Source organism: Bradyrhizobium sp. SBR1B, from assembly GCF_014198205.1.
GTDB lineage: Bacteria > Pseudomonadota > Alphaproteobacteria > Rhizobiales > Xanthobacteraceae > Bradyrhizobium.
Map to the genome: position 1 here is coordinate 288,358 of NZ_JACIHC010000006.1, position 55,808 is coordinate 344,165.

Consider the following 55,808-nt stretch of genomic DNA (forward strand, 5'->3'; position numbering starts at 1 on the left):
GCCGCCAATTCTTTCGAATGCTGCCCGAACATATCGACCCGTCTGGTTGTAAACTCCATAATGACGGGGAAAAATTCAGTTGGTGACCTGATCGTCGCAAGTCTCAGGCCGAAATCGAAAGCAAATTGCACGTTGGCCTGAGCTATCTCAAGAAGCTTTGCTTGGTACGCCTGCATGTTTGCCGTGGCTAAGGCAAAGCCTTTCATTGGATCGCTATTAATCATTCTCCGACTGAGGTCATCTGGCAGGGCATCCACCCGAGACTCAATGACAGGAACCTCGGGTCTAGGATCGTTATGAAGCTTAAGAGGTGGTTCAATCGAGGTTGCCGCAACAGAGCGAGGTCCATTCTCTTTCGAGCTTTTAACAATGGCCTGCTTGTTCCGTTGGGCCCGCGCGGCCGTTTTCGGATTGGGGGCGCGCTTTGACGCTGGTGGCGGTTTGCGTTTGCTCATCTGACGCTCCAAAGAATGTGCGGGGCGACCACACAGTCATTTCTGAACGGACAACAGGCTTTGTGATGTGGCGTTCCAAACCCGCGAATTGTTGGAGTTCCGCATGAACTGAGACACGCAGGTTCTGCGACGTGGGCGTTGATTTCAGGTAGCAACTCCAACCAACAAACGTCTAGCTGGCGATCTTCCAGACTATGCTCAATGGGCGTCGGCCTGAGAACAATTAGCTCTCCGCTCGTTGTGCTTTGCGGCGACTACGCAAACATTCATGCCTTGATCGCGAGGCCTCCTCGTATCGAACCTTCGGAGAGCAGCATCGGTTGCGGCTGTTGATGGGCCGCATCGCTGGCTTTGCGAGATCGTCCGGAGGACATTGTTGGTTCCGGTAGCTTCGGATCGGGCGGAGGCGTCGCCTTGACCAATCGAGCATGGGCGCTCAAAGGTTCTAGATCTCTCGAAAACTCTGCGGCCCCTTTCGAGTTGAAAGCCTGAAAGGTGACTTCATCCCGCAGGCACATGGCGCGCCGCGCTGGCGGATAGAGGCGGCAAGCTGATCCGGAAGCTCGGCGACGTGCTCGAGGACAACCTGAGCGCCCTTGCAATAGGCCAAGTGGCCTAGTCATGAAGGGGAGTGAGGGTAAACTGGAAGACGGCGCCCCGCGGTGTATTCAGGGTGACCCACAATCCTCCGCCATGAGCCGCAATGATCGACCGACAGATGGCAAGCCCCATGCCTAGGCCGTTGGGCTTGGTCGTGTAAAACGCGTCGAAAACACGTTCCGCATTCGTCGGCTCGAGCCCCGGGCCCGAATCCCGTACAGCGACGAGCACGCCGCCTGCAACATCCCTTTCGGTACTGATCTGCAACTCCCGCTTGCCATCCTCAAGGCTGTTCATGGCTTCCACGGCATTGAGGATCAGATTAAGGAGCACCTGCTGCAGCTGAATGCGCTCACCTTCGATTTGCGGCAGGTCCTCAGCGAGTTGTATCTGTACCGAGATTCCATGCCTCACCGCCTCGCTCCGGACCATGGCGATGACGTCCAGAACGGCTGCGTTGACGTCGAGCCGACTTTTGGGCAACGGCGCTTTCCTGACCATAGCGCGGATCCGGTGGACGATGTCGCCGGCTCGTTGGCAATCTGTGACAATGTGGTGGAGGGACTCGCGGCCCTTGTCCAGGTTTGGTGGGTCCGCGGCGAGCCAGTTCAAGGCGGCGTCGGCGTTAGTAAGCGCAGCCGAGATCGGCTGATTGATCTCATGGGCAATCGAGGCCGTCAGCTGCCCCATTGTGGCTACGCGACTGACATGAGCGAGCTCGACCTGTGTCTTCTGGCGTTCGATAATGCCTTTCTTGAAAACATTGACCGCGGCCGCCATTGCACCGATTTCGTCACGCCGATCAATTCCAGGTACGTCGATGCTCGTGTCTCCCTTGGCAAGCGCCGCCATAGCCCCGGTCATGCCTGTGATCGGCCGCGCGATCGCGCGTGTGAGTAGTATGCCCATCAACACTGCGATCATGAGCGAGGCTGCGGCGCCCATCACGGTTGCCGTATATGCAGTAGCGTATGCCAACTTCTGTACGGCGTCACGCCTTGCCAACAGATCGCGCTCAACCTCCTCGATTTCCCTCGCCTTGGCGCGGATTGCGTCCATGGCAGCTTTTCCGGTCGCCCCCTCCAACGTGCGCGCCTGCTCCCGAGTCGTGGGATCCGCCATCAGCGCGATCTCCCGCTCAGCGGTCTCGACGCGCCACGTCATCGCCAGCTTGTTCAATTCATCTAGACGACCTTGCTGGTCTGGGTTATCCGAAGTCTGTTCTTTTAATTTTCGGATTGCCGCGCTGAAGTCGGCGCCGCCTCTGCGGTACGGGTCCAAGAACTTCTCGTCACCGCTGATCAAATAGCCGCGTAAACTAGTTTGTTGATCCAGCGCTGCGGCTACTGCCGCCTCTAACGTGTCCAACACGTCAGTGGTATGGACCCGCCGGTTTTTGGCCTCTTCGATCAGGCTAAGTCTGTCGTAGACTATTGCGCCGCTCACGAATATGACCGCTACCACGGCGGCAAATGCCGCCATCAATTTGTGCAAAATCAGTAAACTCGAAAACTGGGGCACCTGACCCTCAAGGCCGAAGTCCGCGACCGACCAGACAGCTAGCTCAAGCTTGCTCCCAAGCGATGGCATTCGCAAGAATTGGTATGGGACGGGGACGGGGCAAAGCGGCGCAGCCTCCGGAGTGGAGCGCAGTCAGTGTGTCTCGTCGGCCGTCGCCCAGGCGCCGAAGAAAGCCGTCGCTTCTCCTGCCTTGCAGAAGGAATTCGATGGCTTCATCGAGAAGTTTCGTGCGGCGCTGACTAGCCGGCCAGCATGAGATTGGTCGGGTCACCTGTCGGAAGCAGGCGTCTTCGTTGCTCTGGGGGGTAACGGCAGCCACGGGCCAATTCCGGGCTCGGCATCGCGGCAAATCCTCTTCTATTCGATTACTTCGTCAACGCGGGTCAAGGCCGAGGCCCCGCACGGCCGGCGCTGAGCGGGGCTGTTTAGGCGTTCGCAAAACAAAAGCGCGAAAACAACTCCATGCACAGTCGCAGGGGCATCTCCCTCAGATGCCGGAACTCGCCGTTTCGGCTCTCATCGCCGCCTGATGCATATCGATGACGGCCACCGCGATGAACGTAATCGCGACGCAGAAGGCGATGACGGCGAAGAACACGGTCGCACCGTAGTTGAGTGCGAATGTGCCGACATAAGCGCTGACAATGGCCCCCGCCCGGCCGAAGCCGGCTGCCGCACCGACACCGGTCGACCGGACGTTGGTCGGATAGATGTGGGCCGCCAGCGCATAGAGAGAGCCCTGCGCGCCGAGCAGACAGAAGCCTTCGATGCACAAGAGAGCCATGAGCAACGGCTGGGTTTCGGTCGATAGCGGTATCGATGCCAGGATCATCGCGCCGATGGTTGCCGCGCCGGCAACAGTCAGGATCGCAACGCGCGTTCCATACCTGCCGATCGCCCAACCGGTGACGATGCAGCCACCGACGCCCCCGAAGTTGAACAGTGCCAGACCGAAGCTCGCCGTCTGCACGTCAAAACCCTTGCCGGTCAAGAGAGTGGGAGCCCACGCGTAGAGGACGTAGACCGGCAACAAACAGAAGAAGAACGCGATCCAGAGCGCCGTCGTCGTACGACGAAATTCGGCGGTGAATAATGCGGTGAGCGAAGCACGTTCGACACCGACGTCGCGCCGGTCGATGAAAGCTTTGGAAGCGGCAGCGGTCTCGTCCAGGATCCGAACGGATTTCGCCACCCTTTCCATGTCGGCGCCACGCGCCAATAGATATTGCGGCGATTCCGGCAGTGCAAACATCAGGATCGCGGCGACGATCACCGGCAACACGCCGCTGACCACGAAGAGCATGCGCCAACCATATTCGGGCTGCAGCTGAGCGGCGATCAGGCCGCCAATCATGCCTCCGATGGGGATGCAGACAATGCCCAGCATCACGGAAAGACTGCGATTTCGCCTAGGCGTGAATTCCGCGATCAACGCGGTCGCCGCCGGAAGGGCACCGCCAAGTCCAAGGCCCGCCAGGAAACGATACAGGCCGACCTCGCCGACACCATGAGCGACCGCAATCGCGAAGGTCGCCGCACCAAACAGGAAGACGGATGCGATGAGGGCAACCTTGCGTCCGAGCCAGTCGCCGACGACGCCCCCGATCGGCGTGCCGATCGTCATGCCCACGAAGCCCAACGCGAGGGCCGGAGCGAAATCGCCGCGCGTGACGCTCCACTCCTTGATCATCGATGGTATGGCGAAGCCGAGAATTTGATTGTCCAGACCGTCGAGGACGATGGCGAGAGCGCAGAGGAGCAGCACCTGCTTTCGCGGGGCGTTCCACGTCCCCTCCTCTGCGAGCGAACCGATGTCGATAACCCGCTGCTGCGGTGTGTCCAGGACCTGTGTCGTCACGTTCGTTCTCCCCCTTTTGTAAACGCTTTCGAATATCTCTGCTCGGGCGGCCGCAACTCGGCCCGCCCGATTCTCGCCAGGCACGTTCGTCCGCGGTTGCAGTCAGGCAGCCGTCGTCACGTCCGCCTCATTCGCCTTCGAGCGGGCGGCTTCCATTCGGGCCGCGCCCAGCGTGTTGGCGAGCAGACACGCGATGGTCATCGGCCCGACGCCACCCGGAACGGGCGTGATCGCGCCGGCGACCTCAATTGCCTCGTCGAAAGCGACATCGCCGACAAGCTTCTCGGCTCCTGAACCGGACTTGATGCGAGTGATGCCGACGTCGATGACCGTTGCGCCCGGCTTGATGAAATGACCGCGGATCAGGCCCGGGACGCCGGTTGCGACAACGAGGATGTCGGCTTCCCTGCAGCGCCGTTCCAGATCGGTGGTCCGAACGTGCGCGATGGAGACCGTGCACATCTCTTGCAACAGCAACCGCGCCATCGGCCGGCCCACGACGTTCGATGCTCCGACGACCAGTGCTCCGAAGCCGGCGATGTCGTCGTGCACCGATTTGATCAAACGCAGGATGCCGAGAGGCGTGCACGGAACCAGGGCACCTTCCATTCCGGCGGCCGTCCGCCCCACGTTCTACGGATTGAATCCATCGACATCCTTGTCGGGCCGGATAGCCGTCACGACGCGTGCGGCATCGATCTGCGAGGGCAACGGAAACTGAACCAATATCCCGCTCACCGCGGGATCGCGGTTCAACTGCTCGATCAGGTCGAGCAACAGTCGCTCCGGCGTGTCCGCAGCGAGCACGAACCGGCGTGATCGCATGCCAACGGCTTCGGTCTGCCGCACCTTGTTCGAGACATAGACGTGGCTGGCGGGGTCGTCGCCGATCAGCACGACGGCCAACTCCGGGACCGCCGCGCCGCCGGCAACCAGGGCGGCGACGCCTTTGGCCACGTCATTCCGGACCTCGGCAGCGAGCGCCCTTCCATCGATGATGCGCGCGGACATGGGCGGGTCAGACCTTGGAGAGATCAGCGCGCCGGTTGTCCTTCTTGTAGGGCGCCGGCGCCACCTTGGCGCGGATCTGCTTTTGCCGACGTCCGGGCTCGCCCCAGACCACGACGACCTCATTGCCAATCTCGGAATGATCGACGTCGATGGTGCAGAGCGACAACATTTCGCGGAAGAAGTAGCTATATCCCCGCGACGTCGTCACGCCGACGTCCTTTCCGCCACTCAGCACGCGGTCGGCGTACATGAAGCCGCGCTGGTCGCGAGGCATCTCCATGTACTGGTACGGCTCATGCTCCTTCTGAAAGAGGGAGGCGTGCACGTCGGCCACGTCGTCTCCGTTCCAGACGAGCGTGCGGATCACGCGCTTTGGATGGGCAACTTCGTCCTCGAGCGCCGCGCGTCCGATGAAGTCATGATCGAACTTGATGTTCTTGGCCCAGCCCAGCTCGACCGGGCTCCGGTACCAGTCACGGACGTCGTCCGACTGGAAGCTGCCTGCGATGTTGAAGGTCGAGGCGAACCCCGGCATCGCTGCGCGGAACTCATCCTGATACTCCTTCATGTCCTCGTCGAAGATCGCGGGCATGTAGTCGGTGACGATCGTGGGGAAGCAGGCCTCGAGATGGTTGATGAAGATCGCGCGGCCGCCGATCCGGCGCAGGCCGAATTCCTGGCCGGCAGCGACGATGGCGTCGTAGACGGCCGCCGCCTGCCCCATCGGCCCCTGAAGCTCGAAGCCGATCTCGCCGGACATGCCCTGCCGCAGCGCGAGCATCTTGCAGCCGGCAATCTCGATCTCGCCCGAATGCATGAACTTGACGTCTCGCAGCGACTGCTTCGCGACCTTTTCAAGGAGCGCGAGCGATGTCGGCCCCTGGACCTGGAAATTGAACCAGTCATCGGCTGCGGACGTCACCTTGTAGTCGCCGTGCCGGCGGATGTAGTCGACCCAGAATGTGCCGCGCCCGAACAACATGAACTCGTCTTCGGACAACCGCGTGAGGATGCCCTCGGCGATGACTTTTCCCTGCTTTGTCGTATGGACGACGTGCTTGGACTGACGGATGTCGAACTTCTGGAAGCTGTTGACGGAAGTATCCGAGAAAAGCTTCAGGGCATCGGGTCCCTTGAAGCGCCGCTCCCAGAGGAACGACCAGTCGCCGATGGCGCAGGTCTCCTTCCACGACATGCTCTCGTCGATCCAGTCGGTGTATTCGGGAAGGCCCCAACGCGAGGTGAAATAGCCTTCGGGGGTCTTGCGCATGCCCTTGGGGGTCAACATTGTCGTGCTCCGTTTCTCAATTGGAGAAGACGATCGTTCGATCGCCGTTGATGATGACGCGGTCCTCGAGGAAGAGATGGACCGCGCGCGAGAGGACGCGCCGTTCGATGTCGCGCCCCTTCCGGACCAGATCGTCCGGCGTATCGCGGTGGCTGACGCGTTCGACGTCCTGTTCGATGATCGGACCTTCGTCCAGATCGCTCGTTGCGAAGTGCGCGGTCGCTCCGATGAGCTTCACGCCGCGCGCGTGCGCCTGGTGATAGGGTTTTGCGCCCTTGAACCCCGGCAGGAAGCTGTGGTGGATGTTTATGCAACGGCCATGGAGATGGCGCGAGAGATCATCCGAGAGGATCTGCATGTAACGCGCGAGAACGACGAGATCGGCATTCGTCGTCGCGACAAGCGCCTTGATCTGCGCTTCCTGCTCCATCTTCGTTTCCTTCGTAACCGGAAGGTGATGGAAAGGGATGTCGCCGACGAGGCTCACGGCAAGGGCCGAACGCGGATGGTTGGAAACGATCCCGACGACGTCCATCTGGAGCTCGCCGAGCCTGTGGCGATAGAGGAGATCGCCCAGGCAGTGATCGAATTTGGAGACGAACAGGAGCACGCGCTTGCGTTCGGCCTGGGATCGGAGCTTCCACTCCATGCCGAACCTTCGGGCGATGATCTCAAGGCCTGCTCGCGCCTTCTGCGCGCCCTCGTCCGACAGCGTGACACCGACTCTCATGAAGAAGCGTTCGCTCATGATCTCGTCGACCTGCGCGGCCTCGATGATGTTGCCGCCGTTCTCGAACAGACAGCGCGAAACGTCGGCCACGATCCCGGGCACATCGCGGCATGACAGGGTCAGGATGTATTGAGAGCTTCCAGCAAGTTCAGGCTGCATCTGCGGACGATTCCTCGCGCCACGCGCGGTCGTGCTCCGACGCACCGACGGGGTGAGCGGATGTGGGAGAGGTTGAGAGGCGGACTGAGGAAGGGGACCGGACCAGCCTGTGCGGCCGGCGACCTACGGCTTTGATTTCACTCCCAAAGTCGCCCTGCGGGCGTTGCAGGAGACCATCGCGCATAAAGCCGTCATTGAAAATCCGGTATTATTCAATACAAGCTATCAATGTGATGGATATCAGACGGCTCGACCTGAACCTTCTTCTGCTGCTCGACGGGCTCTTCCGCACCCAGAACCTGTCGGCGCTCTCCCGTGAGCTCGGAATGAGCCAGCCAATGGCCAGCACCGGTCTGCGCAAGCTGCGGGATTTCTTTGGCGATCCGCTGTTTCTTTCGACCGGGCGCGGCATGCGGCCAACGCCCTTCGCGGAGTCAATCGCCGAAGCCGTGCGGACAGTGCTGTCCACCGTCGATCAGCAGATACTCCGCAAGCCCCGTTTCGTGCCGGAAGACAGCGACCGCGTGTTCACGGTCACAACCTCGGATATCGGCGTCCTGATTTTCATCCCGCCGATCCTCCAACGCATTCGCAGCATGGCTCCCGGAGCGAGCTTGCGGTGCCTGCCGACGTCGCACGAGGATCTGGAAGACGCGCTCGAAAGCGGCGAGATCGATCTGGCGATAGGCTATTTTCCGGACCTCGTCGGTCCGAACATCGTGACGGAGGATCTGTTCGATCATCCCTTCACCAGCATCGTCCGCAAGGATCATCCAACGATCGGTGACACCCTCTCGCTCGAACAGTTTCTCGCCGCGGACCATATCGTCGTAAACCAGCAGGGGCGCAGTCAGGAGATCTTCGAAAGGCGCGTTCGCGAGCTCAAGCTCCAACGCCGCGTCGTGCTGCACCTGCCGCATTTCATGAGCGTGCCGCAATTGATTGCGACGAGCGACATGATCTCCACCGTGCCGTTCTCGCTCGGGGCCTGGTACGCGAACGCGGGGCTGAAGCTGCTGCCCCCGCCGGTCTCGATACCTCTCATCGAGTTGAAGCAGCACTGGCACCGGCGGATGGACAACGAACCCGCCGTGCGATGGCTTCAAACGATCGTGGCCGAGGAGCTCCGGGACCGCGACCCCGCGCTGGCGATGTCGGCCGATTATGCCAAGTCGCGGGCCAAAGCCGCGGCACCCATCGCCGGGCGGTCTGCGGCAACGACGACGTCACGGCGGCGGTAAGCGCGCGTCACGAAGAGTTCACCATTTGGAGGAAACCGCGCCAGTCCGCGCGTACCGGCTACATCAGCGGGGAAAATGTAGTGAACGCGGTCTTGGCATTTAACGCTGCTGGAAAGATCAAGACCCTGAGCTGTGGTCCGCCAGCACCAACTCATGCGTCATGTCGTCTTTGACGCGGTGCCTTTCAATGAGGGGCGCCGGCGACCATTTCATCCATATTCCGGTGCCAGACGCCAGCTCGCGGCGCGGGTGGCCGGCTCGTCGACCCAGGCTTCCCGCGCGAACCATGCGTGATCGGTGCGGCAGATCGGACACCGGGTGCGGGAGAAAAACACCGCGCGGCGTCCAAAGCTCTCGCGATCGGTCTTGATGCCGGTGGGAATCGCGTGTCCGGTTTGTGGACATTTGACCATGACCATTCCCATGTTGCCCTCCCTTGCGATTTGTCTTTGTTGTGGTTTGCAGAAAAACACCGGCCGGCTGGAATGCGCCTCTCGTCGGTGCGAGGCCTGAGAGGCATCGCGCACCTTGTTGGTCGAGCATGGGGCAGTGGGGCGTGCTCGCTCAGTTGGGCGTGTTCCAACCAGCCGGATCTCCTCCTCAGACGAATCCGAATGTGAAATTGAACGCGCTTTTAGCCGCCTGGGTGGAGGACCCTGGTGAAATGCTTCCTGATCGGCTCACCCGTTTCCGTCGCGAGCTTCTGGGCAAGCGCCCACAATTCCCTGTTCTGGTCAGAGGCGGTGTCGAAAGCCTTGCGCGCTTGCGCCGCCGACAATGTATAGGCATCGGTCGCGGACTTGCTGCCGAACAGATCGACGAAGAAATCGAGCGCAGAAGCGGCATTGGCGTTTGAGATTTCGAACACCTTGAGCCCGTAGTCGGTCGTGCATCTCGCATTGCTCGAATAGGTCTCACGCAGCGCCTGCGTCATTTCTTCCGATGCGGCCTTGATCTTCTCGCAGCCTTCCCGTGCGCGGGCGAGGCCCTGCTCGGCAAGCTCGCGCCCCACGCCGGGCAACACGACCTTCGAGAAATCCAACCATGGCATCGCGAAAACGTTCGTTCCGTTCGGCGGTAGTTTCGTTTGGCTTTCAGTCACGCAACATTTCCTTTCTCAAGCGAAAGCACTCCTCGCAACGCTCGCTTGCGTCACGAGAGCTCACGCTCTGTGTTCGATCAGATTTTGGATGAGCCTTGATCTAGCCCCGACCCGCCACGACTTTGTGCTGCGAGAAGCGGGAAGTCGGTTCGGTTTGTGACTCTCGCTCAAACTTTTTTTGGGATTGTCAACACAGACGAAGGTATGTCGGGGAGTGACTGTGCATAACTGGGATATCGCAAGGGGCAGGAAGTTCCTTCCTTAGCGCAAGCCTTGCAAAGGAGCCCCGGCTGGCTGCGTCGGGATGCGCTACGTTTGCGCAAGAACGGACATCACGCGACGTGCCTGCAACGGTAGCTTGCAAGCCTCAAGCCGCCTGCCCTTCTGCTTCACCCTGCCTATCGCTCACGGGCCACTTTCGGACAAACGAAACCGGCGGAGTGTGCTGGCGGAGTTCCTGAACGGTCCTTTCAGTAGCTTGTGCTCATCATCGCGTAGATCGCGCCGATCGCGGTGAAAGGCATGGTTCGCCCAACTCTCTCACCGCAGCGTTTGCCGCGCTCCGGAAATTGGAACACCTTATGGTGTTACCCATACGCATTTTGCAATTGTGCCACATAGCGCTTGAATCTAAGTCCTGAATGATGGCGTAAGGCAAAACGCGCCTCGCGGTCGCGTGTGTTCGGAGTTTTATTTTTGAAATTGAGAGCTTCCGCAGCTGAATTGGATTTCGGAGCGCGAGGCGTACGCGGTTTCAAACAAAGTTCGAGTTTGCCGTCCTATGCCGCTCGAAATGCGGTTCGCGGTGGGCTACCGTGACGCATCCCAGCGGAATTGGTAACCGACTTCTCGCCGCCCTACCGGCGGCAGATCTCGGTCTGCTAGCACCCGAGCTGGAGATGGTCGCGCTCGATCGGGACGCGGTCATCTCGCGGGCGGGTGACCAGACCGAGCACGTCCTCTTCCCTCATAGTGGGGCCATTTCGGTGATGATCGACATGGCGAACGGGGAGACGGTCGCCAGCGCTGCGATAGGGCGCGAGGGAGCAGTAGGCACCCTTTCCGTGCTGGGGCCGTCCCCTGCGGCCCTTACCGCCATCGTTCGTGCCGCCGGCACCGCCTCGCGGATTCCCGTATCGCGATTCCACGCGGCTTTTAGCCGTAGCCCCGCGATCCGCCACGCTGTCCAGCTTCACTTCAAGGCGATGCTGATACAGCTACAAATCGGCGGAGCCTGCAATGCGCTGCATCCGGTCCAAGCCCGCATGGCACGCTGGCTGCTCCATCTTCACGACCGCGTCGACCACGACGTCCTCCCGCTCACGCAGGAGACGCTTTCGCAAATACTGGGTGTGCGACGGACGACGGTGACGCTCCTGATGCGCAATCTGCGTGCTTCCGGAGCGATCAGATCCGAACGGCGAGGCGAAATCGAGATCGACCCATCGCGGCTCGCAGAGGTGGCGTGCGAATGCCGCGACACCATGCGTCTCGAAGTCGACGATATCTTTTCTATCGATCCAGCCTGAACTCGCGTTTGGTTCTGCCGAGGCTCATTTGACCGTGACGATGACCGGTTTAGCCCGAAGAGCCGACGCCAGAGCGAGGAACGACATCCGGCGCCAGGGGCCAGAGGTCGACAAGGCGCGCGGGCTGTTGTCGTCGCAGCGCCTGATTACCGCTCCTCGGTCGGATGCACCCATTTGTAGGGCGTGATGCTTTGCGTGGCCGTCAGCTTGATCATGTGGACGGGCGGCGCGGAACGTCCCTTTCGGCACGACCGGCACTTGAGCGAGGCTTCCAGCTTCCAGATCGGCGTATCGCGGGGACGGCGGATTGCGTCGAGCGGCAGGCTCGCACGCGCCTTGCACCTGTTGCACTCGACCTCGAGCCAGCCCATGCCGCCGTTCAGGCATTGGCCGATCGTCGGCGAGGGCTGCGAGGGACCACCGTAACCTTCCATGCGGACCGACCAGGCTTCGGCTTCGGCCCGATCAGCCTCGCGAACCGCCTTCCTGGCCTCCTCGCGCGCGTGCTTGGCCGAAATTTCCGCACCCAGAATCCGGCCGCTCCAGATGACCTCGCGTGATTTGGTGCTCATGCCGTCATCAAAGCTGCGCCCGACGGCGCTGGCAAATTATCGATCGCTAGTAGGTTGGATCCGCAATTCGATACTGCGGGTCGTGGGTGTGGAAAACCGAGGCTGAAGATCCCGTGGCGAAGCCGCGGCGCCGAGGGCTTGGCGTGGCACCGAAGGCCTGGCATGGCAGCAGCTGTCAGGCGACAGTAGGACGCAACTTCAAATCGCTTGCGCCGTTGAAGCCGCGCGTCTCGCGAGTTATCGATCCACCAAACCCGCCTTCCATCGGAGGAATGCATGAGCACCATCACCGGCGGCTGTCACTGCGGCGCAATCCGTTACGAGGTCGAGGGCGAGGCGATCGTGCATGCGCTGTGCCACTGCCGCGATTGCCGGCTCCACGCCGGCGCTCCGGTGGTCGGCTGGACGATGTATGCGGAGAGCGCGCTCAAGGTGACCAAGGGCGAGCCGAAGGTGTACCGCTCCTCTGAACATGTCCGGCGGCACTTTTGCGCCAATTGCGGCACCGGCCTGTTCTACGACAATGCCAGCCTGATGCCCGGGATCATCGATATCCAGAGCGCGACCTATGACGATCCCGAGGCCGTGCCGCCGACGATGCACATCCAGGTCGCCGAGCGCCTGCGCTGGATGGAGCACGCGCACGAACTGCCGACGTTCGACCGCTTTCCGCCGCAGCCGTAAGCGGCGAGACATCATCGCCGGCTCGGCCTCGCCGTCAGCCTTTCGTGCTTGCAGTCTTGTCCAGCGCGGCGCGCAGGCCGTTCGCGAGCTTGACCGCGTCGTCATTGGCCCAGAAGTGCATGAAGAACAGTCGCGGCTGCTCGTCCAGCATATGGCTATGCAGCGCCGTGACCTCGATGCCGTGCGTGCGCAGCGCCACGATGACCGGATTCACCTCGTCGCTGGTCAGCACGAAATCGCCGGTGATGGCGGCCTTGCCTGCTCCGGTCGGCTGGAAGTTGATGGCGATCGCAACGCCCATCGCACCGACGGGGGTCAGCAGCATGCCGTCCTCCGTGATCGGGTCGCGCCGCTTGACGTTGAACTGGTAGACGCCGCCGTTGGCCTGCCCCTTGACGCCGATGACCTGATCGAGCTTTGCAGTGTCGAGGTCGATGGCAGGCGGCGGGCCCGCCGGCGCCGCGACCGTCAAGGGGGTTTTGCTTTCGGCCAGCGCATCGTGGATCGCCGAGGCCAGCTTGACGGGATCGCCGTGTCCGGCGACGTGCATGTAAAACGTCGCCGGGCTCGCACGCAGCAGATGATTATGCACGGCGGTGATCTCGATACCGCTCGCGATCATCTTCGCCATCACGGGATTGATCTCAGTCTCGAGGAGCACGAGATCGCCCATGACCATGGCACCGCCATGCGCGGGCTTGAACGCGAGCCAGCCGCCGAGCGCCAGCGCCGGCTTGATCGTCACCCCGTCCAAAGTCACGGTGAGATCGGTGCGAGGAAAGCCGTAGCGGTGGACATCGTCCGCAACGACGGGCTTGCGGCCCAGTGTTTCATCGACCTTCTTCCAGTCGAGGTCCTGCGCATGGGCGCTCGCGATGAAGCAGGCACCGACGCCGATCAGTGCCAAAATTGTCTTTCGCATTGAACTGCTCCCTAAGCTTGGATTTCAGGCTCCTGTGCCCCGGGGTTCACTTCTGCTCCTTGATCTGGCCGGCGCTGTCGACGACGAGCCGCACGTCCTTGCCGTTCTTCACGGCTTTTGCGGTCGTGCCCTCGGCGGTCGATTTGATGTCGCTGACCTGCGTGTAGCCGGCCGCCTGGATTTTGGCGACGACCTCCTCTTGTGTCAGAGCCCGTGCGCTCGACAGCCCGCTGGCGATCGCCAGAAAGAGGATTGTGTGAAAGATGACCCTTCTCCGCATGACATTCTCCTGGCGTCTCCTGCCCCAGGTGAAGTCGTTCGGCGCGGCGCGACGAGATGATGCCAAAGCGCTTCGGCGCGGCCGCCGCGCACGAATGAAAAATCACGATTTGTCTGATGAGATCGGGAAACGATGACATGCTGCGCCCTTGCTGATCAGGACGCGATTCTTGGGCATGTCGCCTCGCGGGGAGATCGCAAATCCCCGTCGCGACGAATAGAAACCCGGGTGGCCCAGCTGTCAACCGGCGCAAGGCCGAGGCGCGTCACGAAGAGTTCACTCGGAACGGAACCGCGCCAATCGGCATCTTGAAACGACCGGACGATCTCATTAGGGTTCGTCACGTGGGGACGAAGCAGACTCCCCGTGAGACCCCGGTCCAAGCTCTGCGCAGCACGCCATTCGTGGAGCTTGCGCATGGACACCGAACGACACCCATCCCCCCGCCAAACACTCGCCATCCTCTCGCGCGGAGACGCCGCCGCCCGCCAGGATGCAACGCCGCAAAACAGCCGCTTCGTCCGCGTCTTCGAAGCCCTCGCCGCGTTCGGCATCGACGCGCGCCCCGTGATCTACGACGAGAGCTTTGCTGGTGCTGTCCGCGATCAACTGCTCGCGGCCGACGGCGTGCTGGTCTGGGTCGATCCGATCCACCAGGGCAAGACGCGCGCCGAGCTCGACATCCTGCTGCGCGACGTCGCGGCGCGAGGTCCCTGGGTGAGCGCCCATCCCGACGTGATCCTGAAGATGGGCGTCAAGGAGGTGCTTTACCGAACGCGCCACCTGGGCTGGGGGACCGACACCCATCGCTATGATACCGCCGCGGCGTTCCGCGCCGAATTTCCCTCGCGCCTTCGGGCGGACGGCCCCCGCGTGCTCAAGCAAAATCGCGGCAATGGCGGCCAAGGGGTGTGGAAGGTCGAAGCGCTTCCGAACACGACGGAGACGGTTCGCGTGCTCCATGCCCAGCGCGGCAGCCGGCCCGAGGACATCAGGTTCGAGGATCTGGTGGCGCGCTGCGCGCCGTATTTCGGCTGGGGTGGCTGCATCATCGACCAGGCGTTTCAACCTCGTCTGCCCGACGGGATGATCCGCTGCTACATGAGCGGCGCCAGGGTCGCGGGCTTTGGGCACCAATTGATCAAGGCCTTGATCCCACCGCCTCCGGAAGGCCTCGACGCGCCCGAGGCGCAGCCCGGACCGCGGATCATGCACGGCCCTGATGCCCCGCCGTTCCGGGCGCTGCGAAGGTCGATGGAGGATGAATGGACGCCGCAGATGGTGGAAACGCTCGGCATCGATGAATCGTCACTGCCAGTGATCTGGGATGCGGATTTCCTGTACGGGCCGCGCGATGCGGCGGGCGCCGACACCTACGTGCTGTGCGAGATCAACGCGAGCTCCTGCTTTGCGATCCCCGAGGAGGCGCCGGCGGCGATCGCACGAACGGTGACGCACCGCCTGCTGCGGAGCCAGGAGACACGGTCCGGCTGAGCCAAAGCCCGGGAAGCCGGACGGCGTCTCGCGATCCTATTCGGCCGCTTGCGGAGGGCGCATGCCGTTCTCCATTTCAACGGCATGTTCGTCGACGAGCGCCGGTTGCTCGCCATCAGGCAGCCCCCGCCCCTTCACCAGCCCGAAAATCGCCGGGATCACGATCAGCGTCAGCAGTGTCGAGGAGATCATCCCGCCGATCATCGGCAGCGCGATGCGCTGCATGATCTCCGATCCGGCGCCGGTGCTCCACATGATCGGCAGCAGGCCCGCCATGATGGCGACCACCGTCATCATCTTGGGCCGGACGCGCTCGACCGCGCCCACCATGATGGCGTCATGGAGATCGCGCCGAGTGAAGACCCCGCCCTCGGCCTCGCGCCTCGCCTTCATCTCGGCCAGCGCGTGATCGAGGTAGATCAGCATCACGACGCCGGTCTCGGCGGCAACGCCGGCGAGCGCGATGAAGCCGACGGCGACCGCGACGGACAGATTGAAGCCGAACCACCACATCATCCAGATGCCGCCGACCAGCGCGAACGGCAGCGACAGCATCACGATCAGCGTCTCGGTCAGCGCCCTGAAATTCAGGTACAGCAACAGGAAGATGATCGTCAGCGTCACGGGCACGACGATCTTCAGGCGCGCTGCGGCGCGCTGGAGATATTCGTACTGGCCGCTCCAGACGACATAGGTGCCGGCGGGAAACTGGATGCTCTCCGTCACCGCGCGTTGCGCGTCCGCGACGTAGCTGCCGATGTCGCGGTCGCGGATGTCGACATAGATGTAGGTCGCCAGCTGGCCGTTCTCGGTGCGGATCGAGGTCGGACCGCGCGCCGGTTCGACCTTCGCCACCTCGCCGAGCGGCACGGCGCCGCCCGCCGGCATCGGCACCAGGATATCGCCAGCGATCGCCTTGGGATTGTCGCGCAGGTCACGCGGATAGCGCATGTTGACCGTGAACCGCTGCCGGCCCTCCACCGTCGTCGTGACCGTCTGGCCGCCGAGCGCGGCCGCGATGGTGTCCTGCACGTCCTGGATCAGGATGCCGTAGCGGGCGAGCGCCTCGCGGTCCGGGACGATCTCGAGATAGTAGCCGCCGATGCCGCGCTCGGCGTAGGCAGACGAGGTCCCCGGGACGGTCTTGATCACCCGCTCGACCTGCCGCGCCAGCCGGTCGATCTCGACGAGGTCGGTGCCCATGACCTTGACGCCGACAGGCGTGCGGATGCCGGTGGAGAGCATGTCGATGCGCGCCTTGATCGGCATGGTCCAGGCGTTGGAGACACCGGGAAACTGCAGCGCCTTGTCCATCTCCGCAATCAGACTGTCGACGGTGACGCCGGAGCGCCACTGCTCCTTCGGCTTCAGATTGACCACCGTCTCGAACATTTCGGTCGGGGCCGGATCGGTCGCGGTCGCCGCCCGTCCGGCCTTGCCGTAGACGGAGGCGACTTCGGGGAACGACTTGATGATGCGATCCTGCGTCTGCATTAGTTCGGCCGCCTTTGTGACGGAGATGCCGGGCAGCGTCGTCGGCATGTAGAGCAGCGTGCCCTCGTTCAGCGCCGGCATGAACTCGGTGCCGAGCTGGCGGGCCGGCCAGATCGTGACGGCAAGGACTGCGACCGAGACCAGGATCACCAGCGTCCTGGCGCGAAGCACGCCCTTGATCACGGGCCGGTAGATCCAGATCAGGAACCGATTGATGACATTTTTGCTCTCCGGCACGATCCGGCCGCGAACGAAGATCACCATCAGCGCCGGCACAAACGTCACGGACAAGAGGGCCGCGGCCGCCATCGAGAACGTCTTGGTGAACGCCAGCGGGCTGAACAGCCGTCCCTCCTGCGATTCCAGCGTGAAGATCGGCATGAACGACACGGTGATGATCAGCAGGCTGAAGAATAGCGCGGGGCCGACCTCCGCGGCGGCATCGATCAGGACCTGCACGCGCGATTGGCCGGGCCCGGCGCGCTCGAGGTGCTTGTGGGCGTTCTCGATCATGACGATCGCGGCGTCGACCATGGCGCCGATCGCGATTGCGATGCCACCGAGACTCATGATGTTGGAGCCGAGACCGAGCAGCTTCATGGCACCGAACGCCATCAGCACGCCGACCGGCAGCATCAGGATCGCGACCAGCGCGCTACGGACGTGCAGCAGGAACACGATGCAGACCAGCGCGACGACGACGCTCTCCTCGAACAGCGTGTGCTTGAGCGTGTCGATGGCCGCGTAGATCAGGTTGGAGCGATCGTAGACCGGCACAATCTCGACCGATTTCGGCAGGCTGCTCGCGATCTCCTTGAAGCGCTTCTTGACGTTCTCGATGACGTCGAGCGCGTTGACACCGAAACGCTGCAGCACGATGCCGCTGGCGACCTCGCCCTCGCCGTTCAGCTCGGTGATGCCCCGCCGCTCGTCCGGCCCGAGCTCGACGTGGGCGACGTCGCGGAGCAGCACCGGCGTTCCGCCGGAGGTCTTCAGCACGATATTGCCGAGATCGTTGATGCTCTTGATATAGCCCTTGCCGCGGATGACGTATTCGAACTCGGCGAGCTCGACGGTGCGCCCGCCGACGTCGGCGTTGCTGGCGCGGATCGCCTCACGAATTTTCTGCATGCTGATGCCGCGGTCGCGCATCCGCTGCGGGTCGAGCACCACATTGTACTGCTTGACGAAGCCGCCGATGCTGGCGACCTCGGCGACACCTTCGGCCTTGGCCAGCGCGAATTTCAGATTCCAGTCCTGGATGGTGCGGGTATCCGCCAGGTTCAATTCCTTCGACAGGACCGCATATTGGTAGACCCAGCCGACGCCGGTGGCGTCGGGGCCGATGGTCGGGGTGACGCCGGCGGGCAGTCGCGACGAGGCGCCGTTGAGGAATTCAAGCACGCGCGAGCGCGCCCAATAGATGTCGGTGCCGTCCTCGAAGATCACGTAGACGAACGAGGCTCCGAAGAAGGAGAAGCCGCGCACGACCTTCGATTTCGGCACGGTCAGCATCGCCGTGGTCAGGGGATAGGTGACCTGGTCCTCGATCACCTGCGGCGCCTGGCCGGGATATTCGGTGTAGACGATGACCTGGGTGTCGGAGAGATCCGGGATTGCATCGAGCGGCAGGTGGATCAGCGCATAGAGGCCGGCGGCGGCCGCAAAGCCGGTGCCGAACAGCACCAGCAGCAAATTGCGCGCCGACCAGGCGATGATGCGGGCGATCATTTGTGCTCTCCCGTCGCATGGCCCGCATCGGACGGCTGAGGCGCTCCCTCCGCAAACCCCTTGAGCGCGGCCTTCAGATTGCTTTCCGCATCGATCAGGAAGGTGGCGGATGTGACCACCGCCTCGCCATCGGCAAGTCCGTCGCGGACCTCGATGTAGCCGCCGCCGCGCCGGCCGAGCTTCACCTCGCGCGGCTCGAAGCGCCCTTCGCCCTTGTCGACGAGGACGGCCTGCCGCGTGCCGGTGTCGAGCACCGAACTATCCTGGATCGCCAGCACGGGCGCGCTATCGGCCGTGTCGATCTCGGCATCGACATACATGTCCGGCAGCAGCGCCGCATCGGGATTGGCGAGCTCGATCCGGACGCGAACCGTCCTGGTGTCGCGGTTCACCTGCGGATAGACCACGGCGATCTTGCCGCTGAAGATACGGCCGGGAAAGCTGCGCGCGCGCACCGCCACGGACTGCCCTACCGCGATGTTGCCGAGATCGCGCTCGGCGACGTCGGCCAACGCCCAGACCTGCGAGATATCGGCGATCCTGAACAGCACGTCGCCGGGATTGGCGCGCATGCCGTCGATCGCGCTGCGCTCGAGCACGATGCCGTCGCGCGGCGCCGACCAATGCACGGTGAGGGGCGCAACGCGCGTCCGCTCCATCTCGGCGATGACCTGTTCGGGTACGTCGAGATTGACCAGCCGTTGCCGCGAGCCGCGGCCGTACAGCTCGACGCCGCCCACCGTCTTCGAGGTGATGGTCGCGAGATATTCCGCCGCGGCGGACGCCACCGCCGAACTGTAGATCTCCATCAGCGGCTGGCCCGCCTTCACCCGCGTGCCGGTGGTGACGTCGGCGACTTTCTGCACGAAGCTTTCGGCACGCATCGCGATGACAGAGACGCGGCGCTCGTCGAGCTGGATCGTGCCGGGCGCCCTCACCGCGACGCGGATCGCGCGCCGCCGGACGGGCTCGGACTTGACGCCGGTGCGCTGGATCTTGCCCGGCGACAGCTTCACCGTGCCATCGTCGACCTCGTCGCCTTCGTAGACGGGGACGTAGTTCATTCCCATCGGGTCCTTCTTCGGCACCGGCGAGGTGTCGGGCAGGCCCATGGGATTGCGGTAGTAGAGGATTTTTCGCGAGGAAGCCGCCTGCGGTGGTTTTGGTGCCGCCGCATTCGCCTGACCGTCCTCATAGACCGGCAGATAATCCCGGCCACGGTCGTCCTGCTTCGGACCAGCGGACCAGAGCGGCGCGCCGCTGGGATCGCGGTAGTAGAGCGGGGTCCGGTCCGCCTGGGCCGGAGCCGGGGTCGCCTCGGCATGAACGGACCAGTGGCCGTCGTTCGAGAACCAGTACGCACCCAAAACCAGGCCGCCGCCCAGCGCGAGTGTTGTCAGGAGACGCAGCGTCTTCATGGTGTGCCTTCGCGCGGCGTGCGCGCATCCATGTGAATGGGACAGAGGAGTTCGGACGCCGCGCGCGGCGTCCGCACGCTCACTTGGTCGCCGTGACGATCACCTTACCGGTGACGGTCTCGGACTCGCCCTGGACCTTGGCCGACAGCGTCACCTGGTAGCGGCCGGCCATCGGCAGGTCCGTCCGGAAGGCGTAGACGCCCGGTTCTTTCGACGGCAGCGGCGCTACCGCCGATTCCATCTCGGCCATCCCGTCCGGGGCCATGTCGACGCGGGTCTTGAAGATGACGGCGTCCGCCACCGGCTTGCCGGTCTGCTTGTTGGTCAGGCGAACCGAGAGCGTAACGTCGTCGCCCTTCTCCATTTGCGTGGTGACGGCCTCGAAGGCGTAGTCGCCGGCGCCCGCCATCGCCGCGGAGGCGGCAAGCGAAAGGGTGGCGGCGAGCGCCGCGGTGGTGAATTTGGAAAGCATTGTCCTGTCCTCATGATCTGATCTTTCGCCGCGGCGCATGGCGCGCACGCGTCAGTCGTCGTCGCGCGCAAACGTGCTGCGCGCGTTCGGCTGTTGCGAGATCAGATTCGAGGAGGTCGGAAGGGAGGACTGCTGCTGCGGACGGAGATGACCTGATCCTCAGGGAGGGCGATCGTGCTCACCGCTACGGCGAAATGCCCGAAGACGACGGGCCTGATGGCATCGAGCGCGATGGTGCCGCCGACGCAGCAGAAGCCCATCCCGCATTTGTAACCGCCGGTCTGGGACGGCGTCCCCTTCATGTCGGGGCAGCAATCGTCCATCGCCATGTCGCCGGCCGCGCTCATGTGCATGGTCGCCTGCATGTCGTCCGACGACATGGCAAGCCCGGATGCGGACGCGCCAACGGGCAGCATCGCCAGGGATATGGCGATTGCGAATGCCAGGATGGTACGAACGAGGCGCATCTTTATCGAGTTACCTTATCAAGGTCGCAGCGCAACTCTCGTAGCATATCCCAGTGCCGGTGGCGCTTGTTGATCCGGATCAAGCATTCGTGAGCAGGGGCCGGCCGGTACCGGCCCTGCCGCCGGCCCGGCTCAGATCTTCGGGATCTTCGCCCGCTCCACCACGCCGGTCCATTTGGCGATCTCGGTCCCGATCAGCTTCTTCATCTCCTCCGGCGAGCTGCCGCGGACCTCGCCGCCGACGGCCGTCTCCAGACGCTGCCTGAGCTCGGGATCCCCGAGCGCCTCCAGAGTCGCGGCATTGAGCGCGGCGATGATGGCAGGCGGCGTTCCCTTGGGCGCCAGCAGGCCGGCCCAGGTGCGCACGTCGTAGCCCTTGATGCCGGCTTCCTGCACGGTCGGAACATCAGGCAACAGCGCGGTGCGCGTCGGCGAAGTCACGGCCAAGCCACGGATCGCGCCGCTCTGGATCTGCGGGGCCAGCAGCACGGGCGTGCCGACGATGACGGGAACGTCGCCACCGAGCAGCGCGGTGACGGATTGGGAATCGCCGCGATACGGCACGTGCACGATCTCGATGCCGGCGGTTGCGTTGAGCAATTCGCCGGCAAGATGATGCGTGCTGCCGAAACCAACCGATCCGAAGCTCAGCGAACTCGGCTTTGCCTTGGCCATAGCAATGAGTTCACTCAGCGATTTTGCGGGGTAATCGTTGCGCACGGCGATGACGAGCGCGTAGTAGACCAGCGTCGAGATCATCTCGAAGCTTTCGGCCGGCTGGTAGGCGAGGCTCTTGTAGGTCGCCGCGGAAATCGCGTGCGCGCCGGTGACGAGGCCGAGCGTATAACCGTCGGGCGCCGCCTTTGCGATCGCGTCCGCCGCGATGTTGCCGCCGGCACCCGGCTTGGCCTCGACGATGATGGGCTGCCCGAGCTTCTTCGACAGCCCGTCGGCAATGATGCGCGAGAGCGTGTCGGCCGCGCCGCCGGCGGCAAAGCCATGCAGCAGGCGGATCGGGCGCGACGGATAATTGTCCGCCGATGCCGGGATGGTCGCGAGACAACCACCAAGCAGAAAAATGGCCGCAGCAATCCGCTTCATCCGACGCATGGATGCATCCTCCCTTTGATTGTTATGTCGTTGGCCGCGCGTGCGGCGATCTTCCGTTAGAACTCAATCCGCTAGCGCGCGAACTCCGTGCATTCAGGCGATGGCGGCATGCCCCAGACGTCGCGCGGCAGCCCGACCCAGACCTTCGGCCGCTGCGGACGATCGCGATGCCAGGGACGCGGCTCGAAATAGCCGAGCTCCTCGTCCACCATCCGATCGAGGTCATGAAACAGCTCGACCAGATGACCATCGGGATTGCGGTGATAGATCGCCGTGTTGTGGCCCGGGCCGTGACGCACCGGCCCCCAGAGCACCGGGAGCTTGTGACGCGCGAGATGGTCGCAGGCCCGATGCATGTGCTCGGGACCCCGCAGCTCGAACGCGAAATGATGCAGACCGCGGTCAGGCGCGAGCGCGAAATTCAACGTGTGATGCTCGAAGCCGCTGCGCATGAACACGAAGCGATCCTCGATCCAGTCGGAGACCCGCAGCCCCATTACGTTCGCGTAGAACTCCGAAGCGGCTTTGGGATCGGGCGTACGGAGCGCGACGTGGCCGAGCTTGGCGACAGCGAGCCCGCCGATCCGATCCTGGGCGGGCGTCGGCGTCCAGCCCTGGATCAACTCGAAACGTGTGCCTTCGGGATCGCTAAACGACAGCAGCCGGGACACACCAGGCAAGGGATCGCTCCGAAGCTCGGGTCGCAAGTCCGCCTGCTTGAGCGCGGCGCCCAGCGCCTCGATCTGGACCTCCGGGGAGATCTCGAAGGCGATGCTGCTCAGCGCGGCATCGCCGGGCTCGATCACGAGCGAGAGCTGCTCGGAATCGCTGGCGAGGAAAATGCGGTTGCCATCGCGGGCCACGAGGCCAAGTCCAATCACGCCGCGATAATAGTCGAGCAGCCGCTCTGGATCGGGCGAGGTGAAGGTCGCGTGCCGCAGCCGGGTGAAACGTGCAATGGGTGCTTGTGTGCTCATCGTGCGGTTCACCCCCTCATGGAATCATGATGATCTTGCCGAGCGCGGAGCCCTGCTCGAGCAGCGTATGGGCCTTCCTGACCTCGTCGAGCTTCAGTACCGCCGAGATCGCCGGCTTGATCGCATTGCGGCTCAAGGCCTCGATCACGCTGCGCATCAGGGCACGGCGTCCGTCACGATCGTGGTCGTAGATGTGGAAGGAGAAGCAGCGTATCGCCGGACAGATGTCGAGGTGATCGCGCATCGCCGCCATCAGATTCTCTTCCGGCAATCCGGCGAAGGCGTTGTAGGACAATAGCGTGCCCCATTTGCCGAGCGCGCCGAGATAGGAGGTGAACTCGGGACCGCAGACGTGATCGAGCACGAGGCCGACGCCCTCGCCATCCGTCAGTTCGCGGGTGCGCGCCACGACATCCTCGCTTCGATAGAAGATGACATGATCGGCGCCGTTCGCCCTGGTGAATGCAGCCTTCTCTTCTGTCGAGACCGTGCCGATGACGGTCATCCCGGCAAGCTTGGCCAGCTGCACCAGCGCGGTGCCGACGCCGCCGGCCGCGCCAATCACCAGCGCGCTTGCGGGCGCGCGCGGATGGCGGCACTCGTGCAGCAGTGCGTAAGCGACCTGATAGTTCGACAGGCACACGGCCGCCTGCAGCTCGACATGATCGGGCAGCGCGTGCACGGCATCCGCGGGCGCGACCACGTAATCGGCGTAGCAGCCGCCGCGCTGGGACAAATCGCGGGCGCTGAGCAGCACCTTCTGGCCGAGGGCAAGTCCCTCGACGCCGGACCCGAGCGCAGAAATGCGCCCCGCAACATCGTTGCCGGGATTGGCCGGCAACGGCGGCATCCATTTGTAGACGCCGCGCCGGATCAGCACGTCGGGTTGACCGACCCCGAACGCCTCGGCCCGGATCTGCACCTGGCCGGCTCCGGGCACAGGCACCGGAAGCTCGACCACCTCGAGTGCATCCGGCCCACCCGGCTGACGCACCAGCACCGCCCTCATGACTTCACGTGCTCCCTAGACCATATTTTCGAAAATCATACCGTTTACGAAAATTATTGCAAGATGCTCGTTAGCGCGGCATGTTGAGGCATCGATTTCAGCGACAGATCCTCATGCCCGAGAGCGCCATCCGCCCCCGCAAGGAATTCGGCAAGACCATCGCCGCCGACATCACGCATCGGCTGCGCGAGGAGATCATTGCCTGCGCCCTTCCGCCCGGCGAGCCGCTGCGCTTCGACGTGCTGCGCGAGCGGTTCGGCGCAAGCTTCACCACGCTGCGCGAGGCGCTGACCGCGCTCGCCGCCGAAGGCCTGGTCGACGCCCAGGAGCAGCGCGGCTTTCGCGTCGCGCCGGTCAGCCGCCAGGATCTGGTGGAGGTCACCGATGCGCGGGTGCTGATCGAGGTGGAATTGATCCGCCGCTCGATCGAGCGGGGCGATGACGACTGGGAAATCGCGGTGATCTCCACCCTGCACCGCTTGAAGCGGATCGAGCAGCGCGATCCCGAGCATCCCCTGCGCGATCCCGAGTGGAAGATCGCGCATCGCCAGTTCCATCAGGCCCTCGTCTCCGCCTGCGGCTCGGCGACGCTGCTCGCCATTCGCGCCGAGCTGTTCGATCGTGCCGAACGCTACCGGCATCTCTCCGCCAATTTCAGGCCGCGCCCGCGCGATAAGGCCGGCGAGCACCAGGCCATCATGCAGGCCGCCATCTCGCGCAACGCGGATCTCGCCGTGCAGCTGATCGAAGCGCATATCCGCTCGACCTCCGACAACGTCGCCAAATACGCCGGCCATCTGCTCGACGCCGAATAGGCGACCTGCATTTTCACGTGGCGGGCTTGCGCACGGCCTCATTTTCGAAAATAATACACCCTATCGAAAATAGGAACCCTTGGGGCGAAACCATGAAGCTGCTGTCGTTCTTGGACGGAAATCGGGAAAGCTGGGGCGCCGTTGTCGAAAACCGCGTGGTGGATCTGGGCCGCGCCCTGCCTCAGTACCCGACGCTTGCGGATTTTCTCGGCAGCGATGACTACGCCAAGCGCGAAGCGATCGTCGCCGGGCACAAGCCGACGCTGGCGCTGAGCGACGTCAAATACCTGCCAGTGATTCCGCGGCCCGAGAAGATCGTCTGCGCCGTGCGCAACTATCTCGACCACCACAACGAAGCCGTGGCGTTCGGCATGAAGCGCGAGATCACGGAATTCCCGCCGATCTTCCTGCGGGTCTGGCGGTCCCAGGTTGCGCACAACGCGCCGGTGATCAGGCCGAAGGTCTCGAACAATTTCGACTGGGAGGGCGAGCTCGCCGTCGTCATCGGCAAGGGCGGCCGTCACATCAGCCAGGCCGATGCCTGGAATCACGTCGCGGGCTATTCGATCTACAATGACGTCAGCGTGCGCGACTGGCAGCGCCACGCCCAGCAGATCGCCTCCGGCAAGAACTTCGTCGGCACAGGCCCGTTCGGACCGTGGCTGGTCACGCCGGACGAGGTCGGCGATCCCACCAAGCTGAAGCTCGAGACGCGCGTCAACGGCGCGACCGTGCAGTCCTCCGACACCTCGATGCTGATCTTCTCGATCCCGCGGCTGATCGAATATTGCTCGACCATTTTCGATCTCGTCCCCGGCGACGTCATCGCGACCGGCACGCCGGCCGGCGTCGGCTTCACCCGCAAGCCGCCGATCTTCCTCAAGCCAGGTGATGTGGTCGAGGTCGAGATCGAGAACATCGGCGTGCTCAGCAATCCCGTCGTGGACGAGGCCTAGCTTCAGCATGTCGTCCTACGATATTCGCAAGACCGCGCTCGGCGTCGAGACCATCTGGCATGAGCGCGGGCCCCGGCTGGACAAGCCGCTGCTGGTCGGAACCGCCATTGCGGTGATCCGCAATCCCTTCGCCGGCCGCTATGAGCCGGACCTGATGCCGTTCCAGGCGTCCTTGCGTCAGCTCGGGCGCGAGCTTGCGAGCGCGCTGATCGCACAGCTCGGCGGCGCCGAGCGCATCGAAGCCTATGGCAAAGGCATCATCGTCGGCGAGGACGGCGAGCTCGAGCAAGGCGCCGTCTGGCATGAAGCCGGCGGCCATGGCATGCGCGAGGTACTGGGACAACCGAAGGCGATCGTGCCGGCGGCGAAGACCATCGGCGGTCCCGGCACCCGCCTGATGGTGCCGCTCGGCCACATCCATGCCGCCTATGTCCGCAGCCATTTCGGCACCGCGGAGATGACGCTGTGGGATGCGCCGCGGCGCGACGAGATCGCCTTCGGCCTCGTGATGGCGACCGGCGGCCGCCCCCACGCGCGCATCGGCGGCCTCAAGGCATCCGAGATCTCCGTGCATGACGGGCAGCGCTGAGCGCCGCCCGTCTCCGCGTCACAGGAAGCCGGTTGAGATCCACGGAATTGCCGCGACGATCAGCGTGCCGATCAGCAGGGCGACGATATAGCCGACGATCGGCCTGATACCCTCATCGGGACTGATGCGGCTGATGGCGCAGGCCGCGTAATAGCCGACGCCGAATGGCGGGGCGAACAGGCCGATGCCCATCGCGAGCACGACGACCATCGCGTAGTGCACTTCGTGCACGCCGACCTGGCGGGCGATCGGAAACAATAGCGGCCCGAACAGGACGATGGCGGGGATGCCTTCCAGCACGCTGCCCAGAATGACGAAGGCGAGGATGGTCACGCCGAGAAAGACAGGCGTTCCGCCCGGCAGAGCCGTCATGAACTTTGCAAGCGAGGCCGAGAAGCCCGATTGGGTCAGAGCCCACGCCATCCCTGTCGCAGCGCCGATGATCAGCAGGATCGCGCCTGACAGTGACGCCGTCTCCACCAACATTGGATAAAGCCGGCGCCAGGAGAACTGACGATAGATCAGAAGCCCGGTGAGAACCGAGTAGACGATGCCGATGGTCGAAACTTCGGTCGCGGTGGCGACGCCCTCGACCACCGCGGCGCGGATGACGAAGGGCAGCGCCATTGCCGGAATGGCAATGACGAAGGCGCGGCCGATCTCCCTCCCCGTCGCCCGCTTCACATGCGACAGGTCCTCGCCCCGGTATCGCCACCAGACCACGGCGCAGAGACCGACGGCGAGCACGATGCCGGGCAGCAGCCCCCCGGTGAACAGCGCCGCAATCGACACTCCCGTCACCGAGCCGATGGTGATCAGCACGAGCGACGGCGGAATGGTCTCGGTCTGGGCCCCGGTCGCCGCGAGCAGCGCGACGAGATCACCGGGCCTGGCGCCGCGCTTGGTCATCTCCGGAAACAGCACCGGCGCCACGGCGGCCATGTCGGCCGCCTTCGAGCCGGAGATGCCCGACACCAGGTACATCGCGCCGACCAGCACATAATGCAGGCCGCCGCGCACGTGGCCGAGCAGGCTGGCGAGAAAGCCGACCATGGCCCGCGCCATGCCGGTCATCTCGATCAGCAGGCCGAGGAACACGAAGAGCGGCACAGCCAGCAGGATCAGATGGCTCATGCCTTCGTCCATGCGCCCGATGATGACCACATCGGGCGTATTCGTCGTCAGCGCCAGATAGCCGACGGTAGCAAGACCGAAGGCAAAGGCGATCGGCACCGCCGCCAGCACCATGGCGCCGACGATGACCACGAAGAAGATCAGCAGGTTGAGATTGCCCAGCGGTTTCAACACCGGCGCGATGAGAACGAGCGCGGTGATGATGCCTGCGACGAGCACCGCGGCCGCGAGCAGGCTGCGCAGGCTCGAGATGCGGGCGAGCCGCAGGACCGCCGCGACCAGCATCAATCCGATGCCGACGGGTAACGCGGCAGCCCGCCAACTGTTGACGATTTCGAGCGCCGGCGTCGTGACGAACACCTCGTCGGCCGCGAACTCGTAGGCGGGATGGATCACCAACAACAGGAACGCCAGCGATGCCGCGGCGGCAACGACGTCCAGGAAGGCACGTGCGCCGGGACGGAGCATGCCAATGATGGCCGTCATCCGCATGTGCTCACCGCGCTGGAACGCGATCACCGATCCCAGCATGGCGAGCCACAGGAACAGGATGCCGGCGAGCTCATCGGCCCAGATGATCGGAGCGTGAAAGACATATCGCCCGACGATGCCGGCCGACAAAACGACGATCTCGGCGAGCACCAGGAGTGCCGCCGGGATCGCAACCACATGACCAAGCACCCTGTTGGCCGCGACGGCCCAGCGGTGCACACCGGATTGAGGCACTGCGACCGCGGCGCCCTGATCGATCCCAGGCATATGGTTGATCGCGGTCATGACAGCTTGCCCGCCGCTTTCTCGAGCTGAGCCCAGGCCTCATCGCCGAACTTGGCCTTCCAGTCGGCGTAAAAGCTGGTCTTCGCCAGGGCCTGGCGGAACGCGCCGCGGTCGACGTCGATGAACTGCATGCCCTTGGCGGTCAGATCGGCGCGCAAGGACTCGCTGAGCTTGGCAACGTCGGCACGCTCGTCCTTGGCGGAGCGATCCAGCTCGCGCGTGACGATCCCCTGCACATCCTTCGGCAGCTTTTCGAAAGCGCGCTTGTTGCCGAGGATCCAGTAATTGTCCCAGACATGCCCGGTCAGGGAGCAGGTCTTCTGCACCTCGTAGAGCCGGGCCGTTGCGATGATCGGCAGCGGATTTTCCTGACCGTCGACCACCTTGGTCTGGAGCGCGGAGTAGACCTCGTTGAAATTGATCGGCGCGGGGCCTGCCCCGAGCGCCTGGAACAACGACGTCAGATTGGGAGCGGCCGGCACGCGCAGCTTGAAATTCTTGAGATCGTCCGGCGTCCTGATCTCGCGGCCGGACGACGTGACGTGGCGGAAGCCGTTGTCCCAGGGGCTCGACACCGCCATGATCGGCGTCCGCGCGATCTGCGCGCGGATATAGGCGCCGAGCTCGCCATCCATCGCCTTCCAGACCGCGTCATAGTTCGTGAAGAGAAAGCCGAGGTTGACGATGCCTGCAGCCGGCACCAGCGTCGCAAGGATCAGCGAGGACAGGTTGAAGAACTCGACGCCGCCGTTGCGGACCTGCGTCAACAGGTCGGTATCCGACCCGAGTTGGTTGGCCGGAAACAGGTTGATCTCGAGCCGGCCGCTCGTCGCCTCGCGAATGCGGTCGGCCGCTTCCTTGGCGCGGATGTTGACGGGATGCGTCGGATCCTGCCCCGTCGCGAGCTTGTAGGTGAATTCCGCGGCCGAGGCCGGGCGGGTGAGAATGGCACATAGCGGCACCGCGGCGCCGGCCATGAGCAACTTGCGGCGGCTCAGGGTTATCGGCTTGCGCAAGGTCATCGTTTCCTCCTGTCGAGCGTGGATTGGTTGATCTAAAGGCGGCTCTTCACCGCCCGTGTTGCTGCTGGCCGGCTCTCGATGCGCCGGCATTGGACAGCAGCCGTCGTTCTTCGCAGCGGCGCTGCGAAGCATGTCGGTCGTGGATCGGGAGGGCGGGCTGCTAGCGCAGCCAATCCTTGATCTGCCGCTTCACTTCCGCAGTCGAGATGCCGTAGCGGTCGTGCAAGCTCGGCAGCGCGCCGGCGGCGAGAAACTCGTCGGGAAGTCCGATCTGGCGGAACGCGGGATGAACCCCCGAGCGCATCAGCAGCGTCGCCACGGCCTCGCCGAGCCCGCCGATCACGGTGTGGTTCTCGGCGACGACGACGAGGCGGCCGGGCTTGCCCGCTTCGCGCAGGATCGCTTCGGTGTCGAGCGGCTTGATGGTCGGAACGTGCAGGACCGCCGCACCAATGCGGTCATCCGACAAGGCCTGGGCCGCCTCCAGCGCGCGCATGGTCATGATGCCCGAGGAGATGACCAGGACGTCGCTGCCGTCACGAAGCAAGGCTGCCTTGCCGAGCTCGAACCGGTAATTGTACTCGTCGAGCACCAGCGGCACCTGGCCGCGCAGCAGGCGCATATAGACCGGCCCGCGATGCGCGGCGATCGCCGGCACGACCTGTTCGATCTCGTGCGCATCGCAGGGATCGATCACCGTCATGTTCGGCATCGCACGGAACAGGGCGAGATCCTCGGCCGCCTGGTGGCTGGGTCCATAACCCGAGGTCAGGCCGGGCAGCGCGCAGGCGATCTTCACGTTGCGGTCTTCTTCCGCAATGGTCTGGTGGATGAAGTCATAGGCCCGCCGCGAGGCGAACACCGCGTAGGTCGTTGCGAACGGCATGAAGCCTTCGGCGGCGAGCCCCGAGGCTGCGGCGAACAGCAGCTGCTCGGCCATGCCCATCTGGTAGTAACGATCGGGGAAGGCCTGCGCGAAGATATGCAGGTCGGTGTATTTGCCGAGATCGGCGGTCATCCCGACCACGTCCCCGCGGCTGCGGGCGAGCTCGACGAGCGCGTGGCCGAAGGGAGCGGGTTTGGTGCGCTGGCCCTCCGCCGCGATCGAGGCGATCATGGCCGAGGTGGTGAGGCGCGGCTTTGCCGAAGGGGTGGATCCTGCGGACTTCATGGCTGGTCTCCCGCGTTCAAGGCCGACAGCGCGAGCTGCCATTCATGCGGCTCGACGCGAATGAAATGGTTCTTCTCGCGCTGCTCCAGAAAGGGAACGCCCTTGCCCATCAAGGTGTCGGCGACGATGATGCGAGGCTTCGGCTCGGCATGCGCCGTCGCGGCATCGAAAGCCCCCACCACTGCATCGAGATCGTTGCCGTCGACGCGCTGCACGAACCAGCCGAAGGCCTCGAGCTTATCGACCAGCGGCTCGAAGCCGAGCATCTGCTTGGAGGGACCGTCGGCCTGCTGATTGTTCACGTCGACGATTGCGATGATGTTGTCGAGCTTGTGATGGGCCGCAGACATGATGGCTTCCCATTTCGAGCCCTCGTCGAGCTCGCCGTCCGAGAACAGGGTGAATATCCGCGCCGCCGAGTTCTTCCGCTTCAGCCCGAGCGCCATGCCGACGGCGATGCCGAGGCCAAGGCCGAGCGAGCCGCCGGACATCTCCATGCCCGGGGTATAGGAGGCCATGCCCGACATGGGCAGTCGGCTCTCGTCGAAGCCGTAGGTTTCGAGTTCAGCCTCGGGAATGATCCCGGCCTCGATCAGCGCCGCATAAAGTGCAATCGCATAGTGTCCGTTCGACAGCAGAAAACGGTCGCGGCCTTCCCAGACCGGATCTTCGGCGCGAAAGCGCATCGCGTGGAAATAGGCCACCGCCAGCACGTCGGCGATGTCGAGCGCCTGGGCGATATAACCCTGGCCCTGAACCTCGCCCATCAGCAAGGCGTTGCGGCGGATGTTGCGGGCCCGCTGTGCGAGCGTCGGCGCGTTTGTGAGCGTCGGTGTTGCCATGATCGTTCTCCCCTCCTCGGCTAGTGGATCAGCATGCCGCCGTTCACATCGATGACCGCGCCGGTGACATAGGCCGACAGGTCCGAGGCGAGGAAGGTGTAGATACCCGCGACGTCGGTGGCCTCGCCGAGGCGGCCGAGCGGTATGCCCTCGAGGATCTTCGTCCGCATCTCGTCGGTGAGCTTGCCTGCGGTGATATCGGTGCCGATCAGGCCCGGCGTCACGCAATTGACGCGGATACCGTCGGGCCCGAATTCGCGAGCCATTGCCTTGGCGAGTCCCAGCACGCCGGCCTTCGCCGCCGAGTAATGCGGTCCGCCGAAGATACCGCCGCCGCGCTGCGCGGAGACCGACGACATGCACGCGATCGACCCGCTCTTGCGCTTCTGCATATGCGGGATCACGGCCTGCGACAGGAACAGGATGCCCTTGAGGTTGACGTCCTGGATACGGTTCCAGTCTTCAGGCGTGATGTCGAGAAGCTTCACCGGCTGCGTCACGCCGGCATTGTTGATGAGGATGTCGATCTGACTGAACCGAGCGATGACCGCTTCAACGGCCTTGATGCAGGCCTGCTTGTCGGTGACGTCCAAGGCGAGGCCAAGATGCGGCTCGCCAGTGCCGGATTCGAGCCCGCGCGCGGCGGCTTCCGCGGCCGAACCGTCGATGTCGAGAATGGCGACCCGCGCGCCTTCGGCCGCAAAGCGGCGGGCCGTTGCAAGGCCGATGCCCCGCGGCGAGGCCGCTCCGGTGATGATGGCTGTCTTGCCGCGTAGCAGCATTGTGATCCTCCCTGAACGGCTGTTGCCGGCACCGACGGCGCCATTGTTCTTGACCCGTTGATTATGCCCCTGCGCCGTTTCCGACAAACGCGCTGTTGTCTTGCATAGGTGAATTTGGTTCACTCGTCGGATGCTGCTGTCCAGTATTCCGATATCGTCCATCCGCGCGTTCGAGGCGGCCGCACGCACCGGCTCGTTCCGGGATGCGGCGAACGAACTTCATTTGACGCCGAGCGCGGTGAGCCACGCCATCCGCAAGCTCGAAAGCGCGATGGGCACGATATTGTTCGAGCGGAGCGCCCGCGCCGTCCGTCTGACGCCGGCGGGCGAGAACCTGATGCGTCATGCCGGCGCCGCCTTCGACAATCTGCGGCGCGGGATCGAAGAGGTCGCGGGCCGCGGCCCGCAATTACTCAGGGTGCACTGCGCGCCGAGCTTTGCCGCGCAGTGGCTCGCCCCGCGCCTCGCCCGTTTCATGGCCGCAGAGCCCCAGCTCGAGGTCCGGCTCGCCGCCAGCACGGAATATGCCCGGTTCAGCAACGACGATTTCGACATCGACATCGTCTACGGGCAGCCGAGAGCCGAGGGTGTCGAGGTCATTCCGCTCGGCGAAGAGATCGTGACGCCGCTCTGCACGCCCGAGCTCGCGAAGAAGATCCGCAAGCCGAAGGACCTGCTCGATCAGGTGCTGATCCGCTCGGAAGTGAAGCAGGTGCAGTGGCACCAATGGTTCACCGCCAACGGACTCGAAGCGCCTGCCATTCACGGCATGCGCTTCGATCGCAGCTTTCTGGCGATCGCGATGGCGTCGAGCGGCCTCGGCGTGACGCTGGAGTCAACCCGGCTTGCCGAACGCGAGATCGCCACAAGGCGGTTGGTTGCCCCCCTCGCCGGACGCTCCGTCGACATCCGTTATATCGGCCATCACCTGGTGTTCCCGCGCGCGAGCCAGCAGCGGCGACCGATCCGCGTCTTCGCCGAGTGGATCACGCGGGAGGTGGCGGTCGCCGGGCCGGTCTCAGGCCGATCGAGAGTCAAGTCGACGGGCTGACTGCTCGGGCTTTGATCGCTCCGTGGATCCCGCACCGGCAGCGCTCGTAATCCGCGGGGTCGTGGCTGTTGACGATCGTCACGCGATCACCGTGATCGCGCTTCAGCGCGCGCAGCCGGGTCTGGTTAGCGATCCGCATTGCGCGGTCCATGTCGCCGCGGCGCTGGAAATAGCCGAGCATCAAGGGCATGCGCGGCGACGCGTCGAGCTGGGCATGGTGGAAGTAACTGTCGCCGGCATGCAGCAACCAGCCATCGCCTGATCGTACCGCGATGCCGCAATGGCCGAGCGTGTGGCCGGCAAGCGGGATCATCAGGATATCCGCCTCCTTGTCGCCGAGCGCGCGCACGCCCTTGAAGCCGAACCAGTCCTCGCCGGCTTCACCGTAGAATTGCCAGCGCGGACCGTGGCTCCACTGCCGCGTGACATAGCGGCCTTCCGGCGGCGCGGGCTTGCGCAGCACCGCCATGTCGTATTCGGCGCGGTGGACGTGGATCGCGGCATCGGGAAAGTCGGGCACGCCGCCGGCATGATCGCGATCGAGATGCGTCAGCAGCACGTGACGCACGTCGTTCGGTGAATAGCCGAGCGCCCTCACCTGCTCGGCTGCCGTCTCCGCGGGATCCAGCTTTGGCGCGGTCTGCCGCACCCAGCGCCGCCCCAGCCGCTCAGGCGATGCGATGTCATCGAGGCCGATCCCGGTGTCGACCAAAGCCAGCCCGTGATTCGTCTCCATCAGCAGGCAGTGGCAGACCAGGCGGGCGCGCTGGAACAAGCTGCCGCTACCGTTCACCAGGCGGCGGCCGATCGGGCACATCGTGCCGGTGTTGAGATGGTGGATCTTCATCGCGTATCCCTGCCTGTGTTCGTGAGCAGGACGCTCTTGTCATAGCTCGATCCATAGGTAAAATATCGAATATTGATATTATCTCTAGGCCAATCCTATGGATATCCGCGAGCTTCGCTACTTCGCCGCCGTCTACCGCGAGCGCAATCTGACCGCGGCGGCGCGGGCCTGCTTCGTGTCGCAGCCGTCGATCTCGACCGCGATCACCAATCTGGAGGCGGAGCTCGGCACCACGCTGTTCATTCGGCACAAGAAGGGCGTCGCGCCCACTGCCTCGGCCGAGCAGTTTCATACGCTGGCGCGCCGCATCATCGACGAGGCCGATGCCGCGCGCAGCCTGTTCAAAAAGCCTATCACGAAGACCACGGTGACGCTGGGCCTGATGCGCACGCTCGACGTGCCCCGGACCATCGCGCTCTTGAAGCCCCTGACGGCGCGTAGCGACATCGCGCTTCGCCTCGTCGGCAGCGACGAGCGCGCAGACGCGCGGATCATCGCCAAGACCATGGTGCGCGATGACGAGCATTTCGTCGCGCTGTGGAGCGAGCGCTATGTCGCGGCGTTACCGCCGTCGCACCCGCTGACGCTGAAGGACAAGCTCCGGGCCGCCGACCTTGCCGGCGTGCCACTGATCGATCGCTGCCATTGCGAGCAGAGCGCATTCTTCGGCCGCAATGCGCAGCGGCGCCAGACCGCGGCGATCGCGCAATCGGAGGATTGGGCCATCGCGCTGGTCGCCGCCGGCGTCGGCATCGCCATCGTCCCGGAAGGCGTGGCGAAGGGCAATCTTGATGTCGCGGTGCGCGAGATCGAGGTCAAGGTGAAGCGCGAGGTCGGCCTCGCCTACCGCGCCTCGGTGCCGCTGGCGGATGCGCTGAAGGAGTTTGTGGGGAAGCTGCAGAAGCAGCGGCGGCCGGATCGAACCAAGCGCCGCGGCGCGCGCAAAAAGCTCAGCCCTTCGAGATGACCGCACGTCCATAAGGCGGTTGTGCCTGGACCGGCGGGTTGGCGGTCTGGGCGGCGAGCTCGCCGATCAGGCGGTCGGCGTCGGCGGCCATGCCGTCGGGAGCGTGGATCACCAGGCGCTCTAATGCCCAGCGATAGGACGAGATCCGCTGCTCCAGGCATTGCTGCACCCACTGCACGATCAGCGAGTTCTCCTGCATGCGCGCGACCGCGTCGTCCCTCTCCCTCGGCGAGAGCGCGGAGACGCGCGCCATGCTGGCGTCGCGCTTCCGGTCGAGGTCGATGACGCGGATCGCGGACGCGAAGAACGGCTCGAAGCGGGTGATGTCGTTGCGCACGTCCTCGATCAGCTGCGCATAGCGCGAGGAATGCGAGCGGTGCGGCTCGTCGATCAGCGTGCGGCCGTACATGGTGCGGTCGAACACGATCTTCTGCCGCCAGGGCGAGGGCATCGCCTTGTAGTCGCCGAACACGCTCTTCCATGCGGGGCGTGACAGCGGCGGCTCGATCATGGGATAGGCGAGGTCGCGCAGCTGGCGCTCCTCGTCGGTGAGCTGGAATTGCGACGGCGTCAGGCCGACGCTGCCGGTGGCTTCGGCCCCTAACCAGCGATGCATGTCGTCGCTGCGCATGTCAGCGCGGGTGCGGCCGAAATCGCCGCCGCTACAGGCACCGAGCGTCGCAGCCAGCAGCGTGAGCAGGACGGCCGATAGAACAGACCGGATCTGGCGGATGGTGTCCGGCATTGCAAAAGCCTGAAATCAGCGACGGCGACGACGGCGCCCCGGCGCTGTGCCCTGCTCCGGCCCGTGATCGCCGCTGGTTTCGTCTGCCTCGCGCTCGATACGGATGACGGGAAGGATCAGGATCGTTCCCATGTCCGCGCGCGGAGCCACATCCCCCGACGAGCCCACCCGGCGACCGGCCGGAAATTCAATGATGGTCCCCATGTCAGCTCTCTTCAATTGCCGCGCGACCAGGCGCGCTCATGCAACATGCATTCATTAAGATCAGTTCATGGTTAACGGGGTGTAAACGTCGCGGTCGGACCGTAGCCGCACGGGCCGGCCGCGACGTCCCGCTGCGGCACGAGATCGCTTCAAATCGAGCGTTCGGCTTCACGCCTCGTTTTCCTTAACGAGCCTTTAAAGGAGCCTGCGATAGGCTGGCGAGCAGTATCTCTTCCAGGTCGCGTATCTCTCCATGACCAAGTCGCTGTTTCCCGGATTCGACGGGCTGATGTCCCTCTCCCGTCGCGAAGGCGTCGATGTTCGGCCGACGCTGCTGCGCGTGCTGACCGACCTCTATGTGCAGACGCGCATCCACAGCGACGACGAGCAGCGCCAGTTTACCGAGCTTGCAACGCGGCTGATCGACCAGGTCGACGATGCGACCCGCGCGGCCATCAAGGCCAAGCTCGCAATCTATCCGTCGACACCCGTCCCGGTCCTGCAGAAGCTCGGGCTGGTCGCCGCGCAGGAAGGCCGCAGGGTTCCGCTCGCCCGCGAGATCCCCACGCCCGCACCGGCCCCCTCGCCGGCCCGCACGCCGACCGACGCCGAGCTGCGCATGGCCGCCAACATGTCGATGCAGCCGACGGACGCCGCCGAGATCCACGACATGTTCTTCCGCGCCGGCGCCTCCGAGCGCGCGCTGATCCTGCACAATCTGGCGCAGACCCCGCTGAAGGCCGCGCCCCGCATTCCGACCGTGCGCGCCAAGCGCGCGATTCAGATCCTGGAGATGGCGGCGATCGCTGGCGACGTCGACAATTTCGCCCTCGAGCTCGGCGACAGCCTGATCCTGCCCTCGCGCGTCGCGGCCCAGATCGTCGACGATGCCGGCGGCGAGGCGCTCGCGGTCGCCGCGCGCGCGCTCGACATGCCGAGCCCGAACTTCCAGCGCATCCTGCTGTTCTTCAAGCCGGAGATCGGCACGTCCGTGAACGAGGTGTACCGGCTGTCGCGGCTCTACGACCGCCTCAGCGACCGCTCGGCGCTGGTGATGCTGGCAGCCTGGCGCGGCTCGACGCTGGCCGTCACCCGCGCAAAGTACCAGCCGTCACTGCACGATGGCGAACGCCAGCGCGCCCGCGCCGGCGCAAGCCAGACCCGGCCGGGCGTGCAGCCCGGCGCGATGCCGCGCCGCACCGGCACCGACGGGTCATCGGAGCGGTAGCGCAGACGGTTTAGCCCGTAGCCCGGATGGAGCGCAGCGTAATCCGGGTCTCCGTCACTCGTGGCGGAAGTCCCGGATTACGCTTCGCTCCATCCGGGCTACAAGGCTGGGTGTTGGGCTCGCAACGACGGAAGAGCAGCAGTTACGTCTTCGCCAGCTCAAGGAAATGCCGGCCCGTACGGTCCTCGGTCTCGACGATCCACGCGTCCGGATCGAAGCGGATTTCCTTGGCGAGACGCTCCTCGATCGTGTGCTCCGGCAGGGGCTGCTGCGCGACCGGCACGAAAAAGCGATCGACCGGCCGGCCGTCGTCATAGACGGTCTGCGGCGCCGGCGCGTAGAGCATCGCATGGCCGTCGAGCAACGACACCTTCACGAACACCGCGCCCGCCTCCTCGGCCCCGCGACGACGCACCGCGCCGAACACGCCCTCGGTCTGGCACCGGCGCAGGTAGGCCGCGACCCATATGTTGGATTTCAAACGCATGAGTCGAACGATAGGCCAGCGTGACGCGCGCCGCCAGTCTCAGCGTCCGATTGTCACGCCTTGCTTACACGTTGCCCGCCGTTGATCTGGCGCGCAACGAGATATGACAGCGGCATCGCAAGCGCGAATCCCACGGCGACCGCATAGGGGATGTTCCTGATCGCGTCGGCGGCGAAACTCGGCACCATCAGCACGACGATCAGGCTGACGCCCGCCAGCGTCGTGCCCAGCATGATCCAGACCAGAACCGAGACCTTGAACATGACAATCTCTCTTCTTCGTTGAAGATGAGCGATCATGTTCCCCAAAGCCGTCGGCCGTCATTGATCCCACGCAAATCGCCCGCGCGCGGGCACGGCTTGGTTTGCGGCGCGCGATGCCCGGAATTGATCGGCGTCAATGACAGCGGGATGCGCGTTATTCGACGGGATGACCGATCGCGGCGCCGAGCTCGCGCAGCAGCCGGTCGGACAGCTGGCCGGTGACCTGCATCTTGTGCTCGCGCTCGAACTTCTGGATCGCGGACTGGGTCTCGCCGCTCATCGTGCCCGTGATCTTCAAATTGCCGTAGCCATATTCGGACAGCGCGCGCTGCACGCCGGCGATACGCCGCGCGGCCGGGCTCTGCGGCACCGGAATCGGCGCGGGCGGACGCATGGCGGACGGCGGCGTCGAGGTCGTCGCCTTGACCAGATTGGTCATGGGATCACTGCCCGCGCGCGGCGTCGATGCGGTCGCCTCGACCGGCTTCTCCGGCGGTTTCTCGGTGGCTCGCTCGGCAGGTTTCGGCTCGGCGCGGAACTCCGTCGCGCGCGGCTCCAGCGGCGAGGTATCGGCGCCGACCGGGCGCGGACGCGGCATTGGGTTCGACAGCGCCACGGCGGACGGCGCGGGAAGATTGATCACGGTGCCGAACATCGGCGCCGGATGGCGGCCAGTCTGCAGGAACAGCGCATTGGCAACGATCGCGCCGATCGCGGCGACGGCGACGAGACCGGCGAGCGTGTCCTTCGGGCTGTGCAGCAGCACGCGCATCACGAGGTTGCGCTCCGTCTCGACATCGATAACCGCGGCCTTCGCGCCACGGCGGCGCGGAGCGGCTTCGTCCTTGGCAGACTTCTTAGGCACTTTTCTTCACCAGAGCGGGTTGGTCCTGAGACTGGTCGTGAGTTTGGTCCTGAAGGTCCTGGCGCAGCACCGGCGTCAGCGTCGCGACCTTGCTCTCGACCGGCTTGACTTGCGGCGGCGTGTAGACGAGCGGCAGCCTGACGGTGACGGCGGTGCCCTCTCCCAATCTGCTTTGTACCGTCAATTCGCCGAGATGCAACGCCACGAGACTCTTCACGATCGAAAGTCCGAGGCCGGTTCCCTCGTGACGGCGCTGATAGGTCTTGCCCGCCTGGAAGAACGGCGCGCCGATGCGCTTGAGATCGTCGGGCGCGATGCCGACGCCGGTGTCGCTGATGCGCAGCGTCAGCTGCGAACCCGACACCGCAGCGGTCACCGAGACCTGACCGCCGCGCTCGGTGAACTTGATGGCGTTGGCGACGAGATTGAGCACGATCTGCTTGAATGCCCTGGGATCGCCGGTCATGACAGGCAGATCCTGCGGCGCGTCGGTGATGAGGTCGATGCCGTTCTCCCGCGCCTTCAGCGCCAAGAGATTGCAGCAATGCAACAGCGAGGCGCGCGGCGCGAACGGCTCGGACGCGATCTCGAAATTGCCCGACTCCATCTTGGACATGTCCAGGATGCCGTTGACGACCGACAGCAGATGCTGGCCGGAATCGTTGATGAGCTGGGCATATTCCTGGCGCTGGGCCGAGCCCAGCATCAGGGTCTGCTCCTGCGCGATCATCTCGGAGAAGCCGATGATGGCGTTCAGCGGCGTGCGCAGCTCGTGGCTCATGGTGGCGAGGAAGCGCGTCTTGGCGGCATCGGCAGCTTCCGCGGCACTGCGCGCCTGATCCAGCGCCTGCTCGGACAGCTTGTGGTCGGTGACGTCGCGCATCACGGCGACGACTTCGGCCTCGCGCGTGACGTCGCCATGAGGATTCTGGGCGATATCCCGGTCGAGCGGGCGGCAGCGCATCTCGACCCAGAGGAAATCGACCTGACCGCGCTCCGAACCGTCCGGCTCATAGCGCAGCCGGAACTCGATGCTGCGCACGTCGCCGCGCGCGGCATCGGAGAGCGCGGTGAGATAGGCCGGGCGATCGGCGACATGGACGCGGTCGAACAGGCCATGCCCGAGCAGTTGCGCTACCGGCGTGCCGAGCATGGCTTCCGCCGCGGGCGAGATGAACTGCACCGCACCGTTGCGCCGATGCCGCGAGACGACGTCGCTCATGTTGCGGGCGAGCAGGCGATAACGCTCCTCCTCACGCGAGAGCAGCGCCACGCTGGTGCGCGCCAGCGATTCCGCGCCGAAGGCAAGGCCGGCGGCATAGAGCGTCGCCGAGACGACGCCGCACGCCATCAGCACGCCGCGTTCAGCAGGGCTGGTGTCTGCAACCGGCAGCCAGCCGAGCTGGCCGACGAGGATCAGGAGTCCTGCACAGGACAGCGCGAGCAAGAATGCGAAGGCCGCGACGCGGCGCGAGGCCGACAGCGCGGCTTCGAGGGGAACCACGACCAGCCAGACCGCGGCGAATGATTCGATGCCGCCCGTGGTGCCCGCGACCGCCATGATCAGGCCGGCGAGCGCCAGTGACGACAGCACATGGGCGCCTTCATAGCGGCCGGTGCGCGACAGGAACCAGGACAGCATGATCGGCGCGATCAGCCAGGCGAACGCGGCGACCTCGACCGCGCTCGGCGCGCCACGCATGGCGAGATAGACCGGGAATGCGGCAAAGGCGGCCAGGCTGCCGAGCAGCCGCGGCGCCATGAAGGCACGATGACGCGCCCGCATCAGCGCATCGTAACGCGCGGAGGGATGCAGCAGTGCATCGAGACAATCGCGGATGATACTCAAAACTGTCACGGGTCTCGCGCTTCGGCTCAATCGTCTTTTGGAAGACGCGCCGCAACGCCTCCTTGTCGTTGAGCCACCGTGTCAGAGCGACCTTAAACGAGTGCTAAGGCGGCTCGGTGTGCGGCCGGACGCCGGGACATCGCGGGGCTTTTTAGACGATTTGGCGACGTCTTCGGCGAGGATGGTGAACACAGGGTTTCACGCATCCCGGCATGGTTTCGAATTGGTGGATATGCGTGCCAGCGAAAGCAGGGGCGCCGGCGTCAATCGAAAATTTACGACACCGTCGATCTCGAAGAATTTTGCGTAAATTTTCCGCGAATTAAGCTCAAGGCAATCACTTGCGATTTATCGAGAGTTGCTAGGTCCGACATCCGCGGAGTTCGCCGCGGACGGGATCGAACGTACAGGTCGCTAAGATGCGCTTTCTGCTCCGCATCACATTCTGGCTCGGGCTGGTGCTGGTGCTCCTGCCCAGGGACAAGACGCCCGAATCGGACAAGCTGCCGCAGATCGGTGCTGCCGATGCGGTGCAGGCTGCGACCGCGGCCGTCTCCGACATGACCCAGTTCTGCAAGCGCCAGCCGGCGGCCTGTGAGGTCGGCGGACAGGCCGCGACCATCATCGGCCAGCGCGCCCAGGACGGGGCGCGCAAGATCTACCAGATCATCAACGACAAGAAAGAGCAGATCTCCAACGACAAGAACGAGAAGAACGACAAGAACGACAAGAAGGCGCCCGACCATACCGGCTCGATCGCGATGGCCGGCGAAGGCGATGCCGCATCGGCCGAGGCGCCGCGCGATACCCTGAGCCAGGACGACCTCGCGCTGGAATGGCGCGGCCCGGCGGCGGCGAATTAGCGCCCAAACCCTATCGATTTCATCTCCTCGCATCCTTATATTGGCCCTAACGGGAACACGGGCCAACATGACGACGATCGACGAAATCAGGGACAATTTCGAGCTTCTGGACGAGTGGGACGACCGCTACCGGTACGTCATCGAGCTCGGCCGTACCCTGGAACCGATGCCCGAGGCGGAACACTCCGCCGAGAACAAGGTCAACGGCTGCGTCAGCCAGGTCTGGCTGCAGAAGCTGGTCGACCGCGGCCATGGCGCGCCGATCCTGAAATATCGCGGCGACAGCGACGCGCATATCGTGCGCGGGCTGGTCGCGATCGTGCTCTCGCTCTATTCGGGCCGCACGCCGCAGCAGATCCTCGATACCGACGCGATCGCGGTGTTCAACGAGTTCGGCTTTCGCGATCACCTGACGCCGCAGCGCTCCAACGGCCTGCGCTCGATGGTCGAGCGCATCAAGACCGATGCGAAAGAGGCGCTGGCGGAAGCGTCGTAAGAAGCTCTCGTAGGGTGGGCGTGCCCACGATTTGCGTGTGACTGGTGAGAATTCGTGGGCACGTCGCGCAAGCGCGCGCCTTTGCCCACCCTACCAGAGCTGGCCGAGCGAGCGGCTCTACTTCCCCTTCTTCCGCTGCTGCTGTCCGAGGCCCATCTGCTTGGCCAATTGCGAGCGCGCCACCGCATAGTTCGGCGCGACCATGGGGTAGTCGGCCGGCAGGCCCCATTTCTCGCGGTATTGCTCCGGCGTCATGTTGTACTGCGTGCGCAGATGGCGCTTCAGCGACTTGAAGCGCTTGCCGTCTTCCAGGCAGACCAGATAGTCGGGCGCGATCGACTTCTTCAGCGAGACCGCCGGCTTGGCCGGCTCGAGCGGCGCGGTCTCGGTGCGACCTGACGACACCCGGACCAGGGCGCCATGCACCTGGCTGATCAGATTCGGAATCTCCGTCGCAGGCGTCGGATTGTTGCTGAGATAGGCCGACACGATGCTCGCCGTCAGCTCGATGAAATTCTTTGCCCCAGCGTCCGACATCGGCCCGCCCCTCTACTTGCGCCTCACGGGATAGACGACGCCGAACTATTCCGTGTCAACAGGACGTTCGGCTGAAACCAGACGATGACCGACACGGTGGCGACAACGGCGCTCTAGTTCTGCGCGGCAGAGCTCAGGACCGCTGGTCGAGATGGGCGCGCAGCTCGTCGATCGAGGCAAAGCGCATCATGCCCTCCGGCATCTGCGCTTCGATCGAGCCGTCGGAATAGAGCGAATAGGCCATGCCGTCGACGATTCCGGATTTGAGCACGGTGACGGGCGGCTGCTCGACAGGCGGCGGTGGGGGCGGCGGCGGCTCGGGCGCAGGCGGCGGAGCGGCCTCCGCAAAGGTCGATGGCGAGCGCTGCGGCGGCCGGCGCAAGGCAGCCGGCGGCTCCGGCGGACGCATGCGGTCCGGCTTCGGCCAGGCGTCGTCAAAGCTTGCAGGCGGAGTATCCAGGGCCTCACCGAGCTCCGCAGGGAGCTGCGGCGGCGCGTCCTCGATGGCCTTCGCCTCCGCACGCTCCCGTTCCTTGCGCGAGGTCGAGGCGAACAACAGGTTGCGCCGGCGCGGCGCTTCCGGAGCCGCGGGCGGCGTTGGAGCTTCCGGCACCGGCGGCGTCTCGACACGCGGACGCTCGCGCGCGGCGGCTTCGCTCTGCCACGGCGGCGGGCCTGCGGCGGGCGGCGGCGACGGTGGCGGCTCGATCCTTGCCTCGCCCCTTGCCGCCGCAGCGGGCGGCTCGGGCGCAGCAGCGCCAGGCACGGCAAGGCCCGGCCCGGATGCGGCGAGGCCCGGCAGCACAGGCCTGACCCGAACCTCGGACGGCGCACCGGCCAGCCGGCGCGCGAGGCCCTTCAGTTCCGTGACCACGACATAGAGGCCGGCCAGTAACAATCCGGAGCAGACGGCGATCGTGCCCGAGATTATGAGGGGGCTGCCGAGGCTGAACTCCCTGACGGAGAAGCCAAACAGGATCGAAAGGAAGCCCGCCACGACGGCGAAAATCCCCGCGATCAACAATGCCAGATTCATCGAACTCACCCCCGGTCGCCATCCACACGCGACAACCGCTCCGCCACGATACCGTCATCCGGTGTTCCACGCCAACGAGGAATTGTCGGTAGCGTTCCTAAAGGGAAGGAAATCAGGGACTTATTCACATTCCCTTCAGCTACGGCTCGCTACTGCTTAGACTGCTCTCAAGTAACCGGAATTGCTGCGTCGCATCAGGAATTTAGCCGTAATGCCCAATTACTTGGTAATGGAACTGCGCTATAGGGAGTCCGGGGTTGAGACCCGCGCGCACCAGCAGGGCCAAGAGGGGATTCCGGGGCACCGATAGCCATGACATCCATCACGACTGCGGCGATCGACACGCCTCTGCGGCGCTCGGTCGAACGGACTTGCGACGATCTCGCCATGCTGGTGCTGGCCGCGGTCGCGGTCATTGCGGGCCTGACGTTCCGCGACTACGGCCTCGGCTGGGACGACTACACCCACGCTGAATATGCCGATTTGCTGCTGCGCATGTTCGGTTCCGGCTTCAAGGACACCGCGGCGCTCTCCTTCGCCAATCTCTACATGTATGGCGGCGGCTTCGACATGGTCGCGGCCCTCCTGCACAAGATCATTCCGCTCGAGCTGTTCGAGACGCGACGACTGGTCGGCGCCATTGTCGGCGTGGTCGGACTTGCGGTGACGTGGCGGCTCGGCCGCCGCATCGGCGGACCCCTTGCCGGTCTTGCCTCGCTGCTGCTGCTCGCGCTGTGCCCGATCTTCTACGGCCACATGTTCATGAATCCGAAGGATGCGCCCTTCGCGGTGGCCATGATCATCCTGATGCTCGGCCTGGTCCGGCTCGCCGAGGAATATCCCAAGCCGTCGCCGCGCACGATCCTGATCGTCGGCCTGGGTGCCGGCCTTTCGCTGGGCTGCCGCGTTCTCGGCGGGCTTGCGCTGGTCTACGCCGTGCTCGGCTTCATCCCGCTGTTCCTGGAGGAACTGCGCAGCGAGGGCCTGCGCGAGTCGGTCCGCCGCTTCGCCCATGTCGTCTATGTGCTGCTGCCTGGCCTCGCGTTCGGCTACCTCGTGATGGGCCTGATCTGGCCGTGGTCGATCATGGAGCCCGGCAATCCCTTCGAGGCGCTGACCTACTTCTCGCACTTCTTCGAGAAGCCGTGGAAGGAGATGTTCGACGGTGCGATCGTGTCCGTGCCCGACATGCCCTGGTCCTATCTGCCGACGCTGTTCGCGCTGCAACTGCCCGAGGTGATGCTGGTGCTGATGGCCGGCGCCGTGGTCAGCACCTTCGCCATGCTGCCGCGCCGCGAGGTTCCGGCGCGGCGCAAGACCATCATGCTGATGCTGACGCTGGCCGCGACCCTGCCGCTCGCGATCGCGATGGTGAAGCGGCCGGCGCTGTACAACGGCATCCGCCATTTCGTGTTCGTGATCCCGCCGATGGCGGTGCTCGGCGGCGTCGCCTTCGCGTGGGCCATGGAGCGCCTGCGCGCCAATCACCGCACCTGGCAGCCGGTCGTGCTCGCCACGTTCTGCTTTGGCCTCGCGCTCTCGCTCGCCGAGATGATCCGGCTGCATCCCTATCAGTACACCCACTTCAACCACATCGCCGGCACCGTGCGCGGCGCCGACGACCGCTTCATGCTGGACTATTGGGGCCTCGCGCTGAAGCAGGCCTCGGATGAGCTGCGCGAGCAGATCGTCGAACGCCAGGAAGTGCCGCCGACCAATCGCAAATGGAAGGTCGCGGTCTGCGGTCCGCAGCGCCCCGCCCAAGTCGCGCTCGGGCCCGACTTCACCATCGGCTGGGATTCCAACGCGGCCGATTTCGCGATGACGCTCGGCGAGTTCTACTGCAAGGGACTCACCGCGCCCGTGATGGTCGAGATCAAGCGCGACGACGTGGTGTTCGCCCGCGTCTACGACATCCGCGGCCGCAGTATTTCCAGCCTGCTCTCGATCCCGGCGCCGTAATATTCTTCTCCCGTAGCCCGGATGAGCGAAGCGACATCCGGGATCCCTCTCAGAGCGGTCCCGCATGTCGCTCCGCTCATGCGGGCTACGCTTGACTGCCGCGCGCTTGTCGCGCCTTGCTGCTTGCCACGAGCGGTACTACGCTCCCTCCCCGCAACAACGATGTTCGGAGAGATCAGCCATGTCGCCAGCGGAAGCGCGCCTGAAGGAAGTGCCGTCTGATATGACGGAGGCCGAGTGGCAGCAACGGGTCAATCTCGCCGCCTGCTACCGCCTTGTCGCGCTGTACGGTTGGGACGATCTGGTCGACACCCACATCTCCGCGCGCGTGCCCGGCCCCGACCATCATTTTCTCATCAATCCCTATGGGCTGATGTTCGACGAGATCACGGCCTCGAGCCTCGTCAAGGTCGATTTGCACGGCAACCAGCTCTCCGAGAGCGAATACAGCATCAACCCGGCGGGCTTCACCATCCATTCGGCGATCCACGAGGTGCGCGAGGACGCGATCTGCGTGCTGCATCTCCACACGCTCGACGGCACCGCGGTGTCGAGCAGCGCTGAAGGCCTGCTGCCGCTGAACCAGACCGCCCAGCTCGTCACCCACGACCTCGCCTATCATGACTATGAAGGCATCGCGCTCGATCACGACGAGCGGCCGCGGCTGCAGAAGGATCTCGGCGACCACAACCACATGCTGCTGCGCAATCACGGCACGCTCACCGTCGGTCGCTCGGTCGCCTCCGCCTTCGAGCGCATGTACCACCTCGAGCGCGCCTGCTCGATGCAGGTGCGCACGCGCGCGCTCGGCACGCCGGTCTACCCGGTCGACGATACCGCGATCGACAAGAACACCGAGCTGCTCGCCAACCGCGACCGCGCCGAGCTGCGCGCCACCAACCTCGTGTGGCCGCCGCTGCTGCGCAAGCTCGACCGCGAGCTCCCGGGCTACCGGTCTTGAGATTTTCGGGATTTGGTGTAGGGTAGCTCCCAACTAACCTCTACGCCTTTTGGAATGAAACGCCGCCCAATTCCGGGCGGCGTTTTTATTTTGGGCCGGTGGCCGCCACGACAACAGAGCCGTAGGGTGGGCAAAGCGCAGCGTGCCCACGTTCTTTCGCAATTACTTAGAGATGGTGGGCACGGCGCTTTGCGCCTTTGCCCACCCTACGGCAGCTCGCGCTACTTCACCTCCGCTAGCGCCGCGAGAATCCTTGCCCAGGAGCGGATGCCTTTCTGGAAGCTTCTCAAATCGTACTTCTCGTTCGGTGAATGGATGTTGTCGTCGTCCAATCCGAAACCGACCAGCAGCGAGTCGAGGCCAAGCGTGCGCTTGAAGTCGGCGACGATCGGGATCGAGGCGCCGGAGCCCATCAGGACGGTCTCCTTGCCCCATTCCTCCGTCAGCGCCTTGCTGGCGGCGGCGAGCGGCTTCATGTTCCAGTCGAGCGCGACGGCGGGCGCGGCGGAATGGTCGCCGAACTCGACCTTGCAGTCGCCGGGAATGCGCGCCGTCACGTAGTCGCGGAAGGCCTTGCGTATCTTTTGCGGGTCCTGCCCTTCGACCAGGCGGAACGAGACCTTGGCTGAAGCATGCGACGGGATCACCGTCTTGGAGCCCTCGCCGATATAGCCGCCCCAGATGCCGTTGACGTCGCAGGTCGGGCGCGATGAGGCCTGCTCGATCAGGAGGCGCCCCTTCTCGCCGGCCGGGATCGACAGGCCGATCGGCTTGAGGAACATCTCCGGCGTCAGATTGAGCTTCTTCCACTGCTCCAGGATATCAGGCGGCAGATCCTTCACGCCGTCATAGAAGCCGGGAATGGTGATGCGGTTGTCGTCGTCGAACAGGCCGCCCAGAATTTTCGTCAGCACCCGGATCGGGTTCATCGCGCTGCCGCCGAACACGCCGGAATGCAGGTCGCGATTGGCGGCGGTGATCTTCAGCTCCTCATAGAGCAGGCCGCGCAGCGAGGTCGTGATCGCCGGCGTGTTGCGGTCCCACATGCCGGTGTCGCAGACCAGCACGTAGTCGGCTTTGAATTCGTCCTTGTTGGCCTCGATGAAGGGCACGAAGTTCTTCGAGCCGACCTCCTCCTCGCCTTCGATCAGAAAGGTGATGTCGACCGGCAGCGAGCCCGTCACCTTCTTCCAGGCGCGGCAGGCTTCGACGAACGTCATCACCTGGCCCTTGTCGTCCTCGGCGCCGCGCGCGACGATGATCTTGCGGCCGTCGGCATGGTCGGTGACGACGGGCTCGAACGGCGGACGGTGCCAGAGATCGAGCGGGTCGACCGGCTGCACGTCGTAATGGCCGTAAAAGATCACATGCGGCCGCCCACCGGCCCCGGTCTTGCCGACGATGGCGGGATGGCCCGCGGTCGGCCTCACTTCAGTGGCGACGCCGAGGCTCGCGATATCCTTGGCGAGATGCTCGGCCGCCGCCTTGCAATCCCCGGCGAAGGCCGGATCGGCGGAGATCGACTTGATCCGGAGCAGCGCGAACAGGCGCTCCAGGCTGTTGTCGAAATCCTTGTCGATGTGGTCGAGCACGGATTGAAGCTGCGCATTGGCCATGGTCGTTGGTCCTGACGTTCGAGTCTCAAGAGGTACCGGGTTTTAGCGCCGTCGCGGGCTCGGAGCCAGCCGCAACGGGCGGATGCCGGATGTGCCATGCAAGACTACCTGCAAGAACGGCGGTCGCGAGGAGATTGTTGCCCCAAGCCTGGAGGACAGTTGGAAACCACGGCAGCGCCAGCAGCATGAGAATTCCGGCTGCGCCGAGGGCGAGCCAGGTTCCGAGACGCACATTCGGCCGCTCGTCGAAGGCGGCGCGATGCATCAGCACCGTCATCGGGAAGAACAGCCACATGAAGTAGTATTGCCGAGCCAAAGGCGAGGCCACCGTGATCAGGCAGAACAGGATGGCGAGCTCCTCGGCATCCGAGCGCGCCGTTCGCCGCGCTTGCTGCGGCATGATCGCGACGAAGCCGAGCCCGAGCAAGGCCGACAGCACCAGCACGATCCAGTTCGCCGTCCTGTAATCGACGTCGATGATGTTCATCGTGCGCGGCGGCTTGCCGGGATCCTCCAGATTGAAGTTGATCGGACGGACCAGGCGGTGCGTGACGGCGATGAGGGACTGGTTGACCCACGACCAGTTCTGCTCGTCACGCTGGCCAAAGCCCTTTTCCGAGCTCGTTCCGACCATGCCCTGATACCAGGTCGCAAGCTCGGCCGCGTTGCGCTCGAAGCCGCGGATCGGCGCCGGCACGACATAGAGAAGGATGCCGGTGAAGGCGACCGTGCCGGCGGCCGCCGCCCATTTTCGCCGCCAGACCAGATACGGCAGGACCGCGATCGGAAACACCTTGATGGCAGCGGCGAGCGCGAACATGAAGCCCGCTAGCCAGGGACGTTGATGCCGCAAGCTCCAGAAACCGTAGAGCATCATGGCCAGCAGGACGAGGTTCGGCTGGCCGAGGTCGAACATGTCGAACACGAACGGCACGGTGACGACGGCAGGCAGCGCCTCCAGCCAGCGGCCGGGGCTGCGCCCCGAGCCGGCCATGACCTGGCAGAACGTCCCGGTGTACCACCACGCCACGGCATTCAGGATCGACAGGACGACATAGAGCGGGATCTTGCCGAACCAGCTCGGGATCGCCAGCAGGATCGCCGGCAGCGGCGGATAGATGAACTCGAAATACTCGACGGCCGTGGCGGGATAGAGTGGCTCACCCTGCAGGACCTGTTGCCCGGCCCACAACCACAGCGGGTAATCCTTGGTCTTGCCGCTGCCGAAGATCTCGGGAACGAGCACGTCGGCGGTGAGCAGGGCGCAGCAGAACAGAAACAGCAGGTCCAGCGGCGCGCGCAGCGACAGGCGTCTGGGCGCGTCAGGCTTGGCTAACGGGGCGGGCAGGGTCACGGGGTGGTCCTGTGCGGCGGCGAACAGGACGTAGCAGACCGGCGCAGGCTTGGAGAGCCCCTCACCTGAAATTGTACCGTTGGCGGCCTCGGGCAACGGCACATGAGGTGACTAGCAGAGTACTTGAGCTTTCACAGCGTCATGGCCGGGCTTGTCCCGCCTGCGCGGCCGAAGCCGCTTCGGCGCGGCGAAGGCCTGGGCGTCCACGACCTTTTGGGGCAAGCGGAATTGCCCAAAGCGGCCCGCCTACCGCCGCAGCAATCCGCCGAGCGCGCCGCGGACCAGCGTGCGGCCGATCGAGCCGCCGAGCTGGCCGCCGACAGACTTGCCGATATTGGCGGCCATCCCGCCGATCACCTGGTTGGTGACCGATCGCGTCACGTCCCGCGCAATGACCTGGCCGGTCGACAGGCGGCCGCGCTTGACGTTGGTGCCGAAGATAGTGCCGACGATCGAGCCGATCTGGCCGAGAAGGCCGCCGCCATTTCCGCCAGCCGGGCCGTCCGCTGTGGCCGCTGTGCCGGCGATGCGCTTCTGGATCATCTCGTAAGCGGACTCTTCATCGACCGCGGTGTCGTATTTGCCCTTCACCGGGCTCGCAGCCATGATCGCCTTGCGCTCGTCCGGCGTGATCGGCCCGATGCGAGCCGACGGCGGCCGGATCAGCACCCGCTCCACCATCGCCGGCGTGCCGTTGCCTTCGAGGAAGGACACCAGCGCTTCGCCCTTGCCGAGCTCCATGATCACCTTGGCGGTGTCGAGCTTCGGGTTGGGCCGGAAGGTCTGGGCCGCAGCGGCGACCGCCTTCTGGTCCCGCGGGGTGAAGGCGCGCAGCGCGTGCTGCACCCGGTTGCCGAGCTGTCCGAGCACGCGGTCGGGGACGTCGACCGGGTTTTGCGTCACGAAGTAGACGCCGACGCCCTTGGAGCGGATCAGGCGGACCACCTGCTCGATCTTGTCCATCAGCGCCTTGGGCGCATCGTTGAACAGCAGATGCGCCTCGTCGAAGAAGAACACGAGCTTTGGCTTGGGCAGATCGCCGGCCTCGGGCAGCTCCTCGAACAGCTCCGACAACATCCACAGCAGGAATGTCGCGTAAAGCCTGGGGTTCTGCAGCAGCTTGTCGGCGACCAGGATGTTGACCATGCCGCGGCCGTCGCGGTCGGTCTTCATGAAGTCCTTCAGCGTCAGCGCCGGTTCGCCGAAGAATTTGGTGCCGCCCTGGTTCTCCAGCACCAGCAGCTGGCGCTGGATGGTGCCGACGGTGGCCTTGGTGACGTTGCCGAACCCCTGCGCGGCCTTGCGGATGGCGGCGAGCGGATCCTCCCCCGCGTCCGCTCCCTTCTTCGCGCTATCGGGCACGATGGCGTCGAGCAGTGCGCGCAGATCCTTCATGTCGATGAGGGTCAGCCCGTTGTCGTCAGCGACGCGGAAGGCGACGTTGAGCACGCCTTCCTGCACGTCGTTGAGGTCGAGCATGCGCGCGAGCAGAAGCGGCCCCATTTCCGTGACGGTCGCGCGCACCGGGTGGCCCTGCTCGCCGAACACGTCCCAGAACACTGTCGAGAACTGGTCGGGCTGGAAATTCAGCCCCATTTCGGAAGCGCGCTTGAGGATGAAGTCTTTGGCCTCGCCAACCTCGGAGATGCCGGAGAGGTCGCCCTTGATGTCCGCCGCGAAGACCGGAACACCGGCGCGTGCAAATCCTTCCGCCATCACTTGCAGCGTCACGGTCTTGCCGGTTCCGGTTGCACCCGTGACGAGGCCGTGGCGATTGGCGAGCGCCAGCGTCAGCCATGCCTGCTCGTCTCCCTTGCCGACGAAGATCTTGTCGTCGGTATCGCCGAGCTTGCTGTCCTGTGCGGTCATTATTCTCTCTGATCTCTCTGCCGGGTTTCGCGTATTGAAACTCAAATGCACCAGTTCCGTAGTTTAACGCATGTTGCGCGCCGATTAAAACGGTTCAACACGGCCGAACATGCGACATAGTCGGAAACGGACGGACGACATCAGCCGAAAGTAGGAACGAGGCGTTCGCAACGCGGCAATTTTTCGCCGATTCCAACTCCGCTCTTGCATCGCTGCAACACTTTTCGCGCGTTCGAAGGTGAATCGCGACGACGCGTGCGTTCATCGCTTGAATTTCACATCACACCGGCTCAAGATCATTTTCGAAAGAAATACTCCGGAAAGCAAACCGGCTGAGGGGCGGGCCTTATGGACGAGCTGATCGGGCGGCTGGCGACAAACGCCAGCATAGATAGTGCTGTCGCTGAAAAGAGCGTCGGCATCATCCTGGGCTTCCTCCGCAACGAGGGTCCTTCCGACAGCGTGCAGGCCCTGATCGATCAGATCCCCGGAGCGGAAGCCGCGATCGAGGCATCCAGGAGCGGCGGCGGACTATCGCGGCTGATGGGCGGCGGCTTGATGGCTGTCGGCACGCGCCTGATGGGCCTCGGACTTGGCATGTCGGAGATTCAAAACGTCGCCCGTGAACTTTTCCGCTTCGGCCGAGACAAAATCGGAGCAGATCAGATGGGCAAGATCGTTGCGGGGACGCCGGGCCTCAGCCAGTTCGCCTGAAGCTTTGGCAATTCATATCGAGTATCATGACATATCCGATCTCCGAGATTGAGGGCCTGTCGGTCTTTGCCGCCAACAAGTTGAAGGCGCAGGGCATCCGCACCACCGACGGGCTGCTCGAGGCGGCCGGCACGGTGAAGGGCCGCAAGGCGCTTTCCGCCAAGACCGGCATCAGCGAGCAGCTGCTGCTGGAATGGGCCAACGTCTCCGACTACATGCGTATTCCCGGCATGGGTCGGGCCAAGGTCGGCCTGGTCCGCGCCGCCGGCGTCACCACCGTGCGCGAGCTCGCCTATCGGAATCCGGCAAGGCTCGCCCAGAGCATGCGCGACGCCAACGAAAAGAAGAAGCTGCTCCGCATCCTGCCTTCCGAGAAGTCGGTCGGCGACATCATCGCCAAGGCGAAGAAGCTGCAGCCGAAGATCACGTATTAGTTCACTTGCTCTCTCCGTCATCCTGAGGTGCGAAACACGGGACGCAAAGCGTCCCGTGGAGAGCCTCGAAGGATGCACGGCCACCGCCACATCCGCACGGAGAGAGCCGGGCCGTCGCCCTTCGAGGCTCGCCGAAGAGGCGAGCGCCTCAGGGTGACGGTCTCAGACCAGGGTTGTGCTGCCCCATCCCGTCTTGACTCCCCCTCCCCGACCGCGCAAAGCGGGCGGCATGAATGCCTCGCCCTCCCCATCCGTCCCGCCGGCCGGCTCGGCCGGGCCAGATGCGCTGCGGAAACTGCTGGAACGACCGATCCCGGCGGTGATGGGCGTGCTCAACATCACCCCGGATTCCTTTTCCGATGGCGGCGAGTTCATCGCGCCCGAGCAGGCGCTCGCACGGGCGCGGGCGATGATCGCGGATGGCGTCGACATCATCGATATTGGCGCCGAATCCACCCGGCCCTACAAGGGCGCGAAGGCCGTCACGGCGGACGACGAGCTCGCCCGGCTGAAGCCGGTGCTGGCGGGCGTGGTCGCGCTCGGCGTGCCGGTGTCGATCGATAGCATGAAGGCCGAGGTGGTGGCCTACGCGCTCGACCAGGGCGCGGCGATCGCCAACGACGTCTGGGGCCTGCAACGCGACGCCGCCATGGCGCCGCTGGTGGCCGCGAGAGGCGTTCCCGTCATCGTCATGCACAACCGCGACGACGCCGATCCCGCCATCGACGTCATCACGGACATGAAGACGTTCTTCCTGCGCTCGCTGGATATCGCCGCAAAGGCCGGCATCGCGCGCGACAAGATCGTGCTCGATCCCGGCATCGGCTTCGGCAAGACTGCGGAGCAGAGCATGACCGCGCTGGCGCGCTTGCGCGAATTCGAGATGTTCGGCCTGCCGATCCTCGTCGGTGCCTCGCGAAAACGCTTCATCGCCTCGGTGTCGCCATCGGAGCCGAAGGACCGGCTCGCCGGCTCGATCGCCGCGCACCTGATCGCCGCGCAACGCGGCGCAAAGATCATCCGGACCCATGACGTCGCCGAGACCTTGCAGGCGCTGCGGGTGGCGAACGCAATCGAGGGCAAGCAATGACCGATACGATCTTCGTCACCGGCCTGTCGATCCACGCCCGCCACGGCGTGATGGATCACGAGACCGAAGTCGGCCAGCGCTTCGTCATCGATCTCGAACTCTATACCGACCTGTCGGAGCCCTCGCGCAGCGACCGGCTCGCCGATACCGTGTCCTACGCCGACGTCGTCGCGACCACGACGGCGGCGTTCAAGAACACCAATTACAAGCTGCTGGAGCGCGCGGCCGGCGCGGTGGCCGACGCCATCCTGTCGCACTTTCCGCGCATCCGTGCCGTGAAGGTCACCGTGCACAAGCCGCACGCGCCGATCGCCGCGATCTTCGACGACGTCGGCATCATGCTGACGCGCTCACGGCATCCATAAATGGCAAGCGTGCTGATCGCGCTCGGCGGCAATGTCGGCGATGTCCGCACGACATTCAAGAAGGCGATCGCCCATATCTGCGGCATGGCGCAAGGTGCCCTGATCGCGCGGTCCTCGGACTATGCCACGCCGCCGTGGGGCGACGAGGACCAGGCGCCCTTCATCAATGCCTGCATCGAGATCGAGACCGACCTCGATCCGCACGCGCTGCTGTTCGTGCTGCAGAAGGTCGAGCAGAAATTCGGCCGCACTCGGGACAAGGAGCGGCGCTGGGGTCCGCGCACGCTCGATCTCGACATGATCGCCTATGACGATGTCAGCTTGCAGAAGCCGGACCTGACCTTGCCGCATCCGCGCCTGTTCGAGCGCGCTTTCGTGCTGGTGCCGCTGGCCGAGATTGCACCCGACCGCGTGATTTCGGGCATTCCAGTGCGTGACGGGCTCGCCAGCGTCTCGACGCAAGGCATTGAGCGGCTTCCGGATACCGGTTAACCAAAAACAACCGTTTGCAGGGGCGGCCCGCCGTGGCAATTTCGCCTGCGAATAACGATACGTTTGGGAGCCCTTGGCCGCATGACCTCCGTGACTGACGACCTGCCGCTGGCGGCCGATTTTCCCAAGACGACCGTCGAGGATTGGCGCAAGCTGGTCGACGGCGTTCTGAAGGGCGCGCCGTTCGAGAAGCTGGTCGGCAAGACCTATGACGGCCTCAAGATCGATCCGCTCTATCCGCGCGCCAAGGGTGTCGCGCCCGTCGTGGGTCGACCAGCCGCCGCACCCTGGCAAATCATCCAGCGGATCGACCATCCCGACGCGGCGCTCGCGAATGCACAGGCGTTGCAGGATCTGGAGAACGGCGCGACCGGGCTCGCGCTGGTGTTCGCCGGCGGCAGCGGCGCTCACGGGTTCGGTCTGGAACCTTCGGCCGAAGCCATCGCAAGAGTCTTGAAGGACATCCATCTCGATGCCGGCATCGGCCTCGAGCTTCAGATCGGACCGCAATCGCGGATGGCCGCGATCCATGTCGCGGAATATGTGAAGAGCAGCGGCCTCGATCCCGCCGCCTGCAACATCCGCTTCGGGCTCGATCCGCTCGCGGCGGGCGCGGTGTGGGGCCACAGTCCCTATACCTGGGAGGAGATCGCCCCTGCCGTCACCGGCGCGATCAAGGGCCTCGCCGGGCTCGGCTTCAAGGGACCGTTCGCGTCCGCCGACGGACGCGTGATCCACGATGCCGGCGGCTCCGAGGTGCAGGAGCTTGCCTTCGTGCTCGCCTGCGGCGTCGCTTATCTGCGCGCGATCGAAGGCGCCGGCATTCCGCTCGAAGCCGCGCAAGGCATGGTCTATGCGCGGCTCGCCGCGGATGCCGACCAGTTCCTGACCATGGCGAAATTCCGCGCGCTGCGGCTGTTGTGGGCGCGCATCGAGACAGCGTGCGGGCTCACGCCCAAACCGCTGTTCATCGCCGCCGACACGGCCTGGCGCATGCTGACGCAGCGCGACCCTTACGTGAACATGCTGCGCGCGACCATCGCGACATTCGCGGCGGGGCTGGCCGGCGCCAACGCGATCACCGTGCTGCCGCATACGCTGGCCCTCGGCCTGCCCGATCCGTTCGCGCGCCGCGTGGCGCGCAATACGCAGCTCATGCTGCTGGAAGAGAGCAACCTCGCCAAGGTCTCTGATCCCGCGGCCGGGGCAGGCGGCATCGAGACGCTGACCACGCAGCTTTGTGAGGCGGCCTGGACCCTATTCCAGGAGAGCGAGACAGCCGGCGGTGCGTTTGCCGCGCT

Annotated in this window: 54 protein-coding genes and 1 pseudogene (2 of these 55 only partly in view); 20 read left to right on the forward strand and 35 right to left on the reverse strand. The window is 64.6% G+C overall.

Annotated features, from left to right (window positions below; genetic code table 11):
* The 6 genes and pseudogenes from GGD61_RS18525 to purU form a co-directional block, all read right to left on the reverse strand.
* Positions 1-455: the 5' portion of a phasin family protein gene (locus GGD61_RS18525; RefSeq protein WP_092256526.1), read on the reverse strand. It extends 58 nt beyond the left edge of the window; only the first 455 of its 513 coding nucleotides appear in the window; the start codon lies at positions 453-455; its stop codon lies off the left edge, out of view.
* 615 nt (positions 456-1,070) lie between these two features.
* A complete protein-coding gene (locus tag GGD61_RS18530; RefSeq protein ID WP_183230983.1) occupies positions 1,071-2,576 on the reverse strand; it encodes a CHASE3 domain-containing protein in 1,506 nt (501 codons plus the stop codon).
* Between the two features lie 487 nt (positions 2,577-3,063).
* Positions 3,064-4,518 carry an MFS transporter gene (locus tag GGD61_RS18535; protein ID WP_177237106.1) on the reverse strand — a complete coding sequence of 485 codons (1,455 nt, stop codon included), beginning with the start codon at positions 4,516-4,518 and terminating at the stop codon, positions 3,064-3,066.
* An 18-nt stretch (positions 4,519-4,536) separates the two neighbouring features.
* A pseudogene (locus tag GGD61_RS18540) lies at positions 4,537-5,445 on the reverse strand (bifunctional 5,10-methylenetetrahydrofolate dehydrogenase/5,10-methenyltetrahydrofolate cyclohydrolase).
* A 7-nt stretch (positions 5,446-5,452) separates the two neighbouring features.
* The gene (locus tag GGD61_RS18545; protein WP_244550654.1) at positions 5,453-6,733 is read right to left on the reverse strand and encodes an aminomethyl transferase family protein; all 1,281 of its coding nucleotides are present in this window, start codon (positions 6,731-6,733) and stop codon (positions 5,453-5,455) included.
* Positions 6,734-6,749: 16 nt separating this feature from the next.
* Positions 6,750-7,622 (reverse strand): formyltetrahydrofolate deformylase, encoded by an 873-nt coding sequence (gene purU, locus GGD61_RS18550; protein WP_018315797.1) that lies wholly within the window; start codon positions 7,620-7,622, stop codon positions 6,750-6,752.
* Between the two features lie 62 nt (positions 7,623-7,684).
* Between purU and GGD61_RS18555 the strand changes: the two genes are divergently transcribed.
* Positions 7,685-8,863, forward strand: coding sequence for a LysR family transcriptional regulator (locus GGD61_RS18555; protein ID WP_244550655.1), 1,179 nt, complete (start codon positions 7,685-7,687; stop codon positions 8,861-8,863).
* A gap of 209 nt (positions 8,864-9,072) precedes the next feature.
* On the opposite strand, the gene GGD61_RS18560 is transcribed toward GGD61_RS18555, so the two are convergent.
* Both GGD61_RS18560 and GGD61_RS40520 read right to left on the reverse strand, forming a co-directional pair.
* On the reverse strand, positions 9,073-9,288 hold the full coding sequence (locus GGD61_RS18560) for a hypothetical protein (RefSeq protein WP_092256539.1): 216 nt from the start codon (positions 9,286-9,288) through the stop codon (positions 9,073-9,075).
* Positions 9,289-9,497: 209 nt separating this feature from the next.
* Positions 9,498-9,965, reverse strand: coding sequence for a phasin family protein (locus tag GGD61_RS40520; protein ID WP_143109050.1), 468 nt, complete (start codon positions 9,963-9,965; stop codon positions 9,498-9,500).
* Between the two features lie 815 nt (positions 9,966-10,780).
* Between GGD61_RS40520 and GGD61_RS18570 the strand changes: the two genes are divergently transcribed.
* Complete coding sequence (locus tag GGD61_RS18570; protein WP_092256542.1) at positions 10,781-11,494, forward strand: Crp/Fnr family transcriptional regulator; 714 nt, start codon at positions 10,781-10,783, stop codon at positions 11,492-11,494.
* Between the two features lie 146 nt (positions 11,495-11,640).
* Here GGD61_RS18570 and GGD61_RS18575 read toward each other — a convergent pair whose 3' ends face one another.
* A complete protein-coding gene (locus GGD61_RS18575; protein WP_092256544.1) occupies positions 11,641-12,066 on the reverse strand; it encodes a hypothetical protein in 426 nt (141 codons plus the stop codon).
* A 276-nt stretch (positions 12,067-12,342) separates the two neighbouring features.
* Here GGD61_RS18575 and GGD61_RS18580 point away from each other — a divergent pair, with 276 nt between their 5' ends.
* Positions 12,343-12,750 (forward strand): GFA family protein, encoded by a 408-nt coding sequence (locus tag GGD61_RS18580; protein ID WP_018315791.1) that lies wholly within the window; start codon positions 12,343-12,345, stop codon positions 12,748-12,750.
* A gap of 34 nt (positions 12,751-12,784) precedes the next feature.
* Here the strand turns inward: GGD61_RS18580 and GGD61_RS18585 are convergent, their stop codons facing one another.
* Both GGD61_RS18585 and GGD61_RS18590 read right to left on the reverse strand, forming a co-directional pair.
* Positions 12,785-13,672, reverse strand: coding sequence for a DUF1259 domain-containing protein (locus GGD61_RS18585; protein WP_183230984.1), 888 nt, complete (start codon positions 13,670-13,672; stop codon positions 12,785-12,787).
* 46 nt (positions 13,673-13,718) lie between these two features.
* Positions 13,719-13,952, reverse strand: a complete 234-nt coding sequence (locus GGD61_RS18590; RefSeq protein ID WP_092256550.1) for a hypothetical protein — start codon at positions 13,950-13,952, stop codon at positions 13,719-13,721.
* A 417-nt stretch (positions 13,953-14,369) separates the two neighbouring features.
* Between GGD61_RS18590 and GGD61_RS18595 the strand changes: the two genes are divergently transcribed.
* On the forward strand, positions 14,370-15,446 hold the full coding sequence (locus GGD61_RS18595) for a Cj0069 family protein (RefSeq protein ID WP_092256553.1): 1,077 nt from the start codon (positions 14,370-14,372) through the stop codon (positions 15,444-15,446).
* A 36-nt stretch (positions 15,447-15,482) separates the two neighbouring features.
* Here the strand turns inward: GGD61_RS18595 and GGD61_RS18600 are convergent, their stop codons facing one another.
* The 7 genes from GGD61_RS18600 to GGD61_RS18630 all read right to left on the reverse strand — a co-directional run bounded on the left by GGD61_RS18600 (position 15,483) and on the right by GGD61_RS18630 (position 24,124).
* Complete coding sequence (locus tag GGD61_RS18600; RefSeq protein ID WP_092256556.1) at positions 15,483-18,671, reverse strand: efflux RND transporter permease subunit; 3,189 nt, start codon at positions 18,669-18,671, stop codon at positions 15,483-15,485.
* On the reverse strand, positions 18,668-20,089 hold the full coding sequence (locus GGD61_RS18605) for an efflux RND transporter periplasmic adaptor subunit (RefSeq protein ID WP_092256560.1): 1,422 nt from the start codon (positions 20,087-20,089) through the stop codon (positions 18,668-18,670). The genes GGD61_RS18600 and GGD61_RS18605 overlap by 4 nt, the downstream gene beginning before the upstream one ends.
* A gap of 79 nt (positions 20,090-20,168) precedes the next feature.
* The gene (locus GGD61_RS18610) at positions 20,169-20,561 is read right to left on the reverse strand and encodes a FixH family protein (RefSeq protein WP_183230985.1); all 393 of its coding nucleotides are present in this window, start codon (positions 20,559-20,561) and stop codon (positions 20,169-20,171) included.
* A gap of 101 nt (positions 20,562-20,662) precedes the next feature.
* A complete protein-coding gene (locus GGD61_RS18615) occupies positions 20,663-21,028 on the reverse strand; it encodes a hypothetical protein (RefSeq protein ID WP_092256567.1) in 366 nt (121 codons plus the stop codon).
* Positions 21,029-21,160: 132 nt separating this feature from the next.
* Positions 21,161-22,138, reverse strand: a complete 978-nt coding sequence (locus tag GGD61_RS18620; RefSeq protein WP_183230986.1) for a tripartite tricarboxylate transporter substrate binding protein — start codon at positions 22,136-22,138, stop codon at positions 21,161-21,163.
* Positions 22,139-22,209: 71 nt separating this feature from the next.
* Positions 22,210-23,115, reverse strand: coding sequence for a VOC family protein (locus GGD61_RS18625; RefSeq protein ID WP_092256573.1), 906 nt, complete (start codon positions 23,113-23,115; stop codon positions 22,210-22,212).
* A gap of 16 nt (positions 23,116-23,131) precedes the next feature.
* Entirely contained in the window at positions 23,132-24,124 is a 993-nt protein-coding gene (locus tag GGD61_RS18630; protein ID WP_092256576.1) for a zinc-dependent alcohol dehydrogenase family protein, read from the reverse strand.
* Between the two features lie 113 nt (positions 24,125-24,237).
* Here GGD61_RS18630 and GGD61_RS18635 point away from each other — a divergent pair, with 113 nt between their 5' ends.
* The 3 genes from GGD61_RS18635 (at position 24,238) to GGD61_RS18645 (ending at position 26,484) form a co-directional block, all read left to right on the forward strand.
* Positions 24,238-24,939 (forward strand): GntR family transcriptional regulator, encoded by a 702-nt coding sequence (locus tag GGD61_RS18635; protein WP_092256579.1) that lies wholly within the window; start codon positions 24,238-24,240, stop codon positions 24,937-24,939.
* Positions 24,940-25,031: 92 nt separating this feature from the next.
* A complete protein-coding gene (locus GGD61_RS18640) occupies positions 25,032-25,895 on the forward strand; it encodes a fumarylacetoacetate hydrolase family protein (protein ID WP_183230987.1) in 864 nt (287 codons plus the stop codon).
* A gap of 7 nt (positions 25,896-25,902) precedes the next feature.
* Entirely contained in the window at positions 25,903-26,484 is a 582-nt protein-coding gene (locus GGD61_RS18645) for an amino acid synthesis family protein (protein ID WP_092256585.1), read from the forward strand.
* Positions 26,485-26,502: 18 nt separating this feature from the next.
* Here the strand turns inward: GGD61_RS18645 and GGD61_RS18650 are convergent, their stop codons facing one another.
* From GGD61_RS18650 to GGD61_RS18670, 5 genes are all read right to left on the reverse strand, one after another.
* On the reverse strand, positions 26,503-28,395 hold the full coding sequence (locus tag GGD61_RS18650) for a TRAP transporter large permease subunit (RefSeq protein WP_092256588.1): 1,893 nt from the start codon (positions 28,393-28,395) through the stop codon (positions 26,503-26,505).
* Positions 28,392-29,417, reverse strand: coding sequence for a TRAP transporter substrate-binding protein (locus GGD61_RS18655; protein ID WP_092256592.1), 1,026 nt, complete (start codon positions 29,415-29,417; stop codon positions 28,392-28,394). The genes GGD61_RS18650 and GGD61_RS18655 overlap by 4 nt, the downstream gene beginning before the upstream one ends.
* Before the next feature lie 160 nt (positions 29,418-29,577).
* The gene (locus tag GGD61_RS18660; protein WP_092256595.1) at positions 29,578-30,588 is read right to left on the reverse strand and encodes a transketolase family protein; all 1,011 of its coding nucleotides are present in this window, start codon (positions 30,586-30,588) and stop codon (positions 29,578-29,580) included.
* Positions 30,585-31,430: a transketolase gene (locus GGD61_RS18665; protein WP_092256598.1), complete on the reverse strand. Its 846-nt coding sequence runs from the start codon at positions 31,428-31,430 to the stop codon at positions 30,585-30,587. Before GGD61_RS18665 ends, GGD61_RS18660 begins: the two co-directional genes overlap by 4 nt.
* 20 nt (positions 31,431-31,450) lie before the next feature.
* Positions 31,451-32,212: an SDR family NAD(P)-dependent oxidoreductase gene (locus GGD61_RS18670; RefSeq protein WP_018315774.1), complete on the reverse strand. Its 762-nt coding sequence runs from the start codon at positions 32,210-32,212 to the stop codon at positions 31,451-31,453.
* Positions 32,213-32,345: 133 nt separating this feature from the next.
* Between GGD61_RS18670 and GGD61_RS18675 the strand changes: the two genes are divergently transcribed.
* Positions 32,346-33,263, forward strand: coding sequence for a LysR substrate-binding domain-containing protein (locus GGD61_RS18675; RefSeq protein ID WP_049814764.1), 918 nt, complete (start codon positions 32,346-32,348; stop codon positions 33,261-33,263).
* On the opposite strand, the gene GGD61_RS18680 is transcribed toward GGD61_RS18675, so the two are convergent.
* On the reverse strand, positions 33,247-34,110 hold the full coding sequence (locus GGD61_RS18680; RefSeq protein WP_092256601.1) for an MBL fold metallo-hydrolase: 864 nt from the start codon (positions 34,108-34,110) through the stop codon (positions 33,247-33,249). The genes GGD61_RS18675 and GGD61_RS18680 overlap by 17 nt on opposite strands.
* A 97-nt stretch (positions 34,111-34,207) precedes the next feature.
* Between GGD61_RS18680 and GGD61_RS18685 the strand changes: the two genes are divergently transcribed.
* A complete protein-coding gene (locus GGD61_RS18685) occupies positions 34,208-35,077 on the forward strand; it encodes a LysR family transcriptional regulator (protein WP_092256604.1) in 870 nt (289 codons plus the stop codon).
* Here GGD61_RS18685 and GGD61_RS18690 read toward each other — a convergent pair.
* Together GGD61_RS18690 and GGD61_RS18695 are read right to left on the reverse strand one after the other, a co-directional pair.
* Positions 35,061-35,822: a hypothetical protein gene (locus GGD61_RS18690; protein WP_092256607.1), complete on the reverse strand. Its 762-nt coding sequence runs from the start codon at positions 35,820-35,822 to the stop codon at positions 35,061-35,063. The genes GGD61_RS18685 and GGD61_RS18690 overlap by 17 nt on opposite strands.
* Before the next feature lie 15 nt (positions 35,823-35,837).
* Positions 35,838-36,026: a hypothetical protein gene (locus tag GGD61_RS18695; protein ID WP_018315770.1), complete on the reverse strand. Its 189-nt coding sequence runs from the start codon at positions 36,024-36,026 to the stop codon at positions 35,838-35,840.
* Positions 36,027-36,279: 253 nt separating this feature from the next.
* On the opposite strand from GGD61_RS18695, the gene GGD61_RS18700 reads away from it, so the two are divergent.
* Complete coding sequence (locus GGD61_RS18700; RefSeq protein ID WP_092256611.1) at positions 36,280-37,254, forward strand: DUF2336 domain-containing protein; 975 nt, start codon at positions 36,280-36,282, stop codon at positions 37,252-37,254.
* 142 nt (positions 37,255-37,396) lie between these two features.
* Here the strand turns inward: GGD61_RS18700 and GGD61_RS18705 are convergent, their stop codons facing one another.
* From GGD61_RS18705 to GGD61_RS18720, 4 genes are all read right to left on the reverse strand, one after another.
* Positions 37,397-37,741, reverse strand: a complete 345-nt coding sequence (locus GGD61_RS18705; RefSeq protein WP_092256614.1) for a DUF1491 family protein — start codon at positions 37,739-37,741, stop codon at positions 37,397-37,399.
* 53 nt (positions 37,742-37,794) lie between these two features.
* The gene (locus GGD61_RS18710) at positions 37,795-38,004 is read right to left on the reverse strand and encodes a hypothetical protein (RefSeq protein WP_026201548.1); all 210 of its coding nucleotides are present in this window, start codon (positions 38,002-38,004) and stop codon (positions 37,795-37,797) included.
* 154 nt (positions 38,005-38,158) lie between these two features.
* Entirely contained in the window at positions 38,159-38,869 is a 711-nt protein-coding gene (locus GGD61_RS18715) for a peptidoglycan-binding domain-containing protein (RefSeq protein WP_092256617.1), read from the reverse strand.
* Positions 38,862-40,727: an ATP-binding protein gene (locus GGD61_RS18720; RefSeq protein ID WP_177237107.1), complete on the reverse strand. Its 1,866-nt coding sequence runs from the start codon at positions 40,725-40,727 to the stop codon at positions 38,862-38,864. Before GGD61_RS18720 ends, GGD61_RS18715 begins: the two co-directional genes overlap by 8 nt.
* 410 nt (positions 40,728-41,137) lie before the next feature.
* Between GGD61_RS18720 and GGD61_RS18725 the strand changes: the two genes are divergently transcribed.
* Together GGD61_RS18725 and GGD61_RS18730 are read left to right on the forward strand one after the other, a co-directional pair.
* Entirely contained in the window at positions 41,138-41,581 is a 444-nt protein-coding gene (locus GGD61_RS18725; protein ID WP_092256623.1) for a DUF5330 domain-containing protein, read from the forward strand.
* Positions 41,582-41,648: 67 nt separating this feature from the next.
* Entirely contained in the window at positions 41,649-42,077 is a 429-nt protein-coding gene (locus tag GGD61_RS18730) for a SufE family protein (protein WP_092256626.1), read from the forward strand.
* 117 nt (positions 42,078-42,194) lie between these two features.
* On the opposite strand, the gene GGD61_RS18735 is transcribed toward GGD61_RS18730, so the two are convergent.
* Together GGD61_RS18735 and GGD61_RS18740 are read right to left on the reverse strand one after the other, a co-directional pair.
* A complete protein-coding gene (locus tag GGD61_RS18735; protein ID WP_018315761.1) occupies positions 42,195-42,614 on the reverse strand; it encodes a MucR family transcriptional regulator in 420 nt (139 codons plus the stop codon).
* Between the two features lie 133 nt (positions 42,615-42,747).
* Positions 42,748-43,650 carry a DUF308 domain-containing protein gene (locus GGD61_RS18740; RefSeq protein WP_183230988.1) on the reverse strand — a complete coding sequence of 301 codons (903 nt, stop codon included), beginning with the start codon at positions 43,648-43,650 and terminating at the stop codon, positions 42,748-42,750.
* Positions 43,651-43,962: 312 nt separating this feature from the next.
* Here GGD61_RS18740 and GGD61_RS18745 point away from each other — a divergent pair, with 312 nt between their 5' ends.
* A complete protein-coding gene (locus GGD61_RS18745; protein ID WP_092256632.1) occupies positions 43,963-45,612 on the forward strand; it encodes a glycosyltransferase family 39 protein in 1,650 nt (549 codons plus the stop codon).
* Between the two features lie 181 nt (positions 45,613-45,793).
* Entirely contained in the window at positions 45,794-46,573 is a 780-nt protein-coding gene (locus tag GGD61_RS18750) for a class II aldolase/adducin family protein (protein WP_092256635.1), read from the forward strand.
* Positions 46,574-46,794: 221 nt separating this feature from the next.
* On the opposite strand, the gene GGD61_RS18755 is transcribed toward GGD61_RS18750, so the two are convergent.
* The 3 genes from GGD61_RS18755 to GGD61_RS18765 all read right to left on the reverse strand — a co-directional run bounded on the left by GGD61_RS18755 (position 46,795) and on the right by GGD61_RS18765 (position 51,412).
* Positions 46,795-48,189, reverse strand: a complete 1,395-nt coding sequence (locus GGD61_RS18755) for a M20/M25/M40 family metallo-hydrolase (RefSeq protein WP_028142943.1) — start codon at positions 48,187-48,189, stop codon at positions 46,795-46,797.
* A 25-nt stretch (positions 48,190-48,214) separates the two neighbouring features.
* Entirely contained in the window at positions 48,215-49,543 is a 1,329-nt protein-coding gene (locus GGD61_RS18760) for a glycosyltransferase family 87 protein (RefSeq protein WP_092256906.1), read from the reverse strand.
* Between the two features lie 246 nt (positions 49,544-49,789).
* The gene (locus tag GGD61_RS18765; RefSeq protein ID WP_092256638.1) at positions 49,790-51,412 is read right to left on the reverse strand and encodes a helicase HerA-like domain-containing protein; all 1,623 of its coding nucleotides are present in this window, start codon (positions 51,410-51,412) and stop codon (positions 49,790-49,792) included.
* A gap of 348 nt (positions 51,413-51,760) precedes the next feature.
* On the opposite strand from GGD61_RS18765, the gene GGD61_RS18770 reads away from it, so the two are divergent.
* The 6 genes from GGD61_RS18770 to GGD61_RS18795 form a co-directional block, all read left to right on the forward strand.
* A complete protein-coding gene (locus GGD61_RS18770; RefSeq protein WP_018315753.1) occupies positions 51,761-52,126 on the forward strand; it encodes a hypothetical protein in 366 nt (121 codons plus the stop codon).
* Between the two features lie 26 nt (positions 52,127-52,152).
* Positions 52,153-52,560 carry a DUF4332 domain-containing protein gene (locus tag GGD61_RS18775; RefSeq protein ID WP_018315752.1) on the forward strand — a complete coding sequence of 136 codons (408 nt, stop codon included), beginning with the start codon at positions 52,153-52,155 and terminating at the stop codon, positions 52,558-52,560.
* 229 nt (positions 52,561-52,789) lie between these two features.
* Positions 52,790-53,650, forward strand: coding sequence for a dihydropteroate synthase (gene folP / locus GGD61_RS18780; protein ID WP_092256641.1), 861 nt, complete (start codon positions 52,790-52,792; stop codon positions 53,648-53,650).
* Positions 53,647-54,015: a dihydroneopterin aldolase gene (gene folB / locus GGD61_RS18785; protein ID WP_018315750.1), complete on the forward strand. Its 369-nt coding sequence runs from the start codon at positions 53,647-53,649 to the stop codon at positions 54,013-54,015. Before folP ends, folB begins: the two co-directional genes overlap by 4 nt.
* Positions 54,016-54,507: a 2-amino-4-hydroxy-6-hydroxymethyldihydropteridine diphosphokinase gene (gene folK / locus GGD61_RS18790; protein WP_092256646.1), complete on the forward strand. Its 492-nt coding sequence runs from the start codon at positions 54,016-54,018 to the stop codon at positions 54,505-54,507. It begins immediately after the preceding gene.
* A gap of 81 nt (positions 54,508-54,588) precedes the next feature.
* Positions 54,589-55,808 carry the 5' portion of a methylmalonyl-CoA mutase family protein gene (locus GGD61_RS18795; RefSeq protein ID WP_092256649.1) on the forward strand. 652 nt of this gene lie beyond the right edge of the window, so the window shows 1,220 of its 1,872 coding nt (coding positions 1-1,220); it begins with the start codon at positions 54,589-54,591; the stop codon falls past the right edge of the window.

What these genes read in the sequence shown, in the direction of transcription:
- GGD61_RS18685 (WP_092256604.1), top strand. Translation starts at nt 34,208, where the DNA reads ATGGATATCCGCGAGCTTCGCTACTTCGCCGCCGTCTACCGCGAGCGC.
- GGD61_RS18660 (WP_092256595.1), bottom strand. Translation starts at nt 30,588, where the DNA reads ATGAAGTCCGCAGGATCCACCCCTTCGGCAAAGCCGCGCCTCACCACC.
- folB (WP_018315750.1), top strand. Translation starts at nt 53,647, where the DNA reads ATGACCGATACGATCTTCGTCACCGGCCTGTCGATCCACGCCCGCCAC.
- GGD61_RS18745 (WP_092256632.1), top strand. Translation starts at nt 43,963, where the DNA reads ATGACATCCATCACGACTGCGGCGATCGACACGCCTCTGCGGCGCTCG.
- GGD61_RS18545 (WP_244550654.1), bottom strand. Translation starts at nt 6,733, where the DNA reads ATGTTGACCCCCAAGGGCATGCGCAAGACCCCCGAAGGCTATTTCACC.
- GGD61_RS18670 (WP_018315774.1), bottom strand. Translation starts at nt 32,212, where the DNA reads ATGCTGCTACGCGGCAAGACAGCCATCATCACCGGAGCGGCCTCGCCG.
- folK (WP_092256646.1), top strand. Translation starts at nt 54,016, where the DNA reads ATGGCAAGCGTGCTGATCGCGCTCGGCGGCAATGTCGGCGATGTCCGC.
- GGD61_RS18730 (WP_092256626.1), top strand. Translation starts at nt 41,649, where the DNA reads ATGACGACGATCGACGAAATCAGGGACAATTTCGAGCTTCTGGACGAG.
- GGD61_RS18740 (WP_183230988.1), bottom strand. Translation starts at nt 43,650, where the DNA reads ATGAATCTGGCATTGTTGATCGCGGGGATTTTCGCCGTCGTGGCGGGC.
- GGD61_RS18625 (WP_092256573.1), bottom strand. Translation starts at nt 23,115, where the DNA reads ATGAGCACACAAGCACCCATTGCACGTTTCACCCGGCTGCGGCACGCG.
- purU (WP_018315797.1), bottom strand. Translation starts at nt 7,622, where the DNA reads ATGCAGCCTGAACTTGCTGGAAGCTCTCAATACATCCTGACCCTGTCA.
- GGD61_RS18620 (WP_183230986.1), bottom strand. Translation starts at nt 22,138, where the DNA reads ATGCGTCGGATGAAGCGGATTGCTGCGGCCATTTTTCTGCTTGGTGGT.
- GGD61_RS18710 (WP_026201548.1), bottom strand. Translation starts at nt 38,004, where the DNA reads ATGTTCAAGGTCTCGGTTCTGGTCTGGATCATGCTGGGCACGACGCTG.
- folP (WP_092256641.1), top strand. Translation starts at nt 52,790, where the DNA reads ATGAATGCCTCGCCCTCCCCATCCGTCCCGCCGGCCGGCTCGGCCGGG.
- GGD61_RS18755 (WP_028142943.1), bottom strand. Translation starts at nt 48,189, where the DNA reads ATGGCCAATGCGCAGCTTCAATCCGTGCTCGACCACATCGACAAGGAT.
- GGD61_RS18610 (WP_183230985.1), bottom strand. Translation starts at nt 20,561, where the DNA reads ATGCTTTCCAAATTCACCACCGCGGCGCTCGCCGCCACCCTTTCGCTT.
- GGD61_RS18705 (WP_092256614.1), bottom strand. Translation starts at nt 37,741, where the DNA reads ATGCGTTTGAAATCCAACATATGGGTCGCGGCCTACCTGCGCCGGTGC.
- GGD61_RS18770 (WP_018315753.1), top strand. Translation starts at nt 51,761, where the DNA reads ATGGACGAGCTGATCGGGCGGCTGGCGACAAACGCCAGCATAGATAGT.
- GGD61_RS18725 (WP_092256623.1), top strand. Translation starts at nt 41,138, where the DNA reads ATGCGCTTTCTGCTCCGCATCACATTCTGGCTCGGGCTGGTGCTGGTG.
- GGD61_RS18750 (WP_092256635.1), top strand. Translation starts at nt 45,794, where the DNA reads ATGTCGCCAGCGGAAGCGCGCCTGAAGGAAGTGCCGTCTGATATGACG.
- GGD61_RS18765 (WP_092256638.1), bottom strand. Translation starts at nt 51,412, where the DNA reads ATGACCGCACAGGACAGCAAGCTCGGCGATACCGACGACAAGATCTTC.
- GGD61_RS18775 (WP_018315752.1), top strand. Translation starts at nt 52,153, where the DNA reads ATGACATATCCGATCTCCGAGATTGAGGGCCTGTCGGTCTTTGCCGCC.
- GGD61_RS18575 (WP_092256544.1), bottom strand. Translation starts at nt 12,066, where the DNA reads ATGAGCACCAAATCACGCGAGGTCATCTGGAGCGGCCGGATTCTGGGT.
- GGD61_RS18695 (WP_018315770.1), bottom strand. Translation starts at nt 36,026, where the DNA reads ATGGGGACCATCATTGAATTTCCGGCCGGTCGCCGGGTGGGCTCGTCG.
- GGD61_RS18635 (WP_092256579.1), top strand. Translation starts at nt 24,238, where the DNA reads ATGCCCGAGAGCGCCATCCGCCCCCGCAAGGAATTCGGCAAGACCATC.
- GGD61_RS18645 (WP_092256585.1), top strand. Translation starts at nt 25,903, where the DNA reads ATGTCGTCCTACGATATTCGCAAGACCGCGCTCGGCGTCGAGACCATC.
- GGD61_RS18630 (WP_092256576.1), bottom strand. Translation starts at nt 24,124, where the DNA reads ATGAGGGCGGTGCTGGTGCGTCAGCCGGGTGGGCCGGATGCACTCGAG.
- GGD61_RS18615 (WP_092256567.1), bottom strand. Translation starts at nt 21,028, where the DNA reads ATGCGCCTCGTTCGTACCATCCTGGCATTCGCAATCGCCATATCCCTG.
- GGD61_RS18590 (WP_092256550.1), bottom strand. Translation starts at nt 13,952, where the DNA reads ATGCGGAGAAGGGTCATCTTTCACACAATCCTCTTTCTGGCGATCGCC.
- GGD61_RS18655 (WP_092256592.1), bottom strand. Translation starts at nt 29,417, where the DNA reads ATGACCTTGCGCAAGCCGATAACCCTGAGCCGCCGCAAGTTGCTCATG.
- GGD61_RS18605 (WP_092256560.1), bottom strand. Translation starts at nt 20,089, where the DNA reads ATGAAGACGCTGCGTCTCCTGACAACACTCGCGCTGGGCGGCGGCCTG.
- GGD61_RS18560 (WP_092256539.1), bottom strand. Translation starts at nt 9,288, where the DNA reads ATGGGAATGGTCATGGTCAAATGTCCACAAACCGGACACGCGATTCCC.
- GGD61_RS18640 (WP_183230987.1), top strand. Translation starts at nt 25,032, where the DNA reads ATGAAGCTGCTGTCGTTCTTGGACGGAAATCGGGAAAGCTGGGGCGCC.
- GGD61_RS18665 (WP_092256598.1), bottom strand. Translation starts at nt 31,430, where the DNA reads ATGGCAACACCGACGCTCACAAACGCGCCGACGCTCGCACAGCGGGCC.
- GGD61_RS18690 (WP_092256607.1), bottom strand. Translation starts at nt 35,822, where the DNA reads ATGCCGGACACCATCCGCCAGATCCGGTCTGTTCTATCGGCCGTCCTG.
- GGD61_RS18700 (WP_092256611.1), top strand. Translation starts at nt 36,280, where the DNA reads ATGACCAAGTCGCTGTTTCCCGGATTCGACGGGCTGATGTCCCTCTCC.
- GGD61_RS18595 (WP_092256553.1), top strand. Translation starts at nt 14,370, where the DNA reads ATGGACACCGAACGACACCCATCCCCCCGCCAAACACTCGCCATCCTC.
- GGD61_RS18735 (WP_018315761.1), bottom strand. Translation starts at nt 42,614, where the DNA reads ATGTCGGACGCTGGGGCAAAGAATTTCATCGAGCTGACGGCGAGCATC.
- GGD61_RS18585 (WP_183230984.1), bottom strand. Translation starts at nt 13,672, where the DNA reads ATGCGAAAGACAATTTTGGCACTGATCGGCGTCGGTGCCTGCTTCATC.
- GGD61_RS18680 (WP_092256601.1), bottom strand. Translation starts at nt 34,110, where the DNA reads ATGAAGATCCACCATCTCAACACCGGCACGATGTGCCCGATCGGCCGC.
- GGD61_RS18600 (WP_092256556.1), bottom strand. Translation starts at nt 18,671, where the DNA reads ATGATCGCCCGCATCATCGCCTGGTCGGCGCGCAATTTGCTGCTGGTG.
- GGD61_RS18580 (WP_018315791.1), top strand. Translation starts at nt 12,343, where the DNA reads ATGAGCACCATCACCGGCGGCTGTCACTGCGGCGCAATCCGTTACGAG.
- GGD61_RS18650 (WP_092256588.1), bottom strand. Translation starts at nt 28,395, where the DNA reads ATGACCGCGATCAACCATATGCCTGGGATCGATCAGGGCGCCGCGGTC.